Source organism: Streptomyces sp. ISL-98 (assembly GCF_018614055.1).
Taxonomy (GTDB): domain Bacteria; phylum Actinomycetota; class Actinomycetes; order Streptomycetales; family Streptomycetaceae; genus Streptomyces; species Streptomyces spiramyceticus.
Map to the genome: position 1 here is coordinate 1 of NZ_JAGGPB010000025.1, position 57,671 is coordinate 57,671.

Annotated in this window: 45 protein-coding genes and 6 pseudogenes (1 of these 51 running past the window's edge); 29 read left to right on the top strand and 22 right to left on the bottom strand. The window is 68.8% G+C overall.

From position 1 onward, the window contains the following. Window positions 1–6 precede the first annotated feature (6 nt). The gene (locus tag J7I98_RS42900; protein WP_374225145.1) at window positions 7–114 is read left to right on the top strand and encodes an IS3 family transposase; all 108 of its coding nucleotides are present in this window, start codon (window positions 7–9) and stop codon (window positions 112–114) included. 33 nt (window positions 115–147) lie between these two features. Here J7I98_RS42900 and J7I98_RS17385 read toward each other — a convergent pair. After that, a pseudogene (locus J7I98_RS17385) lies at window positions 148–660 on the bottom strand (serine/threonine-protein kinase); the annotation flags it as partial. 525 nt (window positions 661–1,185) lie between these two features. On the opposite strand from J7I98_RS17385, the gene J7I98_RS17390 reads away from it, so the two are divergent. Next, window positions 1,186–1,641, top strand: coding sequence for a GNAT family N-acetyltransferase (locus J7I98_RS17390; protein ID WP_214921640.1), 456 nt, complete (start codon window positions 1,186–1,188; stop codon window positions 1,639–1,641). Between the two features lie 134 nt (window positions 1,642–1,775). On the opposite strand, the gene J7I98_RS17395 is transcribed toward J7I98_RS17390, so the two are convergent. Both J7I98_RS17395 and J7I98_RS17400 read right to left on the bottom strand, forming a co-directional pair. Next, window positions 1,776–3,854 (bottom strand): SpoIIE family protein phosphatase, encoded by a 2,079-nt coding sequence (locus tag J7I98_RS17395; protein ID WP_214921641.1) that lies wholly within the window; start codon window positions 3,852–3,854, stop codon window positions 1,776–1,778. A gap of 375 nt (window positions 3,855–4,229) precedes the next feature. Further along, on the bottom strand, window positions 4,230–5,111 hold the full coding sequence (locus tag J7I98_RS17400) for a polysaccharide deacetylase family protein (RefSeq protein WP_251020793.1): 882 nt from the start codon (window positions 5,109–5,111) through the stop codon (window positions 4,230–4,232). A gap of 293 nt (window positions 5,112–5,404) precedes the next feature. Between J7I98_RS17400 and J7I98_RS17405 the strand changes: the two genes are divergently transcribed. From J7I98_RS17405 to J7I98_RS17415, 4 genes and pseudogenes are all read left to right on the top strand, one after another. Then, window positions 5,405–5,824: a helix-turn-helix domain-containing protein gene (locus J7I98_RS17405; protein ID WP_214921642.1), complete on the top strand. Its 420-nt coding sequence runs from the start codon at window positions 5,405–5,407 to the stop codon at window positions 5,822–5,824. Window positions 5,825–5,834: 10 nt separating this feature from the next. Next, entirely contained in the window at window positions 5,835–6,251 is a 417-nt protein-coding gene (locus tag J7I98_RS17410) for a VOC family protein (protein WP_214921643.1), read from the top strand. A gap of 32 nt (window positions 6,252–6,283) precedes the next feature. Further along, window positions 6,284–6,373: pseudogene (locus J7I98_RS42905) on the top strand (pyridoxamine 5'-phosphate oxidase family protein); the annotation flags it as partial. 248 nt (window positions 6,374–6,621) lie between these two features. Further along, window positions 6,622–9,012, top strand: a complete 2,391-nt coding sequence (locus tag J7I98_RS17415; RefSeq protein ID WP_214921644.1) for an excinuclease ABC subunit UvrA — start codon at window positions 6,622–6,624, stop codon at window positions 9,010–9,012. A gap of 212 nt (window positions 9,013–9,224) precedes the next feature. On the opposite strand, the gene J7I98_RS17420 is transcribed toward J7I98_RS17415, so the two are convergent. Further along, window positions 9,225–9,818 carry a TetR/AcrR family transcriptional regulator gene (locus J7I98_RS17420; RefSeq protein WP_214921645.1) on the bottom strand — a complete coding sequence of 198 codons (594 nt, stop codon included), beginning with the start codon at window positions 9,816–9,818 and terminating at the stop codon, window positions 9,225–9,227. 120 nt (window positions 9,819–9,938) lie between these two features. Here J7I98_RS17420 and J7I98_RS17425 point away from each other — a divergent pair, with 120 nt between their 5' ends. Then, window positions 9,939–10,547, top strand: a complete 609-nt coding sequence (locus J7I98_RS17425) for a flavodoxin family protein (protein WP_214921646.1) — start codon at window positions 9,939–9,941, stop codon at window positions 10,545–10,547. Window positions 10,548–10,599: 52 nt separating this feature from the next. Beyond that, window positions 10,600–11,715, top strand: coding sequence for a nitronate monooxygenase family protein (locus J7I98_RS17430; RefSeq protein ID WP_214921647.1), 1,116 nt, complete (start codon window positions 10,600–10,602; stop codon window positions 11,713–11,715). 225 nt (window positions 11,716–11,940) lie between these two features. On the opposite strand, the gene J7I98_RS17435 is transcribed toward J7I98_RS17430, so the two are convergent. Next, the gene (locus J7I98_RS17435; protein WP_214921824.1) at window positions 11,941–12,618 is read right to left on the bottom strand and encodes a metalloregulator ArsR/SmtB family transcription factor; all 678 of its coding nucleotides are present in this window, start codon (window positions 12,616–12,618) and stop codon (window positions 11,941–11,943) included. Between the two features lie 83 nt (window positions 12,619–12,701). Here J7I98_RS17435 and J7I98_RS17440 point away from each other — a divergent pair, with 83 nt between their 5' ends. The 6 genes from J7I98_RS17440 to helR all read left to right on the top strand — a co-directional run bounded on the left by J7I98_RS17440 (window position 12,702) and on the right by helR (window position 21,627). Next, entirely contained in the window at window positions 12,702–13,139 is a 438-nt protein-coding gene (locus J7I98_RS17440; protein WP_214921648.1) for a hypothetical protein, read from the top strand. Between the two features lie 150 nt (window positions 13,140–13,289). Next, a complete protein-coding gene (locus tag J7I98_RS17445) occupies window positions 13,290–14,774 on the top strand; it encodes a glycoside hydrolase family 15 protein (protein ID WP_214921649.1) in 1,485 nt (494 codons plus the stop codon). Then, entirely contained in the window at window positions 14,771–15,253 is a 483-nt protein-coding gene (locus J7I98_RS17450; RefSeq protein ID WP_214921650.1) for a hypothetical protein, read from the top strand. The genes J7I98_RS17445 and J7I98_RS17450 overlap by 4 nt, the downstream gene beginning before the upstream one ends. A gap of 388 nt (window positions 15,254–15,641) precedes the next feature. Next, a complete protein-coding gene (locus J7I98_RS17455) occupies window positions 15,642–17,780 on the top strand; it encodes a SpoIIE family protein phosphatase (protein WP_214921651.1) in 2,139 nt (712 codons plus the stop codon). A 289-nt stretch (window positions 17,781–18,069) separates the two neighbouring features. Then, window positions 18,070–19,290 carry a glycosyltransferase gene (locus J7I98_RS17460; RefSeq protein WP_308377836.1) on the top strand — a complete coding sequence of 407 codons (1,221 nt, stop codon included), beginning with the start codon at window positions 18,070–18,072 and terminating at the stop codon, window positions 19,288–19,290. 174 nt (window positions 19,291–19,464) lie between these two features. Next, the gene (gene helR / locus J7I98_RS17465; RefSeq protein WP_214921653.1) at window positions 19,465–21,627 is read left to right on the top strand and encodes an RNA polymerase recycling motor ATPase HelR; all 2,163 of its coding nucleotides are present in this window, start codon (window positions 19,465–19,467) and stop codon (window positions 21,625–21,627) included. A 129-nt stretch (window positions 21,628–21,756) separates the two neighbouring features. Here the strand turns inward: helR and J7I98_RS17470 are convergent. Beyond that, a pseudogene (locus tag J7I98_RS17470) lies at window positions 21,757–21,894 on the bottom strand (sigma factor-like helix-turn-helix DNA-binding protein); the annotation flags it as partial. Between the two features lie 428 nt (window positions 21,895–22,322). On the opposite strand from J7I98_RS17470, the gene J7I98_RS17475 reads away from it, so the two are divergent. Then, window positions 22,323–23,330 (top strand): NADP-dependent oxidoreductase, encoded by a 1,008-nt coding sequence (locus tag J7I98_RS17475; protein WP_214921654.1) that lies wholly within the window; start codon window positions 22,323–22,325, stop codon window positions 23,328–23,330. After that, window positions 23,327–24,145, top strand: a complete 819-nt coding sequence (locus J7I98_RS17480; protein WP_251020796.1) for an SDR family NAD(P)-dependent oxidoreductase — start codon at window positions 23,327–23,329, stop codon at window positions 24,143–24,145. The genes J7I98_RS17475 and J7I98_RS17480 overlap by 4 nt, the downstream gene beginning before the upstream one ends. A 405-nt stretch (window positions 24,146–24,550) precedes the next feature. Here J7I98_RS17480 and J7I98_RS17485 read toward each other — a convergent pair whose 3' ends face one another. Further along, a complete protein-coding gene (locus J7I98_RS17485) occupies window positions 24,551–25,183 on the bottom strand; it encodes a cysteine hydrolase family protein (protein ID WP_251020797.1) in 633 nt (210 codons plus the stop codon). Here J7I98_RS17485 and J7I98_RS17490 point away from each other — a divergent pair. Then, a pseudogene (locus J7I98_RS17490) lies at window positions 25,112–26,081 on the top strand (GlxA family transcriptional regulator). The gene J7I98_RS17485 and the pseudogene J7I98_RS17490 sit on opposite strands and share 72 nt — an antisense overlap. A 116-nt stretch (window positions 26,082–26,197) precedes the next feature. Here J7I98_RS17490 and J7I98_RS17495 read toward each other — a convergent pair. Continuing rightward, window positions 26,198–27,034 carry an EamA family transporter gene (locus J7I98_RS17495; protein WP_214921826.1) on the bottom strand — a complete coding sequence of 279 codons (837 nt, stop codon included), beginning with the start codon at window positions 27,032–27,034 and terminating at the stop codon, window positions 26,198–26,200. A 140-nt stretch (window positions 27,035–27,174) separates the two neighbouring features. Here J7I98_RS17495 and J7I98_RS17500 point away from each other — a divergent pair, with 140 nt between their 5' ends. Both J7I98_RS17500 and J7I98_RS17505 read left to right on the top strand, forming a co-directional pair. Then, entirely contained in the window at window positions 27,175–28,044 is an 870-nt protein-coding gene (locus J7I98_RS17500; RefSeq protein ID WP_251020798.1) for a LysR family transcriptional regulator, read from the top strand. A 249-nt stretch (window positions 28,045–28,293) separates the two neighbouring features. Next, the gene (locus tag J7I98_RS17505; protein ID WP_214921657.1) at window positions 28,294–29,277 is read left to right on the top strand and encodes a phosphotransferase family protein; all 984 of its coding nucleotides are present in this window, start codon (window positions 28,294–28,296) and stop codon (window positions 29,275–29,277) included. Window positions 29,278–29,451: 174 nt separating this feature from the next. On the opposite strand, the gene J7I98_RS17510 is transcribed toward J7I98_RS17505, so the two are convergent. Further along, the gene (locus J7I98_RS17510) at window positions 29,452–29,721 is read right to left on the bottom strand and encodes a hypothetical protein (RefSeq protein WP_214921658.1); all 270 of its coding nucleotides are present in this window, start codon (window positions 29,719–29,721) and stop codon (window positions 29,452–29,454) included. A 366-nt stretch (window positions 29,722–30,087) separates the two neighbouring features. On the opposite strand from J7I98_RS17510, the gene J7I98_RS17515 reads away from it, so the two are divergent. Continuing rightward, entirely contained in the window at window positions 30,088–31,617 is a 1,530-nt protein-coding gene (locus J7I98_RS17515; protein WP_214921659.1) for an APC family permease, read from the top strand. A 33-nt stretch (window positions 31,618–31,650) separates the two neighbouring features. Here J7I98_RS17515 and J7I98_RS17520 read toward each other — a convergent pair whose 3' ends face one another. The 3 genes from J7I98_RS17520 to J7I98_RS17530 all read right to left on the bottom strand — a co-directional run bounded on the left by J7I98_RS17520 (window position 31,651) and on the right by J7I98_RS17530 (window position 32,982). Continuing rightward, window positions 31,651–31,884, bottom strand: a complete 234-nt coding sequence (locus J7I98_RS17520) for a hypothetical protein (RefSeq protein ID WP_214921660.1) — start codon at window positions 31,882–31,884, stop codon at window positions 31,651–31,653. Window positions 31,885–31,945: 61 nt separating this feature from the next. Next, on the bottom strand, window positions 31,946–32,644 hold the full coding sequence (locus tag J7I98_RS17525; RefSeq protein ID WP_214921661.1) for a permease prefix domain 1-containing protein: 699 nt from the start codon (window positions 32,642–32,644) through the stop codon (window positions 31,946–31,948). Further along, a complete protein-coding gene (locus J7I98_RS17530) occupies window positions 32,641–32,982 on the bottom strand; it encodes a PadR family transcriptional regulator (protein WP_214921662.1) in 342 nt (113 codons plus the stop codon). Before J7I98_RS17530 ends, J7I98_RS17525 begins: the two co-directional genes overlap by 4 nt. Window positions 32,983–33,067: 85 nt before the next feature. Here J7I98_RS17530 and J7I98_RS17535 point away from each other — a divergent pair, with 85 nt between their 5' ends. Further along, window positions 33,068–33,541 carry a hypothetical protein gene (locus J7I98_RS17535; protein WP_214921663.1) on the top strand — a complete coding sequence of 158 codons (474 nt, stop codon included), beginning with the start codon at window positions 33,068–33,070 and terminating at the stop codon, window positions 33,539–33,541. Window positions 33,542–33,996: 455 nt separating this feature from the next. Continuing rightward, window positions 33,997–36,711, top strand: a complete 2,715-nt coding sequence (locus tag J7I98_RS17540) for an AAA family ATPase (protein ID WP_214921664.1) — start codon at window positions 33,997–33,999, stop codon at window positions 36,709–36,711. Here the strand turns inward: J7I98_RS17540 and J7I98_RS17545 are convergent. From J7I98_RS17545 to J7I98_RS17555, 3 genes and pseudogenes are all read right to left on the bottom strand, one after another. Then, a complete protein-coding gene (locus tag J7I98_RS17545; RefSeq protein ID WP_214921665.1) occupies window positions 36,706–37,647 on the bottom strand; it encodes a GNAT family N-acetyltransferase in 942 nt (313 codons plus the stop codon). The two genes, J7I98_RS17540 and J7I98_RS17545, sit on opposite strands and share 6 nt — an antisense overlap. Before the next feature lie 9 nt (window positions 37,648–37,656). Continuing rightward, window positions 37,657–38,226: a dihydrofolate reductase family protein gene (locus J7I98_RS17550; protein WP_214921666.1), complete on the bottom strand. Its 570-nt coding sequence runs from the start codon at window positions 38,224–38,226 to the stop codon at window positions 37,657–37,659. Window positions 38,227–38,942: 716 nt separating this feature from the next. Continuing rightward, a pseudogene (locus J7I98_RS17555) lies at window positions 38,943–39,383 on the bottom strand (transposase); the annotation flags it as partial. Window positions 39,384–39,879: 496 nt separating this feature from the next. Between J7I98_RS17555 and J7I98_RS17560 the strand changes: the two are divergent. Next, a complete protein-coding gene (locus J7I98_RS17560) occupies window positions 39,880–40,263 on the top strand; it encodes a hypothetical protein (protein ID WP_214921667.1) in 384 nt (127 codons plus the stop codon). A gap of 499 nt (window positions 40,264–40,762) precedes the next feature. Here J7I98_RS17560 and J7I98_RS17565 read toward each other — a convergent pair whose 3' ends face one another. Both J7I98_RS17565 and J7I98_RS17570 read right to left on the bottom strand, forming a co-directional pair. Continuing rightward, entirely contained in the window at window positions 40,763–41,281 is a 519-nt protein-coding gene (locus J7I98_RS17565) for a hypothetical protein (protein WP_214921668.1), read from the bottom strand. 121 nt (window positions 41,282–41,402) lie between these two features. Continuing rightward, complete coding sequence (locus J7I98_RS17570; RefSeq protein ID WP_251020800.1) at window positions 41,403–43,100, bottom strand: hypothetical protein; 1,698 nt, start codon at window positions 43,098–43,100, stop codon at window positions 41,403–41,405. A gap of 192 nt (window positions 43,101–43,292) precedes the next feature. Between J7I98_RS17570 and J7I98_RS17575 the strand changes: the two genes are divergently transcribed. Both J7I98_RS17575 and J7I98_RS17580 read left to right on the top strand, forming a co-directional pair. Next, window positions 43,293–44,462, top strand: coding sequence for a serine hydrolase (locus J7I98_RS17575; protein ID WP_251020801.1), 1,170 nt, complete (start codon window positions 43,293–43,295; stop codon window positions 44,460–44,462). A 9-nt stretch (window positions 44,463–44,471) separates the two neighbouring features. Further along, window positions 44,472–44,858, top strand: a complete 387-nt coding sequence (locus J7I98_RS17580; RefSeq protein WP_214921669.1) for a hypothetical protein — start codon at window positions 44,472–44,474, stop codon at window positions 44,856–44,858. 82 nt (window positions 44,859–44,940) lie between these two features. On the opposite strand, the gene J7I98_RS17585 is transcribed toward J7I98_RS17580, so the two are convergent. Beyond that, window positions 44,941–46,329 carry a histidinol-phosphate transaminase gene (locus J7I98_RS17585; protein WP_214921670.1) on the bottom strand — a complete coding sequence of 463 codons (1,389 nt, stop codon included), beginning with the start codon at window positions 46,327–46,329 and terminating at the stop codon, window positions 44,941–44,943. Between the two features lie 195 nt (window positions 46,330–46,524). Between J7I98_RS17585 and J7I98_RS17590 the strand changes: the two genes are divergently transcribed. Continuing rightward, complete coding sequence (locus J7I98_RS17590) at window positions 46,525–47,853, top strand: S1 family peptidase (RefSeq protein ID WP_214921671.1); 1,329 nt, start codon at window positions 46,525–46,527, stop codon at window positions 47,851–47,853. Window positions 47,854–48,022: 169 nt separating this feature from the next. On the opposite strand, the gene J7I98_RS17595 is transcribed toward J7I98_RS17590, so the two are convergent. The 4 genes from J7I98_RS17595 to J7I98_RS17610 all read right to left on the bottom strand — a co-directional run bounded on the left by J7I98_RS17595 (window position 48,023) and on the right by J7I98_RS17610 (window position 53,901). Beyond that, window positions 48,023–49,594: a nickel transporter gene (locus tag J7I98_RS17595; protein WP_214921672.1), complete on the bottom strand. Its 1,572-nt coding sequence runs from the start codon at window positions 49,592–49,594 to the stop codon at window positions 48,023–48,025. Next, a complete protein-coding gene (locus tag J7I98_RS17600; protein WP_308377838.1) occupies window positions 49,591–50,898 on the bottom strand; it encodes a tetratricopeptide repeat protein in 1,308 nt (435 codons plus the stop codon). The genes J7I98_RS17595 and J7I98_RS17600 overlap by 4 nt, the downstream gene beginning before the upstream one ends. Window positions 50,899–51,108: 210 nt before the next feature. After that, on the bottom strand, window positions 51,109–52,659 hold the full coding sequence (locus J7I98_RS17605) for a DUF4331 domain-containing protein (protein WP_214921673.1): 1,551 nt from the start codon (window positions 52,657–52,659) through the stop codon (window positions 51,109–51,111). Window positions 52,660–53,007: 348 nt separating this feature from the next. Further along, window positions 53,008–53,901 carry a trypsin-like serine protease gene (locus J7I98_RS17610; RefSeq protein ID WP_214921674.1) on the bottom strand — a complete coding sequence of 298 codons (894 nt, stop codon included), beginning with the start codon at window positions 53,899–53,901 and terminating at the stop codon, window positions 53,008–53,010. 957 nt (window positions 53,902–54,858) lie between these two features. Between J7I98_RS17610 and J7I98_RS17615 the strand changes: the two genes are divergently transcribed. From J7I98_RS17615 to J7I98_RS41045, 3 genes and pseudogenes are all read left to right on the top strand, one after another. Next, entirely contained in the window at window positions 54,859–55,452 is a 594-nt protein-coding gene (locus tag J7I98_RS17615) for a hypothetical protein (protein WP_214921675.1), read from the top strand. A 456-nt stretch (window positions 55,453–55,908) separates the two neighbouring features. Then, window positions 55,909–56,739 (top strand): annotated as a pseudogene (locus J7I98_RS41040) (chitosanase); the annotation flags it as partial. A 57-nt stretch (window positions 56,740–56,796) separates the two neighbouring features. Then, window positions 56,797–57,671 carry the 5' portion of a discoidin domain-containing protein gene (locus tag J7I98_RS41045; protein ID WP_251020815.1) on the top strand. It continues 373 nt past the right edge of the window, so only the first 875 of its 1,248 coding nucleotides appear in the window; it begins with the start codon at window positions 56,797–56,799; its stop codon lies beyond the right edge, outside the window.

Below are 57,671 nucleotides of genomic sequence, written 5' to 3' on the forward strand. Positions count from 1 at the left end.
CAGTGGCTGACGTACTACAACGCCCGCCGACGCCACAGCGCCCTGAACTACCTCTCACCCATCGAGTTCGAACAGCAACACCACACAGAACGTAGACTCACACTCGCAGCATGAACCCCTGTGTCCACACTCCGGGGGGCACCTCAGTTCGGGAGACATGAAGCCGGGGGTGCCGATCACCATGCCGGTGCTGGTCAGCGCGCTGGCCTCGCTGGCCACCGAGATGCCGAAGTCGATCACTCTCGGGCCGTCGGCGGCGAGGAGCACGTTGGAGGGTTTGAGGTCGCGGTGGACGACCCCGGCCGCGTGGATTGCCTCCAGGGCCTCGGCCAGTCCGGCGCCGAGGGCGAGTACCGACTGGGCCGGCCAGTGGCCGTGCCCGGCGATCGCCTCGCCCAGGGAGAGACCTGGTACGTAGACGGTGGCCAGCCAGGCCGGGGTGCCGTCCGGGTCGGCGTCGACCACGCCGGCGGTGAACGCTCCGTTGACCCGCCGGGCCGCGGTCACCTCGCGGGCGAAGCGGAGCCGGAAGCCGCCGTCTCTGGCCAGCTCGGGGCGCACTACCTTCACCGCGACCGGACGCCCGCCGGGCGAGCGGGCCAAGTACACCTGGCCCATGCCGCCCGAGCCGAGCCGTGCTGTGATCCGATAACGCCCCACCCGCCGCGGGTCCTCCGGCTCCAGGGCCTCGAACACTCCCACCCCATGCCCCCTACCCCGCGGCCCGTGGGGTCGCTGTCGAGATGCCCGTATCATTCCGGAGATTCCCGTTTCGCTCAACCACAGGCGCATAGCGGCGGATTCGGCCACGGGCGGGCCAGGATCGAAACGGGGCCGACCGGGAAAGTCCCGACGCATCGGCTCCTCTCGGCCGCTGTCCGCATGGCCGAGGTGCACGACCCGATGAACGCCCAACACGGCGGCACCGGCCCGCAGTTCGCGGCCAGATCGCATCCAGTTCGTCCCGCCGGTTGAAGCGGCCCAGGCCTGGTGACGCACCGTCAATGGCGCCCATGTGGTCGCCTCGGGGCAGGGCCCGTACGACCCCCGAAGCCGGGCGCGGGTGCCCTGTTCGCGGGTGGCAAACTCGTAGAACGACCCGAAGGGCCAGTCCCAACCTCACGTGGCCCAGGGAATGTGACACGGCACCCGCGGCACCGAGAGTCCCGAAGAAGGGCGAGCAAAGTGAAGATCGTGGTGGACGACCTGTCCGGCCCAGAGATCGCCGGGTTCCTCACCGAGCACGTCCAGCAGATGCGGTCGATTACGCCTCTGGAGAGCAAGCACGCCCTCGATCTCGACGGGCTCCGCAAGCCCGAGGTCACGTTCTGGTCGGTCCTGGACGGTGACACCCTGGTGGGCTGCGGTGCGATCAAGCGGCTGGGCGCGGGCCACGCGGAGTTGAAGTCGATGCGCGCCGAGCCGACGCGTAAGCGAAGCGGCATCGCATCCCTGCTCCTGGAGCACATCATCACCGAGGCCAAGCGCATGGGATTCACACGGCTGAGCCTGGAGACCGGCGCGGCCGAGTTCTTCCTGCCTGCCAGGAAGTTGTACGAGAAGTTCGGGTTCGTCCACTGCGAGCCGTTCGCCGACTACCAACCCGACCCGAACAGTACGTTCATGACGAGGATGCTCTAAGACTTCCCCGACCCCACTGCCACCGCCGGCGCCGTCTCGGTGCCCGGGCACGCCCCGGCATCGCCGTGCACGTCGTGTCTCCCCCGTCGCGACGGGGCCGTCTCGCCTTCAAACAGCCACGAGACGGCCTCTGGTCAGCGGCGGATGCGGGCGATGAGCAGGGCGACGTCGTCGTGGTCGTCCGGGTGGCGCAGTGCGGTCAGGAGGTGGTCGCAGGTGTCCTCCAGGTTGCGGTGGGGGCCGTCGAGGTGGGTGAGCAGGGCGCGTAGGCGGGTGTCGATGTCCTGGTCGCGGGTCTCGACCAGGCCGTCGGTGTAGAGAACGAGTTGGTCGCCGGGGTCCAGGTCGATGGCGGTGGTACGGAAGGGGACGCCGCCGACGCCCAATGGGGCGCCGGTGGGCAGGTCGAGTAGTTCGGGGGCGTGGCCGGGGCGCATGCGGACGGGGGGCAGGTGCCCGGCGGTGGAGATGTGGCATTGCGCGACGTGGGGGTCGTAGAGCGCGTAGGTGCAAGTGGCGATGTAGGGATCCAGCCCGGCGGTGATCCTGTCCAGGTTGCTGAGCACCTGCTTGGGCGCGAGGCCGAGTCCCGCGAGGGTCTGGGTGGCGGTGCGGAGCCGTCCCATGGTGGTGGCGGCGTTGATGCCGCTGCCCATGACGTCGCCGACGACCAGCGCGGTCCTGTCGCCGGGCAAAGGGAGGATGTCGTACCAGTCGCCGCCGACCTCGCTGGCGGCGCCGGCGGGCTGGTAGCGCGAGGCGACCTCCAGGCCGTACAGGGGTGGCGGCGGCTCGGGCAGGAGGCTGCGCTGGAGGGTGAGGGCGGTGTCGCGCTGCTTTTGGTACCAGCGGGCGTTGTCGATGCAGACGGCGGCGCGGGCGGCCAGCTCGACAGCCAGGGTGGCGTCGTCCTCGGTGAAGGGTTGTGGGTTGCGGGCGCGTACGAGATCGAGGGCGCCGAGGACTTCGCCGCGCGCGATCAGTGGCACGGCCAGGTAGGAGTGGACGCCTGACCGGGCCAGCAGTGCGGCGGCTCGGGGGTCGCGGGCTATCAGGGACAGGTCGGCGTCGCCCGTGTGGGCCACTATGACGGGCCTGCCCGTGTTGACGCATCGGGTGACCAGACGATCGGCGTCGTAGCGGGCTGCTTCGCCGGGAGTGTCGGCGGTGCCGACGGCGTCGGTGGGATAGGCGGCTGCTACGGCCAGGGCACGAAACAGCGCCGGTCCGTGAGCAGGGACAGTGGTGCGGTGGCCGGCCAGGGCGGAGTCGAGAACGTCCACGGCGGCCATGTCGGCGAGCTCGGGCACAGCGACATCGGCCAGCTCGCGGGCGGTCTGCTCAAGGTCCAGCGTGGTGCCGATGCGCGCGGAGGCGTCGGCGATCACAGCTAGCCGATGCCGGGCTCGCTCGGCATCCCGGGCGGCGCGGTGCCGGTCGGTGACATCCACCACCGAAGCGCCCACGCCCAGCACCTTCCCGCCGGGGTCTTCCAGTCGGTAGTAGGAGACCGACCACGCGTGCTCAGTGCCGGAGTTGCCCTGGGTGCGGCCGACGGTGTACTGGTCCAGCTGCGGGGTGCCGGTTGCCAGGACCTGCCGCATTGCGGACTCGATGCCGTCGGCGTCCAGGAACGGCAGTGCTTCTCGCACACTCCGACCGAGGTGCTGTTCGGCGGGGAGGCCGTTGATCCGTTCCAGAGCCGGGTTGACCATTACGTACCGCAGATCGGTGTCCAGTACGGCCAGCCCGATCGGCGACTGGTCGACGAGCCTCACGGACAGCGCCAGGTCCCGCTCCACGCGCCGCAATGTTGCCTGGTCGGTGGCCAGCCCGAGGGCGTACAGATCACCGCGGTCGTCCTGCAGTCGCATGTTGCGGAATTCCAGCAACCGCGTCCTGCCGTCTTTGTGCCGCACGGGGAAGACGCCCGCCCAGGTCCCTTCGCCCTCCATGACCTGAGCAAACAGATGAAGCACGCGGTCGACGTGTTCGTCTGCCACCAGCAGTTCGGCCGCGAACCGGCCGAGTGCCTCCTCGGCGCTGTAGCCCAGCAACGTCTGGGCCTGAGGGCTCCAGAATACGATCCGCCCTTCCGCATCCAGCACCCCCGCCGCAACGCCCAGCAGGTCCAGCAGCCCGCCCGGTGGCGAGGCACTCAGCTCGGCAGGCTCGGCGGGGCCGAGATCGGCCTGGAAGCCGTCTGTGTCCATGGCCAGCTGCTCCTTCCACCCGCGGACCCGGTGGCGACCGTGCCCCTGCGGCGGGCGACGTGGCGTCTTCCATCGTCTCTCCCCATCAGTGGCTGCCGCAGCCCCTGCGTGTGCGGCAGCGCCTGGTGTCCGTCGGAACCATGCGAGTGGAACCCGTTCGCGTCCGCCCGGTCAGCGACGTCGCCCATGCGCTCCACCAGGGCCCGGCAGAGGAGGAACCCTGCTCCGGTTGGGCAGTGCCTGCCGCCCGTGTGGCTGCGGTGGTGCGTGCTCGGGCAGCGCGAGCTCGGGCGCTGGGGGCGGCCGCATGGCCCGCCCGGCTCCGCGCAGGTCACGGGCGAGTGCACACACGTCGTACGGGAAGCCCGCATTGCCTCAGCTGTTGAGGAGAGCAGCCAGGTCGGCGACCCGGTACCCGTGGGCGTGGATGGCGTGGATGATCTGCGGGAGAGCCTGAACGTCGAGCGCCGGTCCATGTCCGTCGGGGGTGCCCACGTGCATCTGCACGATCCCACCAGGCGTCAGGGCATCCATGGCCCGGTCGACAGCCCTTTGAACAGTCATGCCACCGGCGGTTCCGAGGTAGCCATTGGTGTCAGCGGTGAACTCGATGTCAGCGAAACCGAGCGCATTGACAACCGCGATCCCTTCAGGGGTCGTGGCGCTGTAAGGGAACCGAAAGATCGGCAGCGGCTCCGCCCCGGTCGCCTGACGGATCGCACGGTCCGCCCGCAAAACCTCCTCCGACACTTCACGGCGGGTGAGGCCGTCGAACTCCGGGTGGCTGTAGGAGTGATTCCCGATCCCGTGCTCAGCCGCCATGGCCCGCGCGGCCTCGGGGTGACGCTCTGCGAACTCCCCGGTCAGGAAGAACGTGGCCGGCACCTTGTACCTGCGCAGCACCTGCAAGGCCGTCCCCACCCCGGTCTCGTCCCACGCCGCGTTGAAGGTCAGTACGACTACACGCCGCGTGGTGGGGATCTGCCGGATTTCCGAGCCGAAGAGCTTTCCCACCGGGCCCGGATCCACGTGCGCAGGCGGCAGGGCCGACCCGACCGTCACGGGGCTCCTGACAGGAGCAGGCGATGTGGTGGCGGCATAGCCGCTCGCGGGAAGGGCCATTACCCCCAGCACTACGACGGCGGCTGACAGGCGGCTGAAGGCGTTCAGCCTGAGGGCACCGAGGAAGCCAGACCTGGCAAGTACGCCCTGCGCCGCAGCCAGGGACCACGCGAACGCGGAAGCGAAACGGTTCATACACAGCAAACGCAGCGCCCCATGAAGCGACACGAAACGGGGACCTGGCACCCCCACTCGGGCGCCCATGCAAGCGGCGAGAAAAGACAGGGCTTCAACACCAGTCCTTCGGAGTTGGCATGACTTTCGCTCCCTGTCGAACGCACGGCCTGCGGGGCCACCGCTCCGCAGGCAGACGAGTGTCAAGTACGGGCAGCAGTCGACGGTGCGTGTCCTCGGCGCTCTGCGCCTTCGAGCAGCCAGGCCTCCACTGCGTCGGCACCGGCGGCCCGGTGCTGTGGGATGGTGGTCGCGTGACCTTGGAGGATCTCGTCCGGCTGCGCCGGGCCCGTGACCTGATGGACCGCGACTACGCGAAGCCGCTCGACGTTCCTGCGCTGGCGCGCTTCGCCCTCATGTCGCCGGGCCATTTCTCCCGCAGCTTTCGCGCTGCCTTCGGGGAGACGCCGTACAGCTACCTGATGACGCGCCGGATCGAGCGGGCCAAGGCGCTGCTGCGGCGGGGTGACCTGACGGTGACGGAGGTCTGCTTCGAGGTCGGCTGTACGTCGCTGGGGTCGTTCAGCTCGCGGTTCACCGAGCTGGTCGGCGAGAGCCCGAGCTCATACCGGGCCCGCCGCCATGACGAGGGCGCCGCCATCCCGGCCTGCGTCGCCAAGATCCACACGCGACCGGTCAGGAATGGAGAAGCGAAACCCGGCGCCCGCCCGTAGCGTGAAACGCATGGAAATCAAGCTCTCACAGTGCTTCATCGCCGTCGACGACCACGACAAGGCGCTCGCCTTCTACCGGGACGTTCTCGGCCTGGAGGTGCGCAACGACGTCGGGTTCGAGGGAATGCGCTGGGTGACCGTCGGCTCGCCGTCGCAGCCCGACGTGGAGATCGTTCTCGAACCCCCGCTCGCCGACCCGAACGCCTCGCCCGCCGACAAGCAGGCCATGGCGGAACTACTGGCCAAGGGCATGCTGCGCGGTGTCATCTTCAGGACCGACGACTGCGACGCCGCCTTCGAGCGCATCCGCGCCGCGGGCAGCGAGGTGCTGCAGGAGCCGGTCGACCAGCCGTACGGCGTCCGCGACTGCGCCTTCCGCGATCCCTCCGGCAACATGCTGCGCTTCAACCAGCCTCGCAAGCAGTGAGCTCTGGTCCCGCAAACCCTGCACTGCCCTGCCGGCGAACCCCGCGCCGCATCCAGGCTTGGCGCGAGGTGAACGAGACGGCCGGCCGCGAGCTCATGCGCGACGGCCACCGGCTGGTCTGACGCTTCGGCCGGGCGCACCGCGTGGCCGGGGCCCAGAGGCTCCACGGGCCGAAGCTGCGTGGAGGCATTGGTTCTTGGAGCGCCACCCCGGCCGTCACCGCCGATCAGGTGGACAGCGACCATTGCCGCGACCGCGCCGACGAAGTAGAACCAGTGGTACTGCTCGAAGCTGGTCAGATTGAGCCAGGCGACGCCGACGCAGACCGCGAAGGCGGGCCCCGCCGCTAACAGATGGAGACACGACGAGCATGGCCACGAGGACAGGCGCGCAGTCGCCTGCGCTGCACGCTGCCGACAGCCACGACCTGATCCGCGTCGTCGGTGCACGCGAGAACAACCTCAAGGACGTCAGCATCGAGATCCCGAAGCGCCGCCTGACGGTGTTCACCGGCGTCTCCGGCTCGGGCAAGAGCTCGCTGGTGTTCAACACGATCGCCGCGGAGTCACAGCGGATGATCAATGAGACCTACAGCGCCTTCGTGCAGGGCTTCATGCCGACCCTTGCGCGGCCCGAGGTCGACGTGCTCGACGGGCTGACCACTGCGATCACCGTCGACCAGCAGCGGATGGGCGCCGACCCCCGCTCCACGGTCGGCACCGCCACCGACGCCAACGCCATGCTGCGCATCCTCTTCAGCCGGCTCGGCAAGCCCCGCATCGGCCCACCCAGCGCGTACTCCTTCAACACCGCCTCGGTCCGGGCGAGCGGCGGGATCACCGTCGAACGCGGTGCCGCCAAGACCAAGACCGTGAAGGCGACCTTCCACCGCACCGGCGGCATGTGTACGCGCTGCGAAGGCCGGGGCTCGGTCTCCGACATCGACCTCACCCAGCTCTACGACGACTCCAAGTCGCTCGCCGAGGGCGCGTTCACCATCCCCGGCTGGAAGTCGGACAGCCAATGGACCGTGCAGGTCTATGCCCAGTCCGGCTTCGTCGACCCGGACAAGCCGATCCGCAAGTACACCAAGAAGGAGCTGCAGGCCTTCCTGTACGGGGAACCGGTCAAGGTCAAGGTCAACGGCGTCAACCTCACCTACGAGGGTCTGATCCCCAAGATCCAGAAGTCGTTCCTGTCCAAGGACAAGGAGGCGATGCAGCCGCACATCCGGGCGTTCGTGGAGCGGGCGGTCACCTTCACCACCTGCCCCGAGTGCGACGGCACCCGCCTGAGCGAGGGGGCCCGGTCGTCGAAGATCAAGCGGATCAGCATCGCGGACGCCTGCGCGATGGAGATCCGCGATCTGGCGGAGTGGGTCCGCGGCCTCAAGGAGCCGTCGGTGGCGCCGCTGCTCACCGCGCTGCAGCAGACCCTCGACTCGTTCGTGGAGATCGGCCTCGGCTATCTCGCCCTCGACCGGCCGGCGGGCACGCTGTCGGGCGGTGAGGCGCAGCGCGTCAAGATGATCCGCCATCTCGGCTCCTCGCTCACGGACGTCACGTACGTCTTCGACGAGCCGACGATCGGCCTGCACCCTCATGACATCCAGCGGATGAACGGCCTGCTCCTTCGACTGCGGGACAAGGGCAACACCGTGCTCGTCGTGGAGCACAAGCCGGAGGCGATCGCGATCGCCGACCACGTCGTCGACCTCGGTCCCGGCGCCGGTACGGCGGGTGGCACCGTCTGCTTCGAGGGGCCCCTCGAAGGGCTGCGGGGCAGCGACACCGTCACCGGCCGCCATCTCGACGACCGTGCCACCCTCAAGGAGACGGTGCGCAAGTCCACCGGCGCCCTGGAGATCCGCGGCGCGACGGCGAACAACCTCCGACACGTCGACGTCGACATCCCGCTCGGCATGCTCACCGTCATCACCGGCGTCGCCGGTTCCGGCAAGAGCTCGCTGGTGCACGGGTCGATCCCCACCGACGAGGGTGTGGTGTCGGTCGACCAGGCGCCGATCAAGGGCTCGCGACGGAGCAACCCGGCGACGTACACCGGACTGCTCGACCCGATCCGCAAGGCGTTCGCGAAGGCCAACGGCGTGAAGCCGGCGCTCTTCAGCGCCAACTCCGAGGGCGCCTGCCCCAACTGCAACGGCGCCGGCGTCATCTACACCGACCTGGCGATGATGGCCGGCGTCGAAACCACCTGCGAGGACTGCGAGGGGAAGCGGTTCCAGGCATCGGTCCTTGAATACACCCTGGGCGGCCGCGACATCAGCGAAGTGCTCGCGATGTCGGTGGCCGAAGCCGAGGAGTTCTTCGGCTCCGGCGAGGCACACACACCGGCCGCGCACAAAATCCTCGACCGGCTCGCAGACGTCGGGCTCGGCTACCTCACCCTCGGCCAGCCGCTCACCACACTGTCCGGCGGCGAGCGGCAGCGGCTCAAGCTGGCCACCCACATGGGCGACAAGGGCGGCGTCTACATCCTCGACGAACCGACCACCGGTCTCCACCTCGCCGACGTCGAGCAGCTGCTCGGCCTGCTCGACCGGCTCGTCGACTCCGGCAAGTCGGTCATCGTCATCGAGCACCACCAGGCAGTCATGGCGCACGCCGACTGGATCATCGACCTCGGCCCCGGCGCCGGCCACGACGGCGGCCGGATCGTCTTCGAGGGCACACCCGCCGACCTCGTCTCCGCCCGCTCCACCCTCACCGGCGAGCACCTCGCGACGTACGTCGGCACCTGACCGAGGCCTTCGCGGACACGGTGGGACGAGTTCTCTCATCTGTCTGAACTCGCCCCACTTGGTGTCCGACAACGATCGTTTCCTGCACGACCGCGAGGCGGTGCTGGGACGCCGACGCGGTGCGCGATCTACGGCTGGAGCACTAGGTGGGGTGCCGGCGGATCAGGGGCGGGCCAAGCCCCGCGACGCCGCGGAGATCGACCGGACACCCCCTAGTTCCGCAGCAGCCGGGAGGTCTGGGCCCACAGCCCGTCCAGTACGGCCGGGTCGTTCGCCAGCTTCGCGAACATGACCATGCCCTCCAGCTGGGCGAGGACCGCGCGGGCGGTGGTGCGGGTCGCGGCCGGGGTGGGGATCGTGCCCTGCTCCGCCGCATCCGTCAGCGCCGCGTGGACCAGGTCGATCTGCTCCTCGAAGATCTCCGCCAGCCGGGCCCGGACGGCCGCGTCCTGGGTGCTCAGCTCCAGCGCCAGATTGCCGAACAGGCAGCCGTTGACCGCGCCGTCCTGCGCCTTCGCCGTGCGCTGGGCGGCGGCCTGGTCGAGGAACAGTCGCTCCAGCCGGTCCTCTGCCGGCCCGTCGCCCCGCAGGGTCGCCACCCAGCCGGGCCGCTGGGCCGCCCAGTGCGCGTTGATCGCCTCGATCGTCAGGGCCTGTTTCGACTCGAAGAAGTGGTAGAAGCTGCCCTTCTTCACGTCCGCGCGGGCACAGATCTCGGCGACGCCGATCGTGCCGTAACCGCGGCTCAGCATCAGGCCACAGGCCGCGTCCAGCAGTCGTTCCCGTGCCGTGCTCGTCCGTCCCATGGCGATGAGTATACGGCCGGTCAACTATTCAGGGTGGTTTTTAGTTGACCGGTCGTCTACTGTCCTCATCGTGTGGTGGGAAACCCGCCCGTCACCTACCTGACCTGCGAGGACTTCGCTATGCCCGAAAACATCACGATCGCCGTCGCCTTCCACAGCGGCTACGGCCACACCGCCCGCCAGGCTCGCGCGGTCGCCGCCGGAGCCAGGTCGGTGTCCGGAACACAGGCCGAGCTGTGCGACGTGGCCGTCATGGACGACCGGCTGTGGGAGACGCTGGCCGCCGCCGATGCGATCGTCTTCGGCACGCCGACCTACATGGGCAGCCAGTCCGCCGTCTTCCAGGCTTTCGCCGAGGCCAGCGCCCCGGTCTGGATGGAGCAGGGCTGGGCCGGAAAGCTCGCCGCCGGCTTCACCAACTCCGCGGGCGTCAACGGTGACAAGCTGAACGTCCTGGTCTCTCTCGCGATCTTCGCCGCGCAGCACGGCATGAACTGGGTCTCGCTGGGCCTGCCGCCCGGCGGTGAGTACTCCACGACCGGAACCCCGGAGGACCTCAACCGCCTCGGCGGCTTCCTTGGCGCGATGGCCCAGTCGCCGTCCGACCTCGGCCCCGACGAAGCCCCGTCCGGGGCGGATCTGCGAACCGCCGAGCACCTCGGGCGCCGGGTGGCGGAGACCGCACTCGAGCAGGCGTCGGGCCGTACGGCGCTCACCCTCGCCCGGTGAACGCCCTCAACCCCAGACCTCCCTCAACTACTCAATCCCAAGGACGACTGTCATGACCGACGGAAAGCGTTCCTGGGCCCGTGGCCGCCTCACCGAGCTGCTGGGCCTCGAAGTCCCCATCGTGCAAGGCCCGTTCGGCGGCGGACTGTCGTCCGTGGCGCTCGCCTCCGCTGTCTCCGAGGGCGGCGGGCTCGGCTCGTACGGAGGACACATCCTCACCCCGGACGGAATCGGCACGCTCGTGAGCGACCTGCGGAAGGCCACCGCCCGGCCCTTCGCGGTCAACCTCTGGGTCCCGCACCCCGACGAAGCCGCGGCACCGCCCGACCGTGACCGGATGGCCCGGTACACCGGGCTGTTGCGCCCCTGGTTCGAGGAACTCGGGCTGTCCACAGCCCAGTTGGAGGAGCCGCCGCCCGCGCCGGGCTTCGCCGAGCAGATCGACGCACTGCTCGCGGCGGAGCCGCCGGTGATCAGCTTCGTGATGGGCATCCCCGAGAGCCGGGTGCTCGACGAGGCCCGGCGCCGGGGCATCCGGACCGTGGGCACCGCGACCACCGTCGAGGAGGCCCTCGCGATCGAGGCAGCGGGCATGGACGCCGTCGTCGCCTCGGGCAGCGACGCGGGAGGGCATCGCGGCTCGTTCCTGCGCCCCGTGAACGAGTCCCTCGTCGGGACCTTCTCCCTCGTCCCACAGGTCGCGCAGGCCGTGTCGATCCCCGTCGTGGCCGCCGGCGGCATCGCCGACGGCCGGGGAATCGCCGCCGCGCTGACGCTCGGCGCGGACGGAGTGCAGATCGGCACCGGCTTCCTGGCCACCAAGGAGTCCGGGGCGAGTGCCATCCACCGGGCCGCGCTGCACGGCCCCGACGCGCGTACGACCGTACTGACCCGAGCCTTTTCCGGGCGGCTCGCGCGAGCCATCCCCAACCGCTTCACGCGTGAATCACTGGCGTACGAGACCGAACTGGCCCCCTATCCAATCCAGTACACACTCACCCGCCCGCTGCGCACAGCGGCCGCGGAACGCGGTCTGGCCGACTACGTCAACCTCTGGTCCGGCCAAGCGGCAGCACTCACCCGGCCGCGCGACGCCCGCGCCTACCTCGACGAGCTCATCGCCGGCACCGGGGCGGCACTGGACCATCTGCCGCCCCAGCGCGACTAGGACTTGTCCGGCCACTCATGTGCGGAGCGGGCTGATCGCTCGTTCTACGGTGTTGCTCTTCTTGTACAGCTCTTCGTCGAAGCCGGACGGCCGTCCGCCTCGTGAGACATTGCGCAGGCGGGCGGCCTGGTCGTCGGTCTTCTCCGGGATGGGGCTCTGGTGCCGACGCTGTCCACGGCATCGCGTTCACCGCAGGCTGATGGCCCGTCAACCGGTTGAGCGCGGTCAGGCGGCAGGCTCCAGACGTACGCAGCATCGGCCCGGTTCAGGCGCCAGACATGCCTCAAACCCACTCTCGCCGAGTCCGTCAAGGACGCCGCGCAGCAGGTGAAGATTCATGCCGCATACCGTCTGGGCGTGCTCTCGAGCCAGGGTGTGGAAGGGGCAGTTGGCCAGCACGATGGCATCGCGCTCGTGCCGCGGTTCGAAGCCATGTCGTTCCAGCAGTTCGAAGACACCTGTTTTGCCCTGTTGGCCCAGCTGCGTGCCCAGTTCTTCGGCCTTGCGGTGCAGCGCGGTCCGCACGGGTTCACCGGTCGCCTCTGATTCCTCGATGGCCTGGGCGAGCAGCCGTCCGGCCAGCTCGTAGCGCCGGTCGGGCAGGCTGACGGCGATCTGTTTCGTCGAGCGCCGGTAGAGCTTGGCCGGCCTGCCCGCACCCGGCCCGGTGCGCCCGCTGCGGCGTTCGTAGACCACATCGAGCAGTGATTCGTCGGCCAGTCGGTCCAGGTGGAACGCCGCTGTCTGCCGCGCCAGGCCCAGGGCCGTCGCTGCTTCGTCCCGGCTGACCGGTCCCGACTGGCGTACGACGTGGTCGTACAGCCTCCGGCGGGTCGGCTCGTCGAGTGCTGCGACGGCGGAGACGTCGGTGTCGTGTGCTTCCTTCGGGTCGTCCACGAACACCAGTGTAAAACCCGTCGCCATTGACTAAAGAGCGAAGAGGGGCTTCTATCGTTAATGAGAGTTGTCGATAGAAGGAGGACGCCATGTCGTCCGCAACCACAACCACCACGCCCGGCACCGCCCGGCGGGCGATGCTTGCCGACCCGGGCTACCAGGCGTTCCTGATCCTGCGCACCGGATTCACGGTGGCGCCGATCCTGTTCGGGGCGGACAAGTTCGCCAACCTGCTCGTGGACTGGCCCACTTACCTCGCGCCCTGGATCAACAACCTCGTCCCGGGCAGTGCCCAGGCAGCCATGTATGCGGTGGGTGTGATCGAGATCGTGGCAGGGGTCGTCGTCGCCGTGGCGCCGCGCTTCGGCGGCTGGCTGGTGGCCGGCTGGCTGGGCGGGATCATCATCAACCTGCTGAGCATCCCGGGGCACTACGACGTCGCACTGCGTGACTTCGGACTGCTCCTCGGCGCAGTCGCGCTCGCCAGGCTTGCCCAGCGGTACCACGGCAACCAGCGGCGGCGGTGATGAGTCACCGCGTGCACTGAAGCCATCCGGCGGGTGGGCGCCGCACAGCGCCACCCGCCCGTACGCGTGCCGCAGCCGCAGCCGCAGCCCTGGAATCGTGATCGGCCGGATGCACAAGCGGTACGCCTGCGCCGATGAGAAGGTGGGGCCATGGGATCCATCCGGGGTTCCCCCGGAATCGACCGGCGTCCGCCGACTACGGCCTCGCGGACCGGCGGTTACGTTCCGCTCAGCGACTACGCAGTGATCGGCGACGGCCGCGCTGCCGCACTGGTCGCCCGCGACGGGTCGGTGGACTGGCTCGGGCTGCCCGATCTGGACTCGCCCGCACTGTTCGGCGCTGTGCTCGACGCTACCGACGGCGGCCGGTTCCTGCTCGAACCGGCAGTGCCTTACCGGACGGAACGCCGTTACTTGCCAGGCACCAACGTCCTGGAGACGACGTTCTTCACCATGCAGGGCACCGTGCGGGTCACCGATGCCCTGACCCTGCAGGACGACACCATGCTCGCTCCGATGCGAGAGCTGCAACGGCACATCAACGGGCTGTCCGGCTCCGTGCCGATGCGCTGGAGCGTGCAACCACGATTCCGTTACGGCACCCGCGCCATGCGGTTGGTCCGGCGCGGTGGAGTCCCGGTGGCGACAGCCGGCAGGCAGGCGCTCGCTGTCTGTGCCTGGGATGCCGGTGAGCCCCGGTGCGAGAGGGATTCGGTCGTCGGGAGCTTCCAACTGGCGTCGGGCGGACATGCCCTGATCGCGATGCCGTTCGCGGATCAGGAGCCGCTCGTCCTGCCGACCCGCTCTGAATGCGACATGCGCCTGGAGCACACGTGCGCGGCCTGGCGGCAGTGGGCACACGAGCGCATTTACGCAGGCAGGTGGCAGGAGGCGGTGATGCGCAGCCTGCTGACCTTGAAGATGCTCGTCTTCGCTCCGTCAGGTGCGGTCGCCGCGGCGGCGACGACCTCACTGCCGGAGCGCATCGGCGGCGAGCGCAACTGGGACTACCGCTTCTCCTGGGTCCGCGATTCAGCCTTCACCCTGGCTGCCTTCCTCCAGTCGAAGATGATGTGCTGGGTGGCGCTCGACCGCGCCACCGACCTTGCCGAGCGCCGCCTGATCCCGGACCGGCACCTGGCGCGCTGGCGGTCCGCCCGTATGGAGATCGCCACCTTCGTCGAGACCCGCTGCGCCTCGCCACGCCGCAACTGCTACGTGCGCTCCGCCGGCAGCGAGGACCTGGACGCCGCTGTCCTCCTCGGCCACCTTTATGGGTACGGCGGCAACGGTGAGCGCATGCGCGGCACGATCACGGCCGTGCGGGAGGAGCTGGTGCACGGGCCCTATGTCGACCGCTACTCCGGGGAAGACGGCCTCAGCGGCGGGGAGGGGGCGTTCGTGGCCTGCTCCTTCTGGCTCGCCGAGTCCCTGGCCCGCGCCGGAGACGTGCGCCAGGCCATTGGCCTGATGGATGACCTGGTCGATCTGGCGAACGACGTCGGCCTCTACAGCGAGGAGATCGACCCGGCCACCGGTTCCTTCCTGGGGAACCTTCCGCAGGGGCTGAGCCACTTGGCGCTGATCAGTGCCGCCTGCGCCATCAGTACCGCCGGCACGTTGGCGGGCGCGTGAGTGCCTGGGGAGCAGCCGCGGGCGCCTTCGTCGGCACGCTGGTGCTGACCACCACGTTGCGTGCCGCCAGTGAGCTGAGCCTGACACGGATGGACCTGCCGTTCCTGCTCGGCACGGCGGTGACTGTCAACCGCACGCGTGCCAAGGCTGTCGGCTACCTGATGCACTTCCTCAACGGCCAGATCTTCGCGTTCATGTACTACGCCGTCTTCCTCGCCATCGATCGAGCCGGCTGGTGGCTGGGAGCCCTGTTCGGTCTCGCACACGGCTTTTTCGTCGGCACCGCACTGGTGAACATCCTCCTGCCGCTCGTCCACCCCCGGATGGGCAGCCCTCTCACCAGCGCCCCCAACGTTGCCCTGCTGGAACCTCCGGGATTCCTGATGCTCAACTACGGGCCGAGCACACCGCTGGTTACCGTGCTCGCGCATATCGGTTACGGAGCCATCGTCGGAGGCTTCACCATGCTGGGCACCTGACCGCGCTCCAGCCCGCCACACGGCCGGGGTGCCGTCACCGGCCGGCGGACCTATCGTCTCCATATGGGTGACGCTCGGGGTGACTGGTGCGGCACTCCGATACCAGAGCCGATGGGGCCGCCCGGTCGCCGGTACTGCAGGCCGGCGCACCGGCACGCGGCCCGGCGCGCACGATGCCGGTGGCGGGACGTTGCGCAGGCGCGGCGGGCGACAGCCCATAACGCCGCGACAGTTCACGGGCCGTACCCGGCGGGCCGACCGGCGTGCTCGGCGGTGCCGGCCGGGTGGCAGACCGGTGCCGGCCCGAGCATCAGCTCTGCAGCCGCCCGCAACCGCATTCCGCGCCTGCGGCCCCCGTGCTTCGCCACCTGCGGGAGGCGGTGAAGGCATGCAGCAGCCCGCCCCACCTGACTCCGTCCCGGACCCCGGCGGCCTGGAACAGCTCAATGCCGCCGTCGCCGACATCGTGCAAGACAGCGGGGCGTCGGTGGGCCTGGTGTACCTCCTGGCGCCAGGTGAGCGGGTACTACGGCTGGCGGTCGTCTCCGGTGTCTCTCAGCAGATCGCTGCTCCGTGGGCGAGGATCGACGTCGGCGCACCGATCCCGGTCGCGGACGCCATGCGCGAGGGGCGTCTGGTGTGGCTGAGCGGCCAGGAGGAAGTCGCGCGCCGCTATCCCCGGCTCGGCCTCGTGCTTCCCTACGACTTCATGCTGGCAGCAGCACCGATCACTGACGGCACAACCGCGTGGGGCGGGCTCGTGCTGTTGTGGCCCATCTGGCACCCGCCGCAGCTGAGCCGGTCCGAGAGCGATGCGGTCAGCGCCTTCTGCCGCCGCGCGGCCCTCCTCCTTCAACGGGCCACCGACAGCGGCCACCCCGTGCTACCACCGGAAAAGCCCCGGGTGCTTCCCCCGCCTCGCCCTCGCGCCCCCGAGCGGGCCGAGGCACTGGCCGCGGTCGACTTCGCCGAACGCCTGCCGATGGGCTGCTGCGCACTGGATCTGGACGGCCGCATCACCTTCATCAACACCGCCGCAGCCGACCTGGTCGGCGCCGGCGCCGCAGTCCTGCGGGGGGCCCGACCATGGGAGGTGCTGCTGTGGCTCCACGAGCCGGTCTTCGAAGACCGCTACCGGGCCGCGGTGGTCACCCGCCAGCCCATGTCATTCACAGTGCTGCGCCCACCCGACACATCGCTGACGTTCCACCTCTTTCCCGACGGCTCCGGTGTCAGCGTCCACATCACCCCCGCGTCGACCAAACAGGCGCCCAACGCGTCTCGTCAGCAACCGCAACCCTCGGCAGAGCCGACGGGAGCGACTGCGCTCTACCATCTGATGCACCTGGCTGCCACCCTCACCGAAGCCGTCGGGACGAAGGAGGTCGTCGACCTGGTCGCCGACCAGATGGTGCCCGCCTTCGGCCCCCAGGCGCTGGCCCTGATGACGGCAGAGGAAGGCCGACTGCACATCATTGGCTATCGCGGATACGCCGCCGAGCTCATGGACCACTTCGACGCCGTGCCCCTGACCTCCAGCACCCCGGCCGTGCGCGTCCTGGCCACCGGCGTCCCCAGCTTCTTCGCCACCTTCGCGGACCTCAAACGCGCCTACTCCCCCGCCGTCCACCAGGACAACATGGCCGCCTGGGCCTTCCTCCCCCTGATCGCTTCCGGCCGCATCATCGGCTCCCTCGTCCTCGCCTACGACCAGCCGCAATCCTTCACTCCGGCAGAACGCGCCGTCCTGACCTCACTGGCGGGACTCATTGCCCAGGCCCTGGACCGCGCCCGCCTCTACGACACCAAGCACCAGCTCGCCCATGCCCTGCAATCCAGCCTGCTGCCTCGCACTCTGCCCCGCATCCACGGTCTGGACGTGGCCGCCCGCTACCTACCCGCCGGCCGCGGTATGGACATCGGTGGAGACTTCTACGACCTGATCCGCTGCGACGAGACCACGGCCGCCGTGGCGATCGGCGACGTCCAAGGCCACAACGTCACTGCAGCAGCCCTCATGGGGCAGGTCCGCACGGCCGTCCACGCCCACGCCACCGTCGGCACACCCCCCGGCGACGTCCTCGCCCGCACCAACCGCCTCCTGACGGACCTCGACACGGGACTGTTCACCAGCTGCCTCTACGCCCACCTCGACCTCGGCCGGCACCGCGCCCACCTCGCCAGCGCCGGACACCCTCCGCCCCTCCTGCGCCATCCCGACGGACACACCGAAGTCCTCCACGTGCCCCCTGGCCTGCTGCTCGGTATCGAACCCGACGCCGACTACCCGACCATCGAGATCCCCCTGCCACCCGGCACTGTGCTCGCCCTGTACACCGACGGACTCGTCGAAACCCCCGGCACCGACATCGACGAAGCCACTGCCGACCTCGCCCACCAGCTCGAACAGGCCCAGGATCGGACCATGGAGGCCCTCGCGGAGACACTCATCCACTACGCCACGAAATCAGCACCGCGCCATGACGACATCGCCCTTCTCCTCATCCAGGCGTCTGCCGGACAGTAAAGAGGCGATGTCGGGCGACAAACGTGGACCTCGGGGCATCCACCGACGGGCGGACAGCCTCGGACTTGCCGTGGGAGATCCTCCTGGGCCGACGTACCGCCGTACGCGGCGCGCCGCCGCTTCGCGAGGAGGTTGTCCGTCCCCAGAGAACGACAAAAGGCAAGGAGAGTACCAACTCCTTGCCATGTTCAATGTATAGCGCACTGGGGGGCTTGCGGCAAGGCCCCGGTCGTGCCGCAGAATCACCGGCCTAAGCCTGAATCTGTGGAAATTGATGGGGAGTCACGAAGTGCGTGTGCTGTTGTCGACGTATGGGTCGCGCGGGGATGTCCAACCGATGGCGGGACTCGCGGTGCAGTTGCGGGCGCTTGGCGCGGAGGTGCGGGTGTGCGCGCCGCCGGACGAGGAGTTCGCGAAGCTGCTGGCCGGTGTCGGCGTGGAGCTGGTGCCGGCCGCCGAGCCGATACGCACGGTGGTGACCGGGGGGACGGCGCCACCGTCGGCTGAGGGCCTGCCCCAGCGCGCGGCCGCGTTGGTCGCCGCGCAGTACGAGGCGGTCGTCGCGGCGGCCGAGGGATGCGACGCGGTGGTGGCGACCGGCCTGGTCCCGGCCGTGGCCGCGGCGCGGTCGGTGGCCGAGAAGCTGGGCATCCACTTCGTGTACGTGAGCTACTTCCCGACCATGCTGCCGTCGCCGCACCACGCGCCGCACCCACTGCCGCTCTGGCCGTTCCCGCCGGACATGACCGACAACCGGGCTCTGTGGGAGCTGAACGCCCAGGCCTTCAACGCGCTGTACGGCCCAGGGATCAACGCCCACCGGATGTCGATCGGTCTGCCGCCGGTGGACGACATCCGCGACTACGTCTTCACCGACCGGCCGTGGCTGGCGGCGGACCCGGTCCTGGGGCCGTGGCAGGAGCCGGCGGACCTCGACGTGGTGCAGACCGGCGCGTGGATCCTGCCGGACGAACGCCCGCTGTCGGCCGAGTTGGAGGCGTTCCTGGACGCCGGCGAACCCCCGGTGTACGTGGGCTTCGGCAGCATGCCCATGCGCGAGTCGACGGACGTCGCCCAGGTGGCCATCGAGGCGGTCCGCGCGCAGGGCCGCCGCGCAGTCGTCGCCCAGGGCTGGGCCGAGCTGGGCCTGATCGACAACCAGGACGACTGCTTCGCCGTCGGCGAGGTCAACCAGCAGGCACTGTTCGGCCGGGTGGCCGCCGTCGTGCACCACGGCGGCGCGGGCACCACGACGACGGCCGCCCGGGCCGGCGCGCCTCAGGTGGTGGTACCCCAGATCGTGGATCAGCCGTACTGGGGAGGCCGCGTGGCCGAGTTGGGCATCGGCGCGGCACACAACGGTCCGACTCCGACCTTCGAGTCCCTGTCGGCCGCGCTCAGGACGGCCCTGACCCCTGAGACCCGCGCACGAGCGACCGCCGTGGCCGGCACCATCCGCACCGACGGGGCGACGGTGGCTGCGCAACTGCTGCTCGACGCGGTCAGCTGAGAAAGCCCGCCAGTGCCCGCGTGAACCACGCGGGATCGTCGAGCCAGAACCCAGAACCCAGAACACGAGAACCTGCGAACCCTGGCGACTTGAACCGACACCAGGTTCGTCACGCCGGTCCACACGCCCTGCTGCACGCAATGGTCCAAGTGACCTCAGATCGGAGCCAATAACGTGAACCCCCTGACTACCAGGGCGTTTGACCTTCCCGACCACCTCTCCCCCAAGGCCGACCCGACGCTGATCGCCGGCGATGAGGAGCACTTCGCGGCCATCGCGGAGTGTCTCGAGCAGTCGATCGCCGATGTGTCCGACCGCCTCGATGCCGCGCGCAAGGCGCCCGGCGGCATGGGCCGGCAGGCGATGGACCGGGACATGGAGATCCACCGGCTGACCGCTCGCCTGCGCGCACTGCGTCGCTTCGGTCTGGACCTGTGCCTCGGACACATGGTCAGCGCGGACAACCCCGAGCCGGTGTACGTCGGACGGCTTGGCCTTACGGACAGCGCGGGTCGTCGGCTGCTGCTCGACTGGCGCTCCCCCGCGGCTGAGCCGTTCTTCGGAGCCACCCACGCCAACCCGATGGGTCTGGCAAGCCGCCGCAGGTATCGCTGGACCCGCGGCCGGATCAGCGACTACTGGGACGAGGTGTTCACCTCGGACGGGTTTGCTGGGCACGCCGCGCTCGACGACCAGTCCGCTTTCATCGCCAGCCTGGGCAGCAACAGGTCGGCACGGATGCGAGACGTGCTCGGCACCATCCAGGCCGACCAGGACGCCATCATCCGCGCGGAATCCCGCGGCGCTCTCGTCGTCGACGGCGGTCCGGGTACGGGGAAGACCGTCGTCGCTCTGCACCGCTCCGCCTACCTCCTCTACTCCGACCCTCGCCTCGGTCACCGTCGGGGCGGTGTGCTGTTCGTCGGTCCGCACCGGCCCTACCTGGCCTACGTCGCCGACGTCCTCCCCAGCCTCGGAGAGGAGGGCGTGCAGACCTGCACCCTGCGGGACCTCGTCGCCGAGGGAGCCGCAGCAGCGGTCGAGGCCGACCCGGACGTGGCCCTCCTGAAGTCGTCCGCGAACCTGGTGAACGCGATCGAGACGGCCGTCAGGTTCTACGAGAAGCCGCCCACCAAGGGGATGACAGTCACGACCCACTGGTCCGACATCTGGCTGAGCGCCGACGATTGGGCCGTGGCGTTCGAAGCTGCAGAACCCGGCACTCCGCACAACGAGGCGCGCGACCAGGTCTGGGAGGAGCTGCTCACAATCCTGGTGGACAAGCACGACGGCGACGCCCCGGCTGACCTGCTCCGCAAGTCGCTGCTGCAGAACAGGGAGCTGCTCACGACCTTCAACCGCGCGTGGCCGCTGCTCGAAGCGGCTGACCTCGTGGGAGACCTGTGGTCGATACCCGCCTACCTGCGGATGTGCGCTCCCTGGCTCAGCCCCGATGACGTGTCGCAGCTGCAGCGCGGGGACGCCCAGGCCTGGACGGTGTCCGACCTGCCGCTCCTGGACGCTGCACGGCAGCGGCTCGGCGACCCGGAGGCATCGCAACGTAAGCGTCGGCACAACGCCTCTGTCGCCGCCGAACGCGAGCGCATGGCCGGCGTCATCGACGCCGTGCTCGAGGCCGATGCCGACGGTGAAGGTGCGGTGACGATGCTGCGCGGACAGGACCTGCAGGACACCCTGGTCGACGAGACCGCACTGCCCAGCACCGAACCGGACCTGCTCGCCGGCCCGTTCGCGCACATCGTCGTGGACGAGGCTCAGGAACTGACCGATGCAGAGTGGCAGATGTTGCTGCTCCGCTGCCCGTCCCGGAGCTTCACCATCGTCGGGGATCGTGCCCAGGCCAGGCACGGGTTCACGGAGTCGTGGCAGGAACGGCTCGAGCGGATCGGGCTCGACCGGATCAACCTGGCCTCCCTGAGTATCAACTACCGGACGCCGGATGAAGTGATGGCGGAAGCCGAGCCGGTCATCCGGGCCGTGCTCCCGGACGCCAACGTGCCGAGCTCCATCCGCAGCAGCGGAGTCCCCGTCGTACACGGGTCTGCTTCGGATCTGAGCTCGATCCTCGACACCTGGCTCGCCTCACATGCCGACGGGATCGCCTGCGTCATCGGCACTGGTGACATCGGCGAGGGCACGTTCCGGACAACGTCCCGCGTCCGGTCGCTGACCCCGGAGCTGTCGAAGGGGCTCGAGTTCGACCTGGTCGTCCTCATCGACCCGGAGGAGTTCGGCAAGGGCATCGAAGGAGCGGTCGACCGCTATGTCGCGATGACCCGAGCGACCCAGCAACTCGTCATCCTCACGAGCTCCTGAGCCGGCCGGGCGAACGCCCGCTCCCGGCCGGGTCGGTGGCGTTCCTGGACGCCGGCACACCACGGTGTACGTGGGCTTCGGCAGCATGCCCATGGCGGGGAGGAGCCACCAGTACCTCCCTCCCACGAGGTCCAACAGCTTCTCCAGCTGCGCCACGCCCTTCGAGGTCTGGCTCTTCACCGTACCTACGGAGATACCGAGGGCCGGCGCCGTATCACGCTCGGAGAGGTCGAAGGCGTGACGCAGTACCACCCAGGCACGTTTCCTTCGCCAACGACTGGCTGCGCGCCGACCACCCGGACATCACGTCAGGCACACAAGCTGTCGGGATTCCCAGTAACCGGCCGAAGGTCGCGGCGTACACCGGAATCCCTCACCGGATACGGACAACGGGCACTGGCGCTCGATCGGGCAGGGTGCCGAGTGGTTCGAAGCCCTGCCCCCCGAGTACCAGTTGGAGGCGCTTCGGGATCCGGGCGGCCACTGCATCCAGGCGCGTGTGACGGTGGCGGGCCGGCCCGACCCGTCATGCAGCAGCCCACCGACATGATCGTGCCGCGTCGTGCGCCCGTGCATCTACGGGCAGAACGGCCAAGAACGTACGGGCGGCCCGATGAGGACGTGGCGCACCTCACAGTCACAGACGTACCTACTAGTCGGTATGGTCGAGGGGTTCATGGACGACAGGAGGCTTCATGTCTGCGACCAACCGCCAGATCCGTCTGGCAGCCCGCCCCGTGGGTGACGTCAAACCCGAGGACTGGGAACACGTCTCCGCACCCGCCGAGGCACCCGGTCCCGGCCAGTTCGCGGGCAGAACGCGCGTCATATCGCTGGACCCCGCGATGCGCGGCTGGCTCGACGACCGCCCCTCCTATCTCCCGCCCGTCGGGCTCGGTGAGGTGATGCGCGCGGGATCGGTCATCGAGGTGACCGCCTCCAACCACCCCGGCTTCCAGCCCGGCGATCACGTCGTGGGCACTTTCGGCGTCCAGGAGCACGTCGTGTCCGACGGCAAGGGTGCCCTGAAGATCGACACCTCGCTCGCGCCGCCCTCGACCTACCTCGGCGCACTCGGCATGCCCGGCATGACCGCGTACTTCGGACTGCTGGACGTCGGCGCCCTCAAGGAGGGCGAGACCGTCGTCGTCTCCGGCGCGGCGGGTGCGGTCGGCACCATGGTCGGCCAGATCGCCAAGGTGAAGGGCTGCCGCGTCATCGGCATCGCCGGAGGGCCCGAGAAGTGCGCGCTGCTCACCGACGAGCTGGGATTCGACGCGGCGATCGACTACCGGGCCGGCGACGTCAAGCGTGCGCTGCGAGAGCAGACTCCTGACGGCATCGACGTCTACTTCGACAACGTCGGAGGGGACATCCTCGACGCTGCGCTCACCCGGCTGGCCATGCACGCTCGCGTGGTGGTCTGCGGCGCGATCAGCCAGTACAACAACGCGACACCGGTCAACGGCCCGTCGAACTACATGTCCCTGCTCGTGCGCCGTGCCCGCATGGAGGGCTTCGTGGTCTTCGACTACGCCAAGCGCTACGCGCAGGCCGCACAGGAGATCGCCGGGTGGATCGGCGACGGCCGGCTCAAGGTCAAGGAGCATGTGGTGAAGGGGACGGTGAACGACTTCCCCGAGACGCTGCAGATGCTCTTCCGCGGCGAGAACGTCGGCAAGCTCGTGCTGGAGCTGGCATGACCGCCGAGGCGAGCGGAATGACCCCGCAGGCGGGCCGGTCCGCCCCGGGCGCGCAAGAATCGGCAACGCTGCGCGGCAAGGTCGCCATCGTCACGGGCGGTGCCAGCGGACTGGGCAGGGCCACGGCGCTGGCGCTCGCTGAGGCGGGCGCGGAGGTGGTCGTCGCCGACCTCGACGCGGAGGGCGGCCGGGAGGTGGCCGACATCGTCGGCGGGCACTTCCGGGCGTGCGACGTCTCCGACCTCGATGCGAACCGTGCTCTGGTGGACTACGCCGTTGAGCGCTGCGGCGGTGTCGACATCGCCTTCCTGAACGCGGGCGTGGCGACGGGCTGCGGCGTCGGCGACGACTTCGACCTGGCGCGGTATCGCCGCGCCATGGGCGCCAACCTTGACGGCGTTGTCTTCGGCACTCATGCGGTCCTGCCGGCGCTGCGGGCCCGCGGCGGTGGGTCGATCGTGGCAACCGCGTCCCTGGCCGGCCTGGCCTCGGTACCGCTCGACCCCCTGTACGGGGCCAACAAGCATGCCGTGGTCGGTCTCGCACGTTCACTGGGACCGGCGCTGGCGCCCGACGGCATCCGGTTCAACGCGGTCTGCCCGGGCTTCGCCGAGTCGCGGATCATCGACCCGCTGCGCGGCATGCTCTCCGAGCAGGGCACGCCGGTCATCCCGGCGGAGGTCGTCGCCGACACGGTGCTGCGCATCGTCACCGGCGACGGCGCCGGGGAGTGCTGGCTCATCCAGGCAGGCCGCGCCCCGGAGCCGTTCCGCTTCCGCAATGTCCCGGCTCCGGGGCGGCCCGCGTACTCCTGAGCCGCACTTTCGGACTGCCGGAGGCGCCCCTGCCGCCGCCTGCGGCACGGGAGTCCGCACCGGGCAGAGGGCCGGATCGCGCGAGGACGCGCGCCATCCGGCCCTTTGGTGTGCGGTTGCGGTTGCGGCCGTTCTCACCCAAAGGAACGAGTTCACAACTTGAGGCCTCCAGCCCAGGGAGCGTCCCGGTTGCCCTCACACCGGGATGGCCACGCTCAGTTTGCCAAAAGCGGCGGTATGGCCTGTGACGGCCACTCAAACTCTCCACGGGCGGCCGGCCGGTGGGATCCGAGCCGACCGGCATGGTCGACCTTGCCGACTACCCGGCCGACACCCGCATCATCGACCGCGGCGCGGAGTGCGCCGCGGACGCCCGCACCTCGGCACCCAACTGTCCCTGTTCGATCAGGACGAGGGACTCAGAGACGAGCCGGACGGGACGACGATTCCGTAAAGATCAGCGATCGTTGCGAGCGCACTGTGGTGGATCTGCTCCGCAGACACGTCGGAAACCACCGTCTGCAGAGGCCGGGTCGCGCAGGCGTCGGCGACTACTGTGGGCTGGTTGCCGCGCAGGAACGCGCCTTCTGCGGTGAAGGTCACGCACATGTTGGTCATGAACCCGGCGACGATGACGTTCTTGTTGCCGGCGGCGTCGATGTGTTCGCCCAGGTCGGTGCCGACGAACGCGTTGGGAGCGGCCGTCTTGACAACGACAGGTTCGCCCTCGATGGGAGCCACACGGGGGTGGATCTGGCCGATTTCGGTCCGGATGTCGTACGGGCTTCCTTCGCCGCCGTCGTTCACGACATGGATGACCGGCGTTCCGGCGTTCCGGGCCCTGGCCAGCAATGCGGCGGCGGAGTCGAGGGCAGGCTCCCATCCCGTCAGTTCCATCACGCCAGTGGTGTAGGTGTTCTGGTAGTCGACCAGGATCAGTGTCGCGTCGGCCAGCGATGCGGGGGTCTGGTCGAAGCCGTTGAGCTCGTCGACCTGCTGGACGTCACCGGACCCCCGGAAGTGTTCTCCCTGCTGCAACGCGAGGTGGACGACGCGACGGGTTACCACGTCGTACCGGCCGCCGAAACCATGGACCCCGTAACCACCTCCGCGGGGGTTCGTGTGCTTCCCGACACCACCTTCCAGGAGGTGTCCAAGAGGCGTATCGACACTCTCCTGGTGCCCGGCGCGGTCGAAGTCGACAGCCAACGCCGCGTTCACGCCATCACCGACCCCACGGTGGTCGCCTGGGTGAAGGCACTCGCAGGCAAGACACGGCGCGTCGCATCCGTCTGTGTGGGAGCACATATTCTCGCGGAGGCCGGGCTGCTGGACGGCAAGCGCGCCACGACCCACTGGTCGACCGCACAACAACTCGCCGCCGATCACCCCTCGATCGAGGTCGACGCCGATCCGATCTTCATTCGCGATCACGATGTGTGGACCGGCGCGGGAATCAGCGCCTGCCTCGACCTGTCGCTTGCCCTCGTTGCCGACGACTTCGGCGAAGCCACGGCGCTTCGCGTCGCGCGGCAGCTCGTGATGTATCTGAAACGGCCAAGTGGGCAAAGCCAATTCAGCGTCCCGCTCGAACCCGTCTCGACTACGCGACGCATCGAGGATCTCCGCCACTACATCACGCGAAACATCGCCGAGCAGCTCACGGTCGCCGACCTCGCCAGTCACGCCCATGTGAGCGAACGTCAACTCACCCGAATCTTCAAGACTGAACTTGGAATGACCCCGGCCGCTTACATCGAATCAGCCCCGCGTCGAAGTGGCACGCAACCAACTTGAGTCCACGGATGCAACCCTCGAACGCATCGCATCCACCTGCGGCTTCAACACGACCGACACCCTTATCCGTGCATTTCGCCGGAAACTCAACACGACACCGACGGAGTACCGAAACCGATTCCGGCATTCCATTTTGTGACGACCCGGCGGCCGGATGCCGTGCCTGCCCTTGCGGGCCGTGGTGTCGAGTCTTTCGCGGGAGGCCTCGTAGATGCAGAAGCCGAACAACTGGCGGGGCGTGGACGATGAGTACCTTCACCAGGCGGTCTTCTCCTGGGCGCGGCTCGCGGCCGTGCCCACGGCAACGGCGTTGGCGGTGACGATCACAGCAATGGCCAGCCACGATGCCGTGGCGAGGTGCTGGCCGAGGACGAACATGCCGATCAGGGCGGCGAACACCGGGTTGACGCTCATAGAGATCGCGAAAAAGCGGGCCGGCACCCGGCGCAGCGCGAGCAGGTCGGCGAGAAAAGGCACCGCGGAGGACAACACGCCTGCGGCCAGCGCGCACAACAGGGCGCCGGCGGTTGGCTGGTGGAGCCACAGGACAGCGGCGCCGACGGGCAGGTAGATCAGGCCGGAGACGGCCGCGGCGGCGGCCGATCCCTGCAGCCCGGACAGGCGCTCTCCCACGGTACGGTTCAGCAGGATGTAGCAGCCCCAGCAGACGGCGGCGACCAGGGCCAGGCCGATGCCGAGGTAGTCCGTGCTGGGCCGGGGACGGGCAAGGACCACCACGGCCGCCGCGGCGGCGAGAGCGCAGGCCAGATCGATACGGCGGCGGGAGCTCGCCAGCGCCACGGTCAGTGGACCGAGGAACTCAAGGGTGACCGCAAGGCCGAGCCCGATCCGGTCGATCGCCGTATACAGCGTCAGGTTCATGGTCGCGAAGACCGCGGCCAGCCCCAGCACCGGCCGCCACTGCGCAGCGGTGAATGAGCGAAGCTTCGGCCGACCGGCGCTCAGCAGCACCACAGCGGCCACCCACTGGCGCACCGCCACCACTCCCACCGGCCCGAGGACCGGGAATGCGAGCGCGGCGACCGATGCTCCGACCTGGTTGGACAGGCCGCTGCCCACCATCAGCGCCATCCCGGACCACCGGGGCGACGCCGCCTGCGATGGGGCGGCCGCTGTTGTCTGTGCGCGAGCATCGATTGCCATGGCTCGAACCTCCGCCACGGCGATGGATACGCAAAATGCATCCGATGCCCCACCTATACCCTGGACGCATGGAACGTCGTACGGAGCTGGAGCTGCGGCATCTGCGCTGCCTGGTCGCGATCGTCGACACCGGCAGCTTCACCGACGCCGGGATCGAGCTCGGCGTCTCCCAGGCCGCGGTCTCCCGCACACTGCTCGCGCTGGAGCGAATCCTCGGCGTGCGACTGCTGCACCGCACCAGCCGCACCCTCACCCCCACCACCGCCGGCGTGCAGGTCCTCGCCCGCGCCCGCCACCTGCTCGCCGAGTCCGACGAACTGGTCCGCCAGGCCACCACCGGCCACACCCGGCTGCGCATCGGCCACGCCTGGTCCGCGCTGGGCCGCCACACCGCCGAGTTCCAGCGCCGCTGGCACGACCGCTACCCCGATGTCGAACTCCACCTGATCCGCCACAACACCCCCACCGGCGGCCTCGCCGAGGGACTGTGCGACCTGGCCGTCCTCCGCAACGCAGTCGACACCCGCCGCTACGCCCACGCCGTAGTCGGCCACGAGCGCCGCTACCTCGCCATCGCCTCGGACGACGCGTGGGCCAAGCGCCGCAGTGTCCGCCTGGAGGAGATCTGTGAACGCACCCTGGTGGTGGACCGCCGCACCGGCACCACCACCTTGGACCTGTGGCCCGAAGGCGCCCGCCCCGCCGTGGAGTACACGCACGACATCGACGACTGGCTCGCCGCCATCGCCACCGGCCGCTGCGTCGGCGTCACCCCGCAAGCCACCGCCACCCAGTACCGCCGCGACGGTATCGCCTACCGCCCCCTGCGCGACGCCGACCCCATCCCCGTCCACCTCATCTGGCGCCGGCACGATCCCCATCCGGCCACCCACGCCGCCGTCGCCCTGCTCGCCGACCTCTACCGTGAAGACACCTGACGCCCGAGCGAAACGGCCCTCATACCCGCGACTGCGGTCGGTGCACCGCTGCGTTCAGGCCCCGGAGCCGAACAGTTTGCGACGTCACAGGATCAGAGACAGAACCGATGAACGTCCCATCCACAAGGTCCTGGCACGTCTCCGAAGCGGCCGCGAGCGAGCAGGAGCGCCACGCCCCACCGGTACTGACTCGCGGGGCGTCTTCCAACCTGCACGCGACGTCTGTCGTGAGGTGGATAGCCTGCCTCCATGGTTACGGGCGAGGGAGCCGAGCGCATCGGTGCAGAGCTTGAGGGCCAGGGCTGGGATACGACGCGCGCCTGGGTCGAGAAGGGGCTGTCCGAGGCAGAGCACATCGAAGATGTCGCGCGGCTGCGCGGCGGTTGGACGTCGGAGATGCGCCGTTTGAACATCTGCGGGCCGGGCGGTCGACGTTCGCTGGTCCTGCGATCCTTCGTCAAGCCCTTCTTCGTTCGACATGCGGAGGGCCTGCTGACCCGCGAGGCGGCCATTCTGCGCCTGCTCGGCGACACGGACGTGCCCGCGGCCGCACTTGTGGCTGTGGACGCAACAGCGCAGTACTGCAACCATCCCTCCTTGCTGATGTCCCTGCTGCCCGGGACCGTGTGCCTGGGCGATGAGAGGGCTGACCAGCGTGCCGAACTGCTGGCCCGTCAGTTGCTGCGTATCCACCGGTTGCCGGTGACCGCAAAGGCACGGCCTCGCACCTACCAGGCGTGGACCTCGCCTGAGCGAGTAAGTCCACCCGAAGACACGGAGCGGCCAGAGCTGTGGAAACGGGCCGTGGATGTTATCCGCCGTGAGCCGCCTGACTACCCGGCCTGCTTCCTCCATCGGGACTTCCATCCCGGCAACGTCCTCTTCACGGGCACCGGCGAAGGCTTGCGGATCAGCGGCGTCGTCGACTGGGTGGAGACCTCCTGGGGGCCGGCCGACCTGGACGTGGCCCACTGCTCGACGGCCCTGGCATTGCTCCACGGGATTCCCGCGGGCATGCACTTCGTCGACCGATACGTAGCGGCGGGAGGAACACCGACCGAAGATCGCGCTGCCCATCTCTACTGGCGGCTGCTGGACGCATTGGCCTTCGCTCCTGACGCCGAGAAAGTCGCCGCACCCTGGCGTGAACTGGGCCGTGCCGATCTGACCCCCACTGTGCTGACCAGAAGGCTGGAGGGTTACGTCCAGGCCCTTTTCGACCGCTACGCCTGAATCCGACTCGGCAACCTGCGGGCGGAGATCCGGACCTCTACCCAGGCACAGCCTTGTGCACATAATGCGTGCCCAGCAGCCACTTTGGTGACGGCGCCGTGTGTGCCCGCCCGGCGGCCGTGAACGGCACGGGCGCAGGCCATGTGTCATCCGCACCGCTGCGCAGCGTTGAGCTCAGGGAGTGTCGCCCTCCCAGTCGAACCTCTTGGGGTCACCGTTCCTCGGCCCGTACAGCGCGCGGCCGCCGGCCCCGTAGCGGCCCAGCTCGGTGGGCAGGGCAGCTCCTTCGTGCAGCTGGTGGGCCGTCCAGCCGGTGACGTCCAGGAGCAGCCCGTCGAGCGGGCCGCCGACCAGTTCGACGTAAGAGTGCCCGGGCTGCGGGCCGGGGTCGGGATCGTCGTGATCGGCTCCGTAAACCCGTCCGCGCATGATCTGCTCGTCCATCCCCAAAGCTTCGCACCCACCACTGACAGGGCAGGGGCGCGACTGATCGAAGGGCGAAACGCTTTGCCGGTCGACGTTTGCGCTTCCCCCATGGATGCAGCGCCGGGGCCCTGACCCGCCCGGCCAGGCGAGCTTTCGTTCGTAGCTGCCCGCGGTTGACTCGCGTGTGGTGAGCGCCGGCCTCGTCAGAGTTCGGTCAACGGCGAGGAGACCGTCCGAGACGACGCGGTGACGGGCGCGGTCCCGGACCTGGTGCTGCGATCCGGGGGCGACACGCAGACGGCGAGCACGGCGGGCTCAACGCCGCCGCTCGACGGAATGCGGGACGTTCGGGATTCTCCCGTTGATATCAACCACACTGGGGCGATGGAGCAAGGAGACGCGCACACCGAGGATCGCGAGGACCTCAAGGCCAAGGGCCTCAGCCGGAACAGCGTCGGCCTGTTCGGCGGCGCGGTGATCGGTATCTCCACCGTCGCCCCCGCCTACAGCCTCACCGCCACCCTCGGACCGACCGTCAGCGAGGCCGGACTGCGGATGCCCGGCATCTTCCTGGCCGGGTTCGTGCCCATGCTGCTGGTGGCCTTCGCCTACCGCGAGTTGAACAAGGTGATGCCCGACTGCGGCACCTCCTTCGCCTGGTCGGTCAAGGCCTTTGGCCCGACGACCGGCTGGATGTGCGGCTGGGGCCTGCTGATGGCGTCCATCGTGGTGCTCTCCAACCTCGCCGGAGTGGCCACGGAGTTTTTCTACCTCCTCCTGGGGGAGGTGACCGGCAGCCCCGACATCACCGGACTCAACGACAACAAGGCCGTCCACATCCTGACCGCCCTGGCCTTCATCACCGTCGCCACCTTGATCAGCTACCGCGGCATCACCCTCACCGAGTGGCTGCAGTCCGTGCTGGTCGGCCTGCAACTGGTCGTACTCGCCCTGTTCATCGTCATGGCGATCTCCACATCCGGGGAGGCGGAGGGGGCGCTCGACTTCTCCTGGTCCTGGCTGGATCCGTTCGGCGTCGAGTCCTTCACAGCCTTCACTGCCGGCGTCACCCTGTCGATGTTCATTTACTGGGGCTGGGACAGTTGTCTGACGGTCAATGAGGAAAGCGTCGGCAGCGAGCGGACGCCCGGCCGCGCCGCGCTGCTCTCCATCGTCGTCATCGTCTGTACCTACCTGCTCGTCGGCGTCGCCGCCCAGATGTACGCGGGCATCGGCACCAAGGGCACCGGTCTCGGCAACCCGGACACCGCGGACAACGTCTTCGCCGCGCTCGCCTATCCGGTCATGGGCTCCGGCACAGGGGTGCTGCTCTACGTCGCGGTCCTCACCAGCGCAGCCGCCAGCCTGCAGACCACCTTCCTCCCGGTGGCCCGCACCGCCCTCGCGATGGGCACCTACAAGGCCCTGCCGACGATGTTCGCCACCGTCCATCCGCGTTTCAGGACCCCCGCCCGCGCCACCGTCGCGGCGGCCGTCGTCACCGGCTCCTTCTACACCCTGATGACCCTGATCAGCGAAAACGTCCTGCTGGACACCGTCTTCGCACTCGGCCTCATGATCAGTTTCTACTACGGGATCACGGCCTTCGCCTGCGTCTGGTTCTTCCGCCGTGAACTGCGGCACTCGCTGGGCAACCTGCTGATCAAGGGGCTTCTGCCGGGCCTCGGCGGCCTGATGCTCACCGGCGTGTTCCTCCAGACGCTGAGGGACACCTGGGAACCGTCCTACGGCAGCGGCAGCTCGGTCGCCGGCATCGGCAGCGTCTTCGTCATCGGCGTCGGCCTGCTGCTCCTCGGCGCCGTAATCATGCTACTGATACGGCGTCGCAGCCCGGAGTTCTTTCGCGGCGAGGTGCTGCACCAGGCAACGCCGCCTCTCGTCATGGACGATTGACCCGACGCGCGGGCCTCCCTTTTCCGGGGTGACTTATCTACTGGCCGCCCCGAGGAAATCGGGTTGATCGTCGCGGCCGGTGAGCGCACGCCTCGTCGGGGCCTGCGGAGCGGGTTCGAAGGTAACGGCGGCGGCGAGCTCGTCGAAACGCTGCGGGTCGACGGACCCGTTCATCAAGAGGTCTGAACCCTCGATGGGTTCGACCTCCATCTCGCACCAGCCGGGTTTCTGTCGCGGTGCCGCATCCTCCACGAAGCGCTCAAGCACCTTCGCCGCTTCGGGAGTACTCCACCCACGAGCTCAGGCCTGCCTGTCTCATGCGACGACCTCAGCCGCGCAGCCGGGAGACCGCGGGTTGCGTGGTGGGCAGGTGGGCGCAGTGACGGCAGGCACGGGCCGATGCTGCTATTGCCGCGTGCGAGGCAGCTGCCAGCGTGCCGGCGAACGCGAGCAGTGGCCAGTTCGTGGCCAGGGCGGAGGCGGTGGCGAGCGCGAGCGTCGTGACCGCCATGGCAGCGCTGGCGGTGGTACCGGTCCAGGCGACCACGAGTGGCAGTCGGTGCGGTGTGGGCAGCCGACGGGCGAGGGCGCCGGTAGCGGCCAGCGTCGCTGCGGCGAGCAGCGCGGCGACGGTCGCGACTCCTGCCAGATGAACGGCCAGCAGCTGAGCCGTGCGCGGCAGCTGCCAGGCCTGATCGTGGTCGGCACTCCAGGCCAGGTACCAGCAGGCGATCAGGAAGGGGGCGGTGAGAGCGACGACCCGGGCGGTGTGCCGGGCCTGAGCGATGGTCAGTTCGCGTTGGCAACTCGGTACGAGCTCGTCGACGGTCCCGAACTCGCGTACCGCTTGGTGGACGGCGCGTTCGTAGGGCATTCCTTCACGGGTGTGGACGGCAGCCGTGTCCGTGAGGCCGTCGCGTATCTCCTCGACCATCCGGGACTTGGCCCGGGCCGGCCCGTGCAGGGCGGCTGTCAGGGCCGCCATGTAGTCCCCGATGAGGTCGGTTTGCCGACCGGTGGCGTTCACGTGGCCAGCCCGGGGGGTGTGGCGGGGTTCAGTACCGAGCCGATCGCTGTGGTGAACTCGCTCCACGCCGTCCGCTCCCCCGCCAGGGCGCGCTGTCCCGCGTCGGTGAGCTCGTAGCATCGCCGACGTCGTTCGCCGGCAGATTGCCAACTGCTGCTCAGAAGCCCGAGCCGCTCCAGGCGGTTCAAGGCCGGGTAGATCGTGCCCGTGCGCAGCTCGAGTACGCCCCCACTGCGGCGTTGGACCGCCGCGATGATCGCGTAGCCGTGCAGCGGACCCGGTTCAAGCACGGCCAGCAACAGTCCGTCCAGGTGCCCTCGCACCGCGTCCACCTTCATAGGTAGGCAGCCTACCCAAGATTGCCGTAGGCAGTGTATGTATTGGCAGCCAACATATTCGCGCTCCGACTTGGAGGCACCCGCAGTGACCAAGCTGCTGTTGTCCGTACACGTCCTCGCGGCGATCGTGACCGTTGGGTCGATCACCGTGGCCGCCTCGATGTTCCCGCGCTATGCACTGCGGGCATTCGGCAGCAAGGGGCAGGACGGCCGATCCTCCGGGATCGCCGCACTCCTGCACCGAATCTGCCGCGGCTACGCTGTCGCCGGTCTCGCCGTGCCGGTGTTCGGGACAGCCACCGGCGCCCAGCTCGGCGTCCTCACCGACGCCTGGCTGATCGCATCGCTCGCACTGACCGTGATCGCCGCGGCCCTCCTCGCATTCGCCATCCTGCCCGGCCAGCAGCGCCTGCTCGCCGTGGCCCAGGACTTGCCCAACCAGGAAGCGGCGCGTCCCACGGCGGCCCGCCTGACGATGCTCACCGGCATCTTCAACGTCCTCTGGGCGGTCGTTGTCGTCCTGATGATCGTCCGCCCCGGCTCCACGACGGGTGCGTGATCCCCGTGCGCACACTGCGGATCGCGGCCGGCGCCGAAGCCGTATCTCTCGCCGCCCTGCTGGGCAACCTGCTCAGCACACACACGCAAGCAATCACGGCGCTCGTCGGCCCGTTGCACGGCACCGCCTACCTCGCCGTCATCGCGGCCACGTGGATGACCCCGCCGGCCGCCTCGTCGGGCGCCCGATGGCGCGCCCTCATCCCGGGAGTCGGCGGACTGCTCGCCCTGCGGCAGATCCGAAACCGTGCCCGAACTCAGCGAGCTGCCGGCGGTGTCCGAGTGCTGCCGGCCTCAGACGCCTCCCCTGAGCAGACGAACCATCAGCTCTCTTGCCGGACCGCCCCAGGAGCACGCACGTGTCCGAGGAGGAGATCATTGAGTTCCTCACCGGCTTGCCACTGCACGGTCTCGCCGGACCTGAGACGCGTAACCGAAGTGTGAAAGCAGGGGGCAATGCTGCAAGGGCGAACCGCGGAGCGAGACCGGATAGACCAGATGCTCGTCGGCGCTCGTCGGGGAACAAGCAGCGCCCTGCTGATCCACGGCGAGGCGGGGATCGGCAAGACCTCGCTGCTCGACTACGCAGTCGAGCGCGCGGAGGGCATGCGCGTGCTGCGTGTCGAGGGCATCGAGTCAGAGATGGAGCTCGCCTTCGGAGGGCTGCACCAGCTGTTCCTGCCAGTGATGGACGTCCTCGACGTACTGCCGGGTCCGCAGGCCGCAGCCATGAGGGCTGTCTTCGGGCTCACCGAAGACGTGGTGCGTGATCGCTTCACCGTCGGCCTCGCCGTGCTCACCATGCTGTCGGAGGCCGCCGGCGAGGGCCCGCTCCTCTGCCTGGTCGATGATGCGCAGTGGCTCGACCAGGCGTCGGTGGATGTGTTGACCTTCGCCACTCGCAGGCTGCGGGCCGAGGGCATTGTGATGATCTTCGCTGTCCGCGACGGGGCCCGCGGCGCCGTCGTGAACGGACTTCCTGGGCTATCCGTCGAAGGCCTTGACCGGGCGTCAGCCGCGACGCTCGTCCAGGGCCTTCCTCCCTACGTCATGGAAAGGATCATCGAGGAGGCGCAGGGCAACCCGCTGGCCCTCATCGAGCTGTCCGCCGTGCTCACCCCGGCGCAGCGCGCCGGGCATCTGAGCCCGCTGGCGCTGCCCGAGGCGTCGTCCCCGCTGCCGAGCCGGATTCAGGACGCGTTTCTGGAGCAGATCGGCCGCCTTCCCGAAGCCACCCAGGTGATGCTGCTCGTGGCCGCCGCGGATGACACCGGAGATCTCGCCCTGGTGCTGAGGGCCGCCGACCGGTTCGGCGCCGCAATTGAGGACCTGGAACCGGCCGAACGCTCCGGGCTCGTATTCCTGTCCGGGGCGGTGGTGCGCTTCCGGCACCCACTGGTCCGATACGCCGCCTATCAGGGGGCCCCGCTCGCCAGGCGCATTGCCGCTCACAAGGCGCTGGCGGAGGTGCTGGACACCGTCCGGGACGCGCACCGGCGGGCCTGGCATCTGGCTGCTGCGTCGACAGGCCCGGACGAACGGGTCGCCGACGAACTCGAGAGGGTTGCCGAGTGGGCCGGCAGCAGACAGGCGATGGCGTCCGCGTCCGCCGCCTACGAGCGTGCCGCCCAGCTCACGGCGGACCCGCAAAGGCGGGCGCGCCGCCTCATCTGCGCGGCTCAGAAGGCCAGTGACGCCGGTCAGGACGAGCGGTGCGGCGCGCTGGCCGACCAGGTGACGCTCCCTCTCCACGATCCGGGCATGACAGCGAGCTTCGCCCGCATACGGGCAGTCGTCGAGCTGGGCTACGGCAGACCGGAAACCGCCGGCCGCATCTTGGTCGAATGCGCAGACCTCATCGGCCCCAGCAGCCCTGGCAGCCCCGGCAGCCCCGGCAGCCCCGGCGATCTTGCCTCTCTCCTGGTCGACGCGATCCACGCGGCCTTCTCCTCGGGCAACGCCGACCTGATCGCCGATGTCGGGGCCCGCGCCCCGGACCTGCCTGTACTCGCCGTACCCGCCCGCCTGTTCGCCGGAGACGTACCCGGATCACTCGACGCCCTTCATGACCTGGTGCGAATCAGCCGTCATCCCGATGCCGCGGTCATGGACCGGCTGATGACTGGCATTTACTGCCAACTGGCCGCCGACCATGCGGCCGCGTACGAGGTCGCCGTCGCGTCGGTCGCCCAGTGCCGGGAGCAAGGCATCGGCGGCTGGCTGCCCACGACTCTGCACCTGCTCGCCCAGGCGGAGCTGGCCCTCGGCCGACACGAGGAGGCGTACGCGCATGCCGCCGAGGGACTGCGGCTTGCCGAGTACTACGACCTGGCGCACCGAGCCGCCCACCTGCGGGCCGCCCTGGCGACGCTGGCCGCCATCCAGGGACTGGATGAGCAGAGCCGCAGCCTGGCGGAGGAGGCCCTGGAATACACGCGTCCGCGCGACGTCGGACGGGGTACAGCAGACGCCCTGTGGGCGCTGGGACTGCTTGAACTCGGCCTCGGGCGGGCGGAGGCGGCTCTGGAGCTGCTGGAATCGGCGCAGAAGGAAGTGGGCCACGCGCTGCTGGCCCTGTTCCTGCTGCCCGATCTTGTCGAGGCGGCAGTGCGTACCGGCCGTCCCGAGCGGGCGAAGGAACCAGCGCGTCTGCTGGAGGAATGGGCGACCGCCGTACATCAACCTGCCCTCACTGCCCTGACCCGCCGATGTCTGGCCCTGACCAGTGCGGATGAGGAGGCCGAGCTGCACTTCGCGACAGCCGTGCGCCTCCACGAGAGCGGCAACGACTTCGAACGGGCCCGCACTGAGCTGCTTTACGGGGAGTGGCTGCGCCGCCTGCGGCGCATGATCGATGCCCGCGACCACCTGCGTGAGGCGCTGGATATCTTCGAGAAGCTCGGCGCCCGGCCCTGGGCCGACCGGGCCCGGGCGGAACTTCGGGCCGCAGGCGAGAGCACTGCTCCGACCAGTCTTGCGGACAGACGGATCAGCCGGTTGAGCCCGCAGGAACGCGAAGTCGTACGGCTGGCCGCCACCGGAGCAACCAACCGTGAGATCGCCACGCAGCTGTTTCTGAGTCACCGCACGGTCGGGCACCACCTGTACCGCGCCTTCCCCAAGCTGGGCATCACGTCCCGCAATGAACTCGCCGCGCTGCTGGGCTCATGACTCAGGCGCCGAGTAGATCATCCGGATCTGGGCGGTCCGGTAGCCGGCTCGGGCGAACGCGGCGGCCATCGGCGCGTTGCCCGTGTCCGTGGTGGCCGTGATCAGCTCGGCGCCCGACTCCGCGTGGACACGGGTGATCTCGGCGAGCACGTCGTCGACGTAACCCCGGCCGCGCAACTCGGGGACGACGCCCAGGTAGCCGACGTTGCGGTTGTACGGTGTCGCCGACGGGATCGCCAGCCCCGCGACCTCCCCTTCGAGAGTGCGGGCCAGGCGCCACCACTCGCGCTTGCCCGGGCAGTCGAGGTAGAAGTCCATCTCTTCCCGTGCGGCGACCTCGGCACCCTTGGCGGCCAGGTTCCTGCGGGTCTCGCGGTCCAGGCTGCCCACGGCGATCCGCCGGAACACCTGGAGGAACTCCTCGTCCGAGGCCTCGGCGAAGGTGAGCCGGCCGCCGCCGGCCGGGACGCCGGCATCGGGTGTCCACTCCAGGCGCAGCCGCTCGACCTCGTCGGTGAGCCCGGCCGCCAGCGCGGCATCGCGCCGCCAGGCCAGGGCGGCCGCGACGGCCAGGTCCTCGCGCCAGCCATACGGCAGTGTCAGGTTGTAGAGCGGCAGTTTGCTCGCGCCCTGCTCGGCGAAGGCTTTCAGACTCGTGGTCAGCAGCTCGGCCGCGACCGCCGCACGGTCGGCGACGCAGGCATCGACGTGCAGACAGTCCAGGGCGATTGGGTGCTCACTGCGCGACTGTCCCCACCAAAGGGCCCGGCCCACCACCTGGCCGCCGTCCTCGGCGATCCAGGTCCACTCGGGCCGGTACATCCCCTGAGCCAGTTCATCGAGATAGCGGTCGGAGGGGATCCAGCTGATGGGTTCGTCGACCGTCACGGCGGTCACGCGATCGAGGTCGGCCTCGGTCATGGAATGAAACAACATGGGGTCTCCTCAGTGATTGACGTAAGTCGTGATCGTCGCGCCGGTGTTGAAGACCCGGTGGTCGGTCGGCGAGAACTTGGTCAGGTCGAAGGAAGCGCGGAACAGAGGGATACCGGAACCGATGACCATCGGGTAGCGCTTGATGACGAGCTCGTCGATCTCGCCCATCAACTGACCGGCCAGCGTCCCGCCGCCACACAGCCAGATGTCCATCCCCTCCTGCCGCTTGAGCCGGCGGACGAACTCCACAGGGTCACCGGAGACGATCTCCACCTGGGGGTCGAGCTGAGTCAGCGTCCGGGAAAACACATACTGTTTGAGGTGGGAGTAGGGGCTGGTGACGCCGATCGCCAGACCGGGCTCATAAGTGCCGCGCCCCATCAGGACCGTGTCGAATTTCTTGTTCGCCACACCAGCGACGCCGAGCAACTCGCGCGCCTGGACCGGCATGGTCTCCGGATATTCGGCGAGAATCGCGGCCGCGATATCCCCTTCGAAAGCGAAGAAGTCGAACTGCCCCTCCGGCCCGGCGATGAAGCCGTCGATGCTGGAACCTATGTAGTAAGTGAGCTTGCGCATGCAGAAGCCGCTTTCGATAGATGACGACGAAGAAGCGACGGCCGATGATCCGCCGCTGCCCGCTCCTCAACAGAAGTTGGGGGGACGTCATCGACGGTAGGTCGGCCACGCAGAACCGGCATCGGTCACCCCGACTTAAGATGACCGGCCAGAGCCGTATTCGAGGCCGTCTCGGCCGGCCGCTCGAACCATCCCGGCTGATCACCCACCCGTGCCACCCGCGACCCGCAAAGTCTCGTGCGGTCATCGACGGGGACGCCATGTTCGGAGCGTCGGCGCGATCCAGATCGCCGCCGCCCCCCAGCAGCTGGAACTTCGCCGGCACCTCTACCACTCCGGCGGCAAAGACCGCGGGTGACTACGTCGACGTGCTCCGACACCTTCCGCTCCTCAGCCCCTCCCCTGGGCGACAGCGGTCAAGCCGCGCCGCCCAGGGGAGCCGGCAGGTCCGCCCCCGCGGTATAGACCAGCTCCCGCGGCAGCAGCCGCGCGGCGGCGTCCGCCTCCCACCCTCGGCAGGGCGTGGATCTCGGCTTCTGACCTAGCCTCGATCGTTCATGAGTCCCCGTCAGTTCGCTGATGGGAGCTCGGTGTTTGTGCGGTGCGGTCTCTTCGGGTGCGGGGCAGGCCGAGGACCCGGCCGTCGCGTCGGGTGGGCGCCGAGTTCCACTTCCCGGGGTGGTGGTGCGGGTTGTCGGGGTGGGTGAAGTGGCTGGTCAGCCGGGGTTCGGCAAGGTGTGGAGCCGGTCGATCGCCTGGGTGAGGACGTCGGTCCAGGGCCATCGGGCGGGCAGGCGGAGCCAGTGGCGGCGGCCGGTGGTGATGAGTCGTGCGGCGGCGGAGAAGAGGCGGAGCCGGAGTCTTTTGGGTTCCCAGCGGCGGGTGTCGCCGGTCAGGGCGAGCATCGGCATCCAGGCCAGGAGGTCGAGTGCGAGGGAGACGATCTCCAGCCAGATCTGGTTCTGCGCGGTGTCGTGCAGGGGAAGGTTGCGCAGGCCGGTGTCGCGGGCGTTTCGGATGCGGTCCTCGCAGCGGGCCCTTCGGCGGTGACGCAGTTCGAGGTCGGCGAGCTGACCGCCCTTGGTGTTGGTCGCGAAGCAGGTGAGCCGTAGTCCGTCGAGGTCGGTGAAGCGCAACTGGGCGCCGGGGTGCGGGCGCAGGTAGCCGGGCCGGGTTCCACCCGCAACGCATTCCAGTCACAACCCTGTCGCATGGCTGAAACCAGTGCGATGCTGTGACAGCGGTGATCCTCCTTCCCCCGGGCAGAGATCCCACCCTGGCCCCGCCCGTGTCCTGCCACGTGGCCGGGGCAACGTGGCCCCTCCCAGCCTCCCCAAGGGAGGGGCCGAGCAGGTCATGGCAGAGCTGCCAACTGAGGCAGCGCAGTGGGAAATCGCCGCGCTCACCGAGACGGTCTGGGGGGAACCGGAGTCCTGGCCGACGCCTGACGAGCGGCATGACATATGGCGAGGGGCGCGGGGCCTGTGACGCGCTCTTTACGACTTGATGCTTATTGATGAGCTGGGTGAACTCTCAAGTGAAGTAAGGAATTGAAGTGGCGCCCCAAATCAAAGTTTGAGCTCGATTTAATCAAGTCGTTGATTCCCGGCAGGTTCCTTCGACACTGGCAACACCACGTCGCAGAGGGGAATTATGGTCTACTTCCCAGGGACGGAAATCCTGATCACCAAGGGCCTGATCGCACTCAAAGCCGCTCTGGCAGCCAAGGGCGCGGCGGCGACCGCCATCGCACACCAAGCTGGTACGCACGCGCTGAGTACGGCGGTGAGCAGCACGCTCTACACCCCGCTCGGCGCAAGTGCCAGCTACGCAGCTACCCACACGGTGGGCGCCAGCTTGGCCCACGCCCTGGCGCAAGGCGCTACGGCGGGAGCCGGAGCTCTCATGGCCGGCGGAACCATCTATACGGTCGCCGAGGTCGTGGGGTACATGATCAACGAAATGAGAGAGGACGGATACAGCGACGCCGAGATCCGGAAGTACTTCCTGGACACGTACGACATCGTCTTTGAATAGCCGTGCCCCTGAAACCAGAGCCCGGAAGCACCAGCAACGCCGCGATGGCATGACCCACTGCGCCTCCTCATGCCACGCAGCTGTTTACTCGGGTTGACCAGGAAGCACCGCAGCAGTTCCTCTTGGGCAGTGAGGTGGCGCCGCGCACAAGTGAAACGCTGCGCGGCTGCAAGGGCCCTGAGGATCAGGGCCCTCACGACGCAGGCCAGCGGGGGCGGACATGCACTCCCACCCAAGCCCCAAGGCTCGACTTCTCCCTTGGGAAGCGTCTCTGATTGGCTTAGTGATCCTGAGTGTTCCTCAGGAAGGTGAGCCAATCGCCTTCGTGCCCTGGTGCTGAACGACCGGAGTCGTCAGCCCGCGTGGCACGTCCCTCCGGACGCTGGTCGGCAGGTCTCGCGACCTACCGAGGAGGGTGCCCGACGTCGCCTGGGCGCCGGGCGTGCGCGTCACACTCTGCCACAGGATCACTACGTTTCGCTAATCCGATTGGTGAGCCTTACACGTCGATGAGGACCCAACGGCGGCGGCCGCCGTCCTCCTGGTCGGTGTCCACTCCGCATGAGACCACGCCCAACGCCGCGAGTTCCGCAAGAAGCGTGTCGTCGAGGGGCGCGTGCCCGGGCTGATGGCTCAGGACGAGGATGAGGGCTTTGTTGTCCTGGTCGGCGAGGTGGAGACTGATGCGGCTTCCTCCGTCTTCAAGAGCTGCGGTGACCAGCCGGGCCGCCAGCTCTCCCGCAGTGTGCTCCTCGCCGATCCGGTAACCCCATGAGCGCAGCTTGTCGACGGTGTTCCCGCCGGCCTTCGGGGCGGACCACTTGGCTGCCTCGTAAGTCCAGTTCGCGGCACGGCGGTTCGAAATCCGCGCCCGCAGTCTCGGCTGCACGATCAACGCGGTCTCTGCGTCGGCCTGGTTCTCCGGACGTGGCGGCTCGACTGGCTTCTTGGGCGGAGGGGGCGTCCTGGGCGGGTAGTCAGGGCGATGCCCCTCCTCGAAGTCCTGAGGTGATGTCACAGCGGCCTCCCCGAGGTGGACGCGGCCGCGGGCGGCCGTGCCCACCATCGTAGGGGCGCGGGTGGCTGCCGTTCTCCGCTTCTGGGGATCTGGGGTCTACCAGGCGTCGCGGTGGTCCGGCTCAATGACCAGGCGGTTGGCTCCTGTTGTCCGCGTGCTGTGGCCATGCCTTCCGTCTGTGTGCGGTTGCGCTCAGCGCACCGCGTTGTGCGCTGTTCGTTGCGGAACGGTGCATGCGCCGCATGGACGTATCGGCCGTACGGCTTCCGTACATCGGCTTCTCGCCTGCTGGTGTGGCTGCGGACGACAGATATACGCGCAGGCCGGTTCCGTGTCCCAGGTCCGGGAGCCGGTGAACACGCCATCGGCGCGCGTACGACGGGATGCCGCCCTTGTCGGAGACCAGGACTGCCACCGGCAGACGCTTGCCCATGGCGGTGAGGCCCTGAGGTGTGATGCTGACGTCGTGCCCCGAGGGCTGACGCGAGGCGCACCCGGCGCGAAACGCCACCCGGATCGCATCCTCGCCGCTGACCACACAGGGCGGGCGGACACCCTGCGCGTGCAGCTCGGCGGCGACGCGGCCGAGGGCGACGCTGTTGCGGCGTACCCGGTCCGCCACCGAGTCGAGCACCTGGTATTGCACCGCGAGGTGCGCGGTGACCGCCACCGTGACCAGGACGACAGGCGTCCGGCGCCCCCGCGGCCGGGTGCGGCGGGCCACCCGGACAAGGCACTGAGCGACGGGCAGGGCCAGCAGGGCGTATGCGGGCAGCAGGAAGCGCGGAGCGGCGTAGCCGACGGCGAACAGGTAGGGCGCGGCCAGCGCCAGTCCGCTCACGGTTGCCAGGATGACCGGGGTGCGGTGGCGAGTACGGGCCGCAGCCCACACGCCGACCGCCACGAACAAGGGCAGTGTGAGGAACCAGACGGCGGAGAGCGGGTACCGCCAGGGCACGTCGCAGGGGCGGCACAGCGTCCGCCCGCCGAGCGCTCGCACATGGTCGTCGACGGCGAAGTACCAGCCCAGGTGCCCTTGGATCTCGCTGGACCGCCGCAGCCGCGCGAACGGGCCGCCGTAGTGTGCGTACGCTTCGACGACCCACTGGGCTCCACCGAGCACCAGCCCCGCAGCGAGCACGGTCACCACGACCAGTGGCCGGCGGCATGCCGACCGCATGAGCAGCGCCGCCACCGCGAGCGGCAGGACCAGCCACACCGCGTCGGACGGACGCATCACAGCGGCGAGCGCCACCCCGGCGCCCATGCCTGGCAGCGCCCACCGGTCTCCGGGGTCCCGGGCGCCGCGCAGGAAGCAGCCGACCGCGGCGAGTGCACCGTAGGCGACCCACAGGTTGGGCATCGCCTGCGGGCCGTAGAACATCGTGACCCACAGGGTCGCGAACAGCGCCCCGGCGATCGCTAGCACGGGAACGGGCAGCAGTCGCCGCCACACCCATAGCCCGAGGAACAGGCCGCAGCCCGACAGCAACGCCAGATAGATGCGGAGCGCCTCCACGGAGGTGGTCAGCGCCGCGACGGGCGCCACCAGGAAACTGATGCCCCGCGCTCGGGGCGCGCTGAAGAACGCCGCCGGGGCCTGCGGGCTGACCTGGCTGACGTACACCGTCTCGTCCCAGCCGAGCCCGAGGCCGGGCACGACCAGGACGAGCTGCGCGAGTGTGAAGGCGGTGGCGACGGCCGCCAGCCAGGGCAGCGGGCGCGCGGCCGCCCCGGCGCCGGGCGGGTGACCGTCCTCGCGTCGCGTCCCGAGCGGGACGCCGTCCGCCGAACCTGCGATCAAACGCACATTCTGCATGGCTTCGGCCTCACATGGCGGTACGACGGTGGCGGTCCCTCCGCCCCGCCCCCTCCACGCTGCGCGATGACTGCGCCACGCGCATCGGGCAGGCACGGCAATCGGCGCAGCGGCCGGTCCCGAACGAGTGAGACGACGGCGCCCGCGCGCTTGAACCGCATCCTGCTTGGCGAATTGGCCATTGGGGTGGCCATGGAGACTGGGCGGTGGGGACGGATTGCGCCGGATGGTCTGGACGACCAGTACCCCGCCGCCCTGGCCGCCACCGTCGGCCGCGACGGGCGCACCCACAACTACACCGCCGGCGTCGCGGACCTGAAGACCGAGGCGAAGGTGCCGGTCGACGGGCAGGTACGGGCGGGCAGCAACACCAAGGCGTTCACCGCCGCTGTCGTCCTGCAGCTGGTCGGCGAAGGCAAGGTCACCCTCGACGCCCCCATCGAGGAGTACCTGCCGAACCTGGTGCGCGGCGAAGGCATCGACGGCCGCAACATCACGGTACGCCAGCTGCTGCAGCACACCAGCGGACTGCCCGACTACGTCCCGTTCGTCGGCGACCTCACCGGCGAGGACCGCCACACCTACGTCCAGCCCCGCGCCCTCCTCGACCTGGGGCTCTCCCACAGGGCACTCTTCGCTCCCGGGACCAGCTGGGCGTACAGCAACACCAACTACATCCTGGCCGGCCTGCTCATCGAGAAGGTCACCGGCCGCCCGCTCGCCGAGCAGATCACCCACCGCGTCATCCAGCGCATCGGACTGCGCCACACCTACTTCCCCGGCGTGGGCGACGAGCGCATCCGGGAAGCTCACCCCGAGGGCTACTTCGCGGCGAAGCACGGGGCGCCGCTGGAGAACATCACGAAGATGGACCCCTCCTGGACTTGGGCCGCCGGACAGGTCATCTCCACCCCGAGCGACCTGAACCGCTTCTTCACCGCCCTGTTCGACAGCAAGCTCCTCAAGCCCGCCCAGCTCGCCCAGTTGCGTACCACCGTCAAGGTCCCGGCCGCTGCCGGCTGGTGGGAGGGGGCCCGGTACGGGCTGGGTGTGGTCAGCACGCCGCTCAGCTGTGGCGGCCTGACGTGGGGCCACGGCGGTGACATCCCCGGCTACCAGACGCGCACCGGGGTCACCGACGACGGCCGTGCCATCACCATCGCCGTCACCGCCGACGGACCCACCGTCCGGCAGGCCCCGCCGATGTGCTGGCTCTCCTCGACACCACCCTGTGCAACTAGTGATGGCCGGCGCTCCTGCATGACAGTGCTTCCCCGGGCAACTGAGCAACCGTACGGAAGACGTTCTGTTGCTGTTGGTGATGAACCGTCCGACGAGGCGGGTGCAACAGGGCAGGGGTAGCGTTCCGGCATGACGTCAGCGACGCCGCCCCGGTTTCCGCCGTATCCGATCCGTCGCGTGTTCGTGCGGCATGCGAGGCAGAACTGCGCGCCGCACTTCGCGGAGATCGAGGTGGATTTCGAGCCCGCGGCCGAGGGCTTCTCCTTCGAGGTGGCCGAGGGGCTGACGGTCGAGTACGAACCTTCCGGCGATCTGCCGCGCTTCTTCGCGGCGGTCGCCGCGGGGATCAAGGAGCAGTTGGCCCTGCCCGAGCACGGCTTCGTGACCGCCACCCGGGTGGTGCTGCGGCATGCCCGCGCCGAGACGTTCGGCTCCCACGAGCTGGCGTTCAAAATCGCGGGCTATCTCGCCGCCCGTAAGGCTATTGCCACGGCCGATCCCAGGTCGCAGGTCTGACATCGCCCCGGAACCCACCAGCCACCTCCATCCGATCCATCCGATCCATCCGATGCGGGCAGGTCCCAGCTTGCCGAACTCGTCACGCCCCGCTGACGAGGCGGTCCACCGCTGCGGTTCCCGAGGTGTAGCCCCTCGCCATCGCCCCTGGCAGCGCGGTATTCGGAGGCCGGCCCTGTGCCGGTACCGGGCCGAGGCCGTGAGGGGAAACCGTCTGCTGAGTGTCCCGAGCGAGCATCGCTGCGGGGGCATGCTGCAGTTGCTCCGGGGGAAGCGACTGCGGCGCCGACATGGGTACCTGTGCGAACCTCTGTGGTCGTGGCGTCCATGCCGCCTCGGGTGCCTGCAGAAGCTGCCCGTACAGAACCTGCTCCAGTGCCGAGATCAGCCGGGACACATCCTGCTGAGGGCGCACCACAAGCCGTAGGAAACGGCTGGAACTGCCGACCTTGTTGGCGCAGTCACGCACCAACACTCCCTGCTCGGAGAGCAGTCGGTCGCGCAGAACCGTCCCGTCCGCACCTGCCGGCAGCCGTACGTAGACGAAGTTGCCCTGTGAGGGATAGACGGTCAGGCCCGGGAGTTGGGAGAGGCGCCAGGTCATCTCCTCCCGGTCGCGGCGCGAGCGCTGAATGCTTTCCGTGTACTCCTGGCGGTGCCCCTTGAGCATGAACACCACTGTCTCTGCGAAGGAGTTGAGGTTCCACTTCGGGAGAGCAGCGCGCACCTTCCCCGCGAGCCCGGGGTTCGACACCAGGTAGCCGAAGCGCACACCGTGCAGTCCGAAGTTCTTTCCGAGACTGCGCAGCACGATCACATTCGTCCGCAGCACCGCCTCGGCGGCAACGCTCGGTTCGGGTTCGGCGTCGGCGAACTCCAGGAAGGATTCGTCTACGACCACCAGATCCAGGTCCTGGAGTGCGTCGAGGAGCGCGAGGACCTGCTGCTTGGGCAGGAATCCGCCATCGGGGTTGTTCGGGTTGCAGATGACAGCCGCGCGGGAACCCCGCGTTCGGATGAACCGTACGAACGATTCCGTATCCAGGCCGAAGCCGTGCGCTTCCGGCAGCAGGAGCATGTCGACCCGCTTGCCGGTTTCCATCGGCTGGTCGGTCCACCGGCCGAAAGTGGGGACAGGCACGGCCAGCGACTCGTGGACGAGCAAGTGGTCGATCCAGGTGATGAGTTCTGTGGAACCGTTCCCCATCGCGACGGTCTGCGGGTTGAGTCCGAGCACCTGGCACAACTCGGCGGTGATGGTGTCCGCACTGCTCGGGTAGTAGGTCAGAATCTCGCGGAGCCGGCTGCCGAGTTCGTCGAACATCGCGGGGGTGGGGAAGTACGGGTTGCAGGGAATGCAGAAGTCGGTGATCTCACCTGCCGCGCCGGCCCCTTCCCGGTTCAGGGTGAAGTACGAGGGGCTGTGCGCGGTGGACGCACGGAAGAGTGCGGTGACATTGCTGCCGGCCATGAACTGCCTCCCTGCCTGCGAAGGCCCGTCCATTTACGAAGGGCCGCCCCGGTATACGGACGGCGGTGAGGCGGCGTTCAGTAACCGCCCAGTGTGAGTGAACAGGGCCTCATGACGACTCGTATGTAGAGGAGGCCGCCTCCCGCGGCTCCCGACGTTGGTGACGTCGTGTCGGAACGGCTTTGAGGGTGACTGATGAGGCACGCACGACGCAGACTGCAGAGGCTGGCACGGCTGGCAGCCGTCGGCGGAGCGCTCTCCGGCGGTCTGATGATGACCACCGCGATGGCGAACGAGCCATCAGCTGGAGGAGCGGACAGCGGTGTCACCCTTCAGCCCGCCGAGTTGGGCGCGAGTCTCGTTGCACGGCTCGGCACATCCCGTACCGCCGGTAGCTGGATCGGCCCCGACGGGCGCCCGGTCGTGGCAGTGACCGATACGGAAGCAGCGGCCGAGGTCGGGCAGGCGGGAGCACGCGCCAAACTTGTCCGCCACAGCATGCACCGGCTCCGCTCGGCCACGGATGCTCTGCGCGCTGCACCCCGGGTGCCCGGCACCGCATGGGTGGTGGACTACGCGTCCAACGAGGTCGTCGTGCATGCCGACAGCACCGTCTCGGCCGGGGACTGGTCACGCATGACCGGCCTCGCCGATCAGATCGGCAGCTTCGTACACATGCAACGGACCACGGGGTCCTTCACCACCAGGGTCAGTGGTGGCGCCCCGGTCTTCGCCGACGGCGGGCGCTGCTCCGCAGGATTCAATGTCACCGACGGCCGGGACAACTTCATTCTGACGGCGGGGCATTGCGGTCCGCTCGGCACCGCCTGGTTCCAGGACGCGCAGGGCGCCGGGCGGGTCGGTACCACAACGGCCAGTACGTTCCCCGGCAGCGACTTCTCCCTCGTCAAGTACGAGAACGGCGACGCCTCCAGTGGCAGGAGCGTAGTGGGGATCGGTGGTGGCCGGGAGGTACGGATCACCGCGGCCGCCGATCCGTTCGTCGGCCAACAGGTCTTCCGCAGTGGCAGTACCACCGGGGTGCATTCAGGCCGGGTGACCGCGTTGAACGCGACGGTGAACTTTCCCGAGGGCACGGTGACGGGACTGATCGAAACGACGGTCTGCGCCGAGCCTGGCGACAGCGGTGGCCCGCTGTTCGCTCAGGGGTTGGCGCTCGGCGTGACCTCGGGCGGCAACGGCGATTGCACCACCGGTGGTCTCACTTACTTCCAGCCGACGACCACGGCGATGGCAGCCCTCGGGGTGAGCGTGGCCGGCGCCACCACAGCGGCCGAAGAGGGTAGTGGCGCAGCCGCCTCGCCACCGGCTGCCGCCGGAACCTCCATACCGGGGGCGGTAGAAGGTGTGACGCTGCCTACCGGAAGTGTCAGCCTGCGGACTCTCATGCCGGGGCTGCTGGTTGTCGCTGTAAGTCTCCTCGGTCTGATGGCCACCCGTTGGATCCGGTCAGCTCATGACCGCAGAAGCTATCGCAGGCAGTACTCCCAAGTCTGGGGCTGAAGCCGGACGGCGGTGACAGGCCACGGTGTCAGTGCCGGGGCCACCATGCCAGGGTCGAGCGGACCGCTTTCAGGATCGCAGTGTCATTCCTCGATGCCTACGGCGGTCCGCGCTCCGCTTCCCTGGCACCGTGGCCCCGGTGCGACCCCATCCCCCTGTCCACAGTGTCTCAACTGAGCGCTGTCGCAGCCCCTCTGAGCAACAACCCACACCCCAGCATCAAGACGACGGCGGCCGTGCCGAGCGGGGCCGCGCGCTGGGCACGCGAAATGACCCGGCCTCGCGGCCGACGCATCAGCCTGCGTGTTGTGGTTTCCCTCAACCGCACTGCCGCGAACCCGGCCCCCGCCAGTGTGAGCGCGAGCCCGGCTCCGTACGCCAGGACCAGCAGAAACCCGAACCAGGCCTGGCCGAGCGCAGCCGCCCCCACCAGGACGACGACGGCGGACGGGCTCGGGACCAGCCCGCCTGCAAAGCCGAGGAGGATGACGCCGCGCAGGCCGGGAGCGGGAGGGACATGGGAGTGTGAGTGTCCGTGGTCCTCGCCGTGGGTGTGAGTACTCGCCGGGCCGTGCTCATGACGGTGGTCCGCGAGCGTCCGGTCGTGCTCATGGGCATGCCCGTGCGTATGGCCATGGCTGTGGCTGTGCCCGTGGGGGCTATGACGCTGTCGCCACGCCTTCCGGAGCAGCAGAGCGCCCGCGCCCGCGACCAACGTGCCGCTCGCAACGCCCAGCCAGGAGACGACGGTGGGTGCGGCCGCCGATCCCGCGGTGATCAGGGCACCCAGCGCGAAGACGCCCAGGGTGTGGGTCATGGTCACCGAAATTCCGAGGGCCAGCACGTCACGCAGAGAACTTCGGCCGCCCGCCGTGGCGGCGGCCGCCATCATCGTCTTGCCGTGCCCCGGGGCGAGCGCGTGGAGCGCACCCAGCAGCAGAGATGCGCCGAGCGCGAGTGCCGCGAAGCCTGCGGTCAGTTCGTGCCGGGCCACCAGCCCGGTCAGCGTCTGGGCCCAGCGGTCCGCCCCGCGCGGCAGCACGCCGGCTGTCGGGGAACTGCTCTGCTCCTCCTGACTCCCGGCGCGTGCCGGCCCGCCGGGACGGGCAGTGAAGGCGGCCGACCGCACTTCGGGCGGCGTGGAGAGCGCATCGTCGGGGTACGCGGTCAGCCGCCGAGAGACGGAGTCCCCCGGCACGTCCGACCCCGAGAGCGCCATCCGGTCGCCGCGCGCGATGATCTCCCGCCACCCCGCTCCGGTCGTGACACCCGCCGGCCGGTACGCCAGTCGCATTCGCTCGGCACGCGGCAGCGGCGCAGTCAGCTCGCAGGTTACGCGCAGTGTCTGCAACCCGGCCTGCCCGGGACGTACTTGCGCCTTCGCGCTTCCCGCCGAGAGGGAGGCGGTCTTCCCACGCTGTGACGCCCCGCGAGCGACCACGAGCTGAGCGCCCTGTGCCGCGGCGTCGCACCGCGTCCGGGCCCATGCCGACAGTTCGGCCGACGCCAGACGGTCGTCTCCGTCGGTGTCGATACGGTTCTGTTCCTGAGCGGCCGGAATCTCCGCCAGGTCCTCGACATGGTCCACGTTCAGCTTCCCCGGAGCGACGACAAGACCGTCGTACTGATTGACGGTGAAGTTCCCCAGCGGATGTGCCTGCGCCGCCTGGGCGAGAAGCAGCGCCAAGGCCGCTCCGGCCACCAGTGTGGCGAGAGCGGAAGCGGTGGTACGGCGCCTCATGAATCCCCCCGAAGCCCGGACAGCACGGACTTCGCCTCGCGCGCCGCAGTCGGCGAGAAGCCCGGATTCAGGTCCAGCGCGGCGCGCAGATTCCGGCGTGCCGCCGTGTCGTCGCCGAGGGCGTGCTCGATCATGCCCCGGTGGAAGCTGAACGAAGCGTTCCGATAGCCGGGCGTCCCGGCCGTCGCCTTCTTCGCATACGTCAGCGCCTCCTGATCCTTGCCATTCGCGTGGAGCGCCCAGGCGAGCGCGTCCGCCGTGTGGACGGTCTCTCGGCGGGACCATTCGGCGCGCGCCGACTTCAATGCCTGAGCGGCGTCCCCGTGGTCTGCCTCGACGAGAGCGGATTCCAGATCGGTGGCGACGCCGTTGGCGCGGGCCAGCCGTGTCCACGTACCGACAAGTCGGTACTGCTCCTCGGCCTGCTTTCGTTGCCCGGCCGCCTCATGCAATTCGCCGAGTGCGGCGAGCTGACCCGGCAGCGGATATCGCCGTACGACCTCTTCGAGATCACTCAGGGCTCGCTTCGTCTCGCCCTGTGCGGCATACGCACGCCCGCGGCCCTCCAGCGCCGGTACATACTCCGGATCGGCGCGCACCGCGGTCGCGTAATGGGACTGCGCTCGCCCGTACTGCCCCTGCGACCAGGCCAGTTGGCCGAGCGACGTGGCGACGTACGCCACATCGGCGGGAGTGAACGCGGATTCCAGCGCACGCAGCAGCACCTGGCGTGCCTTCTTCGCGTCGCCGCGCAGCTCCAGCACGTACGCGTACCGGGTGAAGACCGGGATGCCGGGCCGGCGCCGGTCGGCGAGCTCAACCGCTCGCAACGCCTCGTCGTAACGGCCGAGTTCCACCAGGGCGTCGACCCGGCTGCACAGCGCCCGCTCGCTGTGCGGGTTCACGCGCAGCGCCCGGTCCGCCTGGCTCAGAGCCGCCTCGAAGTCGTGCCGGGCGGCGGCGAGCGCCGCCCGGCCAGCGAGCGCCGCATCGTTCTCGCCGGGCGGGCGCAGCTTCAGCGACCGCCCGAACGCCTTCTCCGCCTGCGCATACCGCGTCGGATCACCGCTGGTCCGCGCCTGCTCGACATGCGCCGCGCCCAGCGTCGCCCAGCCCGTCGCGTCCTTGGGCTGCCCCTGGAGGTGCTCGTGCAGGGCGTCGATGCCCTGCGCGAGGTCTCCGGCCGTCAGCCGCTCGACGTACGCGTCCGCCGCGGGAGCGGGCGCGGCCCGCCCGGACCGGCCCGAGTCGCCGTCGGCCCCGATCGCCACCGAGGTGGCGGTGAGCCCCACTGCCACCGCCACGACTGCCGCGATCCGCCACCGCCGCGGCCCATGCCCTCGCTCATGCCATCGCATGAACAGCGGCTTCCGTACGAGCATCCGTCTCGCCTTCCTCGGTTTTCACGGGTCTTCTCTGTGGGGTGGCCGGGCCGCGCCGTGGGGCTGACGCACTACGCTGCCCGGCCGTCAGGAGAGGGCCGAGCCCCCGGATACGCGCTCCGCGGCGGGACGTCAGCCGAGCCAGGACCGGCGTACGGGCTGACGCCGCGAGCGCACGTAGGCCATGCCGAAGCCGATCAGCAGCACGCTCACAGCCCCCGACAGTGCCGAGACGAGCATCACCGTGTTGTCGTCCCACGACCCAGTGATGGGGGATAGTCCGCCCGTCAGGCCCGTGGCATCCGTCTTGGTGCCTGCCTCCGCCGCCTTCTTGCCGTCGGAACCGGAGGTGGGCAGGGCGACGTACGGGAAGCTACTGCCGAACTCCTTGTCGTTGGCGTCGACCGCGTCACCCAGGTCGTTCTTCGAGCCGACGAGCTCGCCCTCGACGGCTTGCAGCGCGATGTCCAGCACGTCGTCCGTCAGACGTCGTCCGTTCGGGAAGCCCGCATTGTCGCCGTCCAGCACACCCAGCCGCTTGGGCTCCGCGACCGGCTTGATCGAGGTGTTGAGGCGCAGCATCTCCGACGGTGTGACATTCGGCGGCTGGTTGACGTCCTTGACACCGGTCAGGAACACCGAGACGAGGTCGTTGCGCGGCTCGGCCGGAGCCTTGATTTTGTAGATGCCCTCGATGAGTTTGGGCAGCTCCGGTTCGGTGACGTTCTTCAGGAAGTCCCCGTCGTTCTCGGGCGAGGACGCGTTGAACTTGTCCTTGTCCTTGACCGGGTTGACGACCTCGTTGACCAGCGGCATGCCGAGCCGCGACACCCGCGTCCAGGCGCCGGAGGCGGTCTTGCGCTCCGTCGTCGCATAGATGCCGACGACCGGCTGTTTCTCCGACTCGCGAATGTACGAGTTCGGCACCTGCAGGGCGATGGTGTTGACGTTGTAGCCCTTGAGTGTGTCGTTCCCGACCTCCGACAGATCACCGCCGTACAGCAGGTCGAAGACCCGCAGATCGAGGAAGAACGGGTCGTCGGCCTGACCGGCGAAGGCCTTGAGCCCACCGGGGACCTTCTGCACCGCCTGGTCGCGCAGCTTCTGGTAGTCGGGCATCGACGCCTTGCCGACGTTCGACGGGGCGACCGGAAGGCTCTTCGCGACCTTGTGCCGTGAGACGACCTTCTCGTGCTCCAGCCGCAGCAGCTCGATGTCGTACGTCTGTGTGAAGTTGAGGTCCGGGTCGTCCAGGCTCTCCACCGCCCCCGTGTTGTAGAGGAAGGTGTTTTCGTTCTTGCGGTGGTCCTTGAACGTGAACCGGTACAGCAGGTCGTCCTGGGCGTCACCGTCGCTGTCGATGTGGATGTCGTAGCGCGCGTCGTTGGCGAAGGTGTAGAAGTTGGGGCCGCCCGCCGGCTCCTGGAACGGCAGCCAGTTCGCCACCAGAGTCGTCGAGTCGTGATGGTCCGGGCTGACGAACGCGTACACATCCGTATTGTCGAACTGGGGCTGCCCCGAGATCAGGGGGGCTTCCCGGTGGCTGGAGGCGGTCGCCGTCTGCGGCTCCAGCACGGCCACGCCGGCAGCTGCGAGTCCTCCGCCGGCCAACGCACCACAGACGAGCAGAGCGACGCTCCCGCGACTCCGCCAAGTCCACACGCTTCTGGTGATTGCGGTCATCTCGTCCGTCCTTCATCCGTCATCTCGTCCGTACCGGCTTGCTTGTACGTCCAGTACGTGCGCGGCACCCGTCTTGTTCGGTCTCGAGCGCTGAAAGATCGCACCTACGTGTTTCGAGCCGGCCGTACGGGACCTGGAGGAGATGGAACACTCGCTGGTGACCCCGCTGGTGAGGGCCAGTACTGCAGCGGTGTCTCGGCAGGTCAGAAGAAGTGGATGGGGCGCATCCCAGGTATGGATGAACGCTACGGCAGCCGCTTTCGTATCAGCAGGCGTGCTGCGCGGCGGCCACATGCGCCAGTTGCCCGGCCCTGCAGCAGCAGAGCCGGGCAACCAGTGATCAGTGGGTCAGCGCCCGAGCAGCCGCTTTACCTTCTTGCCCTTGGCGGACTCGTCCAGCGTCTTCCACAGCTTGGCTGAGCCGGTGTAGGTGTAGACGCCCGGAGCCCCTTGCTCCGCGCAGCCGTCTCCGTACGACACGACGCCGATCTGGTAGACGCCCTGGCGGCCGGGAAGTTTACGGAACAGCGGACCGCCGCTGTCGCCCTGGCACGAGTCCTTGCCCTCGACGCCCGCGCAGACGTTGACCCGCTTGTCGTAGCCGGGATAGGTCGCCTTGCACTCGATGTGCGAGAGCACCGGTACGTTCACCGCGCGCAGCCGGTCCGGGAACGACGGGATCTCGGTGTTGGTGTTACCCCAGCCGGCGACGGTGGCCGAGGCACCGGGGCGGATCAGAGCGTCGGTCCCCTGGGTCGGCAGCACTACCGGAGCGATGCCTGTGACCGGCTTGTCCAGCACCAGCAACGCCATGTCGTACGCCTCTTGGCCGTTGGCGTAGCGGGGGTGCACGACGATCTCGGACACGTTGCGCAGGGAGCCCTGCCTTTTGTCCGACAGCACGGTACGGCCGACCGTCAGCTCGATGGTCTTGGCCTTGGTGCCTTCGACGCAGTGCGCGGCAGTCATCACGACATCCTGGGACAACAGGCTGCCGCCGCAGAACTGCCGGTCCACCGGGCTGCCGTTGCCCTTGTTCAGCAGCGCGGTCATGAACGGGTAGGAACCGTTGGGCTTCTCAACGCCACCGATGATGTAGGCGCCGGGCCGGCCCCCGTCCTTCGCCACCGGGGCCGCCTGGGCCGTACCTGCGGCCGATATGGAAAGGCTGAGAGCCACGCCCGCCGCCATACCGGCGGCGGTTATCTGCCTCGACTGGAGGCGCAAGAATGGAATTCGCATGGGGGGTTGTCTCCGATTCGTGAAATGACACCGCGGCAGCACGCATGCCTAATCGACGAGCCGAAGGAGCTCGTCAATGAGCTTGCGCACGCGAGGTGTTGGGACGCCGACTCACATTAGAAGCACCTGTGTGAGCACGTCAAAGGTGCGAGCGCAATTCCACGGTTGAAGGCTGCCATTCCGCCGCCTTGCGCATTACCCACTCCGTCTCTCAGACGGAAAAAGAGCGGGCCAGGTTCACTCGCCCGCGGGATTTCTTCTGCAGACGCGGTCTTGGGGGCCCAGCACGGTCCAGCGCCCGCTCCCCATGGTCGGCACAACGACCAACTCACCATGCAGGCCATGGCCTTAGCGCCGCGTATGGCCATCGCTCGCCGCTCTCCCAGGCCGTTCGCCCTCGCTGCACTCGCGGGCGCTCCATAGACCAGCTCTGCCGACGGGTGCCGCCGCATGGACGTCCATGGCAGGATGCTCCGTCATGTCAACTGACGTGCACCTTGGGCGGCTTGTCGGCAATCTCCGCTGCCTTGGCGTGAACAGGGCAATCCCGCTCCGGGTTCGGGTGGCCATCCGCCGCCGCGAGCACCTACGGCTATGGCTGCCCCTCTTCGCAGTCAGGGCTGCCCTCTCTATCGCCTTCATCGTTTCCATGGTTGCCCTGGTCATTGACACTGGATCCGACCCCGGCGCTATCAATAATCCCGGACCTCCTGGGTCTCTCAGTCATCCTGGTCCCGACACCGGAACTATGAACAATGGCGGGCCTCCTGGACCTCCTGGACCCGGCCCGGGGGCTATCAATGATCCTGGACGCTCGCAGGAGTACCCGCGGTCGCTGTGGATCTCTTACGGAGACGCGGCTACGGCCGTGGTGGCCTTCGGTGCGATCTGCGGGGGGTCTCCATTCTGTCGGCCCTGAGGGAGTGCCTGTCCCCGCCCTACGGCTGGTGGGTACGCGTGGAATGGCTGCGCGCGGCACGCCGGTACGCACTGGTCATGGAGATCGCCCAGGCAATCTCGGCGTGCGCCGCTGCCTACGCGGCGGGCGGCGAGCAGCAGGGCCCTGCGCTGCGCCGGGCCTCCCGGCGCCTCGGGGCCGTCACTCGGGGACTACGGGCCGCCCACAGACACCGCAGCTCTGTTCCTCGGCTGTCGCACCGCCGCAAGGCGCTCCGGGCACACGAGCGTCAGGTCGTCGCAGTCCTGCGCAATGCGGAGTGGCGGCTGGACAGCGAGCCACAGCAAGCGCTCCGAGAACTGGGGGACCTGCTCCTGACGATCGCGGACCGGTACTGCCAGGCTCGGATCGGGGCACTCCTGAACCCCGAACAGATGAATGGCGTAGCACCGGTCCCCGACCGGGACGCGCTCCGGATCATCGCCGCAACCGTCCTGGGAGTCGGCGCTGCTGTTGCTGTCCCGCTGCTGGGCCTGCCGGAGAGTACGGAACCGATCATGAAGGCCGGATGCATCGTGATCGCATTCACCCTCGTGTGGGGGAATCGTATTCGCCAGGCACTCGACGTGATTGGCATCCTCCGTGGCCCCTGACATGCCGCAGTGGATGGAGGGCTGATGAGCCAATCCACCTCGTCTCAAACGCGTGTGCTCGATATGAGCGCCTGGTCGTCGAGCCCAGCGGCGCCGAACGGATCGCTACGACCGTGCAGGAGAACGCCGTTGACCCGGCCGACGCCAAGGACGCGACAGCCGTAACACCCTCACCGCCGCCCTGCCCGCCCAGTTCACGTGCACCGGAGACGCGTGGAGGCCCAACTGGCGGCACGGCTGCGGCATGCCCGACCACTCTCGGTGGGCGGTCGGCGTCGCTCGCGGCGCCGCATTTCTTGTGTCCCGACTCTTGTGGGTGACCACAGGACCCAATAGAAAGGAAAGGTTCCTAACCATCAGGCCCGTCGGCCCTGACATTCCGCCTGGCGCGCGCTGTCGTCCCTGCCGGACCCAGTTGCGTCAGCGCTCGACCCAGGCGAGGAAGCGGAGAGTCACATGCCAATTCCCTCTCTGAGGTGGCGTTTCCCACCACCTCGGCGGCGCCACCGCCGCAGGGGACTCAGGATGACGCTGGCGATGGCGCTCGCGGCCGTCCCGGCCGTGGTGGTCCTGAGTGTCGGCCAGGCTGCGGAGGCGGCCGGTCTAGACGATCCGGCGAAGAAGGAGATCGCCATGCAGTTGGTCTCCAGCGCCGAGAACTCGTCTCTGGACTGGCGCGAAGAGTACGACTACATAGAGGACATCAAGGACGGGCGCGGTTACACGGCCGGGATCGTCGGCTTCTGCTCCGGCACGCATGACATGCTCGAACTCGTCGAGTACTACACCGACCAAGTGCCGGACAATCCGCTCGCCGAGTACCTGCCCGCCCTGCGCGAGGTCGACGGCAGCGACTCCCACGAGGGGCTGGACCCCGGCTTCACCGACGCCTGGAAGCAGGCCGCGCACACCCCTGAGTTCCGGGCCGCGCAGGAACACGAGCGCGACCGCGTCTACTTCGGGCCGTCCGTGTCCCGGGCCAAGAGCGACGGCCTGCATGAGCTCGGGCAGTTCACGTACTACGACGCCATCGTCATGCACGGCCAGGAGGGTTTCGACTCGATCCGCGCCGATGCCCGCAGCAATGCCGACACCCCGGCCGACGGCGGGGACGAGACCGAGTATCTGCACGCGTTCCTCGATGCGCGTGTGGAGGAGATGAAAAAGGAGGCGGCGCACGAGGACACCAGCCGGGTCGACACCGCCCAGCGAGTCTTCCTGGACAACGGCAACCTCCACCTCGACACGCCATTGACCTGGCACGTCTACGGCGACGAGTTCCGCATAGCGGTTGATCCGACCCCGAATCCGGATCCGTCCGGACCGGGCGGTGGTGAACAGCAGTTGATCTCGCGGGGCAAGCCGGCATCTTCGTCCTCCAACGAGGACTCGTCCCTGACGCCGGACAAGGCGTTCGACGGCAGCACCTCAACCCGTTGGGCCAGCGCCGAGGGTTCCGACCCGCAGTGGATCCGCGTCGACCTCGGCGCCGGGGCCACCGTCTCGAAGGTGAAGCTGACCTGGGAGGCCGCCTACGCGACCGGCTACCGGATCGAGATCTCGGCAGACGGCTCCAGCTGGACCCGCCTGGCGAACGAGACGTCCGGTAACGGCGGCACGGACGAGTGGACCGGCCTGACCGGCAACGGCCGCTATCTGCGGGTGTACGGCACCACGCGCGGTACCGATTACGGCTACTCGCTCTTCGAGGCCGAGGTCTACGGCACCACCGGCTCCGGCCAGGATCCAGATCCGGATCCGACCCACCCGCCGGACCCGGTGGGCGCGTTCACCGTGGTGGGCGCGGGTGACATCGCCGCTCAGTGCAACCGGGGTGACGCAGGCTGCCAGCACTTCAAGACCGCCGACCGGGCGATGGCCATTGATCCGGCGTTCTACATCACGATGGGCGACAACCAGTACGACGACGCCCACATCGAGGACTTCACGAACTACTACGACAAGTCCTGGGGACGCTTCAAGGACAAGACCCACCCCGTGCCCGGCAACCACGAGTCCTACGACGACTGGGAAAACAGGGACGAGAAAGCTTATCGGGAGTACTTCGGGGCCCGGGCCACCCCAAAGGGCAAGATGTGGTACTCGTACGACCGCGGCAACTGGCACTTCGTCGCATTGAACTCCAACCGTTTCGACGAGAAGGAGCAGATCGACTGGCTCAGGGCCGATCTCACCGCCAACAGCAAGAAATGCGTGGC

Excerpts from the sequence above, each read along its gene's own strand:
- J7I98_RS17445 (WP_214921649.1), top strand. The coding sequence starts at position 13,290 with ATGGGATCCATCCGGGGTTCCCCCGGAATCGACCGGCGTCCGCCGACT.
- J7I98_RS17495 (WP_214921826.1), bottom strand. The coding sequence starts at position 27,034 with ATGGCGCTGATGGTGGGCAGCGGCCTGTCCAACCAGGTCGGAGCATCG.
- J7I98_RS17530 (WP_214921662.1), bottom strand. The coding sequence starts at position 32,982 with ATGAAGGTGGACGCGGTGCGAGGGCACCTGGACGGACTGTTGCTGGCC.
- J7I98_RS17480 (WP_251020796.1), top strand. The coding sequence starts at position 23,327 with ATGACCGCCGAGGCGAGCGGAATGACCCCGCAGGCGGGCCGGTCCGCC.
- J7I98_RS17515 (WP_214921659.1), top strand. The coding sequence starts at position 30,088 with ATGGAGCAAGGAGACGCGCACACCGAGGATCGCGAGGACCTCAAGGCC.
- J7I98_RS17505 (WP_214921657.1), top strand. The coding sequence starts at position 28,294 with ATGGTTACGGGCGAGGGAGCCGAGCGCATCGGTGCAGAGCTTGAGGGC.
- J7I98_RS17425 (WP_214921646.1), top strand. The coding sequence starts at position 9,939 with ATGCCCGAAAACATCACGATCGCCGTCGCCTTCCACAGCGGCTACGGC.
- J7I98_RS17475 (WP_214921654.1), top strand. The coding sequence starts at position 22,323 with ATGTCTGCGACCAACCGCCAGATCCGTCTGGCAGCCCGCCCCGTGGGT.
- J7I98_RS17415 (WP_214921644.1), top strand. The coding sequence starts at position 6,622 with ATGGCCACGAGGACAGGCGCGCAGTCGCCTGCGCTGCACGCTGCCGAC.
- J7I98_RS17580 (WP_214921669.1), top strand. The coding sequence starts at position 44,472 with ATGACGTCAGCGACGCCGCCCCGGTTTCCGCCGTATCCGATCCGTCGC.
- J7I98_RS17575 (WP_251020801.1), top strand. The coding sequence starts at position 43,293 with ATGGAGACTGGGCGGTGGGGACGGATTGCGCCGGATGGTCTGGACGAC.
- J7I98_RS17510 (WP_214921658.1), bottom strand. The coding sequence starts at position 29,721 with ATGGACGAGCAGATCATGCGCGGACGGGTTTACGGAGCCGATCACGAC.
- J7I98_RS17430 (WP_214921647.1), top strand. The coding sequence starts at position 10,600 with ATGACCGACGGAAAGCGTTCCTGGGCCCGTGGCCGCCTCACCGAGCTG.
- J7I98_RS17400 (WP_251020793.1), bottom strand. The coding sequence starts at position 5,111 with ATGAACCGTTTCGCTTCCGCGTTCGCGTGGTCCCTGGCTGCGGCGCAG.
- J7I98_RS17500 (WP_251020798.1), top strand. The coding sequence starts at position 27,175 with ATGGAACGTCGTACGGAGCTGGAGCTGCGGCATCTGCGCTGCCTGGTC.
- J7I98_RS17545 (WP_214921665.1), bottom strand. The coding sequence starts at position 37,647 with ATGTTGTTTCATTCCATGACCGAGGCCGACCTCGATCGCGTGACCGCC.
- J7I98_RS17455 (WP_214921651.1), top strand. The coding sequence starts at position 15,642 with ATGCAGCAGCCCGCCCCACCTGACTCCGTCCCGGACCCCGGCGGCCTG.
- J7I98_RS17540 (WP_214921664.1), top strand. The coding sequence starts at position 33,997 with ATGCTGCAAGGGCGAACCGCGGAGCGAGACCGGATAGACCAGATGCTC.
- J7I98_RS17560 (WP_214921667.1), top strand. The coding sequence starts at position 39,880 with ATGGTCTACTTCCCAGGGACGGAAATCCTGATCACCAAGGGCCTGATC.
- J7I98_RS17410 (WP_214921643.1), top strand. The coding sequence starts at position 5,835 with ATGGAAATCAAGCTCTCACAGTGCTTCATCGCCGTCGACGACCACGAC.
- J7I98_RS17440 (WP_214921648.1), top strand. The coding sequence starts at position 12,702 with ATGTCGTCCGCAACCACAACCACCACGCCCGGCACCGCCCGGCGGGCG.
- J7I98_RS17610 (WP_214921674.1), bottom strand. The coding sequence starts at position 53,901 with ATGCGAATTCCATTCTTGCGCCTCCAGTCGAGGCAGATAACCGCCGCC.
- J7I98_RS17590 (WP_214921671.1), top strand. The coding sequence starts at position 46,525 with ATGAGGCACGCACGACGCAGACTGCAGAGGCTGGCACGGCTGGCAGCC.
- J7I98_RS17395 (WP_214921641.1), bottom strand. The coding sequence starts at position 3,854 with ATGGACACAGACGGCTTCCAGGCCGATCTCGGCCCCGCCGAGCCTGCC.
- J7I98_RS17550 (WP_214921666.1), bottom strand. The coding sequence starts at position 38,226 with ATGCGCAAGCTCACTTACTACATAGGTTCCAGCATCGACGGCTTCATC.
- J7I98_RS17420 (WP_214921645.1), bottom strand. The coding sequence starts at position 9,818 with ATGGGACGGACGAGCACGGCACGGGAACGACTGCTGGACGCGGCCTGT.
- J7I98_RS17585 (WP_214921670.1), bottom strand. The coding sequence starts at position 46,329 with ATGGCCGGCAGCAATGTCACCGCACTCTTCCGTGCGTCCACCGCGCAC.
- J7I98_RS17595 (WP_214921672.1), bottom strand. The coding sequence starts at position 49,594 with ATGAGGCGCCGTACCACCGCTTCCGCTCTCGCCACACTGGTGGCCGGA.
- J7I98_RS17605 (WP_214921673.1), bottom strand. The coding sequence starts at position 52,659 with ATGACCGCAATCACCAGAAGCGTGTGGACTTGGCGGAGTCGCGGGAGC.
- J7I98_RS17570 (WP_251020800.1), bottom strand. The coding sequence starts at position 43,100 with ATGCAGAATGTGCGTTTGATCGCAGGTTCGGCGGACGGCGTCCCGCTC.